Raw genomic sequence first — 57,671 nt, 5'->3', positions numbered from 1 at the left:
TCCCACTGTTGGCGGTGCGCGACGTCAGCTATCGGCTGGCGGAAAACTATCTGCTGGCGCCCATTTCTTTTACCCTGCAGGCGCAAGAGTTCGCCTGGCTGACAGGTCCTTCCGGCAGCGGTAAAACCACCCTGATGAAAATTATCGCCTCGCTGCTGTCGCCGGGCACGGGCAGCATACTTTTTCGCGGCGAAGATATCGCCAGCCTGGCGCCGGAGCGCTATCGCCGCCAGGTTTCCTGCTGCTTTCAGACGCCGCAGCTGTTTGGCGCGACCGTCTACGATAATCTGGCCTTTCCCTGGCAAATTCGTCAGCAGCAGCCCGACCGGCAGGCGCTGCTGGCGGATCTGGCGCAGCTGAATCTGCCGCCTGAGCTGCTGGATAAAGCGATCGACGGGCTGTCCGGCGGCGAGCGTCAGCGCGTGGCGCTGCTGCGCAATTTACAGTTTCCGCCCGCGCTGCTGCTGCTGGATGAGGTTACCAGCGCGCTGGATGCGGATAACAAAGCGCTGGTTAAGCAGCTGATTCAGCAGACCGCCCGGCGCCACGCGATGAGCGTGCTGTGGATTAGCCACGACGCGCAGGAAACCGGCGACGGCGCGCGCGTTATCTCTCTTGCTCCCGGTATGGAGACCGCGCAATGAATCATCCCGCTATTGATAACAGTTCGCTGGCGCTCGCCTTTATGCTGGTGCTGGTGGCGCTGCTGGTCAGCCAGAAAGAGAAACTGGGCCTGCATAAAGATATTTTATGGAGCGTGCTGCGCGCCGTGGTGCAGCTGAGCATCGTCGGCTATGTGCTGCACTATCTGTTCGATTTCAACAGCCGCTGGCTGACGTTGCTGATGGTGCTGTTTATCTGCGTTAACGCGGCGCTGAACGCCCGCAAGCGCAGTAAGCGCATCGACAACGCCTTCTGGATTTCGCTGATCGCCATCGGTTCCGGCGCCGGCCTGACGCTGACCATTCTGGTACTGAGCGGCGCCATCGCCTTTGTACCGATGCAGGTAATTCCGGTTTCCGGCATGATCGCCGGCAACGCGATGGTGGCGGTCGGGCTCTGTTATACCCAGCTGAATCAGCGCTTCGCCGATAACCGCCAGAAGATTGAGGAGATGCTGAGCCTTGGCGCTCCGGTGAAACTTGCTTCCGCCGCGCTGGTGCGCGACAGCATTCGCGCCGCGATGATCCCAACGGTGGACGCGGCGAAAACCGTCGGGCTGGTCAGCCTGCCGGGAATGATGTCGGGGCTGATTTTCGCCGGCATCGATCCAGTGCAGGCGATTAAATATCAGATTATGGTGACCTTTATGCTGCTTGGCACCGCGGCGTTTTCAACCATTATCGCCGCCTCGCTCGGCTATCGACGCTTTTACAACGCGCGCGCCCAGCTGCGGGATTAACTCTCATGCCGCCGCGTCCAGCGGCGGAACGCCAGACGCAGCAGCGCAACGAACAGCACCGCCAGCGCCAGCCACAGCAGATGCTTCAGATGATGGTCAAGGCGATGTAGCCAGGGGGCGACCATCTCCCCGGCAAAGTAGCCGAGGGTAACGAACACCAGCGCCCAGATAAAGGCGCCGATGGCGTTGAAAATTAGGAATTTAAGCGGGCTGAGGCGGCTGGCGCCAATAATAATCGGGCCGATAAGGCGAAAGCCGTACATAAAGCGCACGCCGATAATAAACAGTACCGGATAGCGGCGAATCATACGGTTGGCGCGCTTCAGCTTGCCCTGATGCTTTTTAAAGCGGCGTAAAATACGTGAGCCAAAGCGCCGTCCGATATAGAACAGCAGCTGATCGCCCAGAAAGCCGCCGAGCATTACCGCCAGCACCACGCCGCTGTAGCGCAGCAGTTTTTCATGGGCGATCACGCCGCCCAGCAACGCAAAAGTTTCCCCTTCGGCGATACAGCCAATCACCACCGCCAGATAGCCATACTGCTCAATTAATTGGTTGATATCGAAATGCAAAATTTACCATCCCTTTTCACCTTAGCGTCAGGGTAAGTGTATACCCCGTTATCGCCGTCTTGCGAAAAAAGCGTGACGCCGGGCAAAAGCGTCGTGCCGTGCGCGGAAAAAGTAAGCAGGCGAATTATACTTAAGAGAAACCGCATCGGGCGGTCAGTGACGGCGGAGGGTAAAGCAATGAACCATGTCTGGGGTCTTCTGGCGCATCCCGGTCGGGAAATGCGCAATATCAGAGGGGAAAACGAAAGCGTTTCCCATCACTATACCCACCACGTGCTGCTGATGGCGGCGATTCCGGTGGTCTGTTCGCTGATCGGCACCACGCAGCTCGGCTGGCATCTGGGCGGCGGGCGCACCGTGCCGCTGGATTTCACTACCGGATTGATGCTGGCGCTGCTGTTTTATCTGCTGATTTTAGGCGGCGTGGCGGTAATGGGGCGGGTAATCCACTGGATGGCGCGCGACTATCCGCAGCGCCCCAGCCTGGCGCGCTGTACGGTATTTGCCGGCTATGTCGCCACGCCGCTGTTTATCAGCGGCGTGATTGCCCTCTATCCGCTGGTCTGGCTGTGCGTGCTTGCTGGCGCGCTGGCGCTGCTCTATACCGGTTATCTGCTGTATATCGGCATTCCGCAGCTGTTAAATATCGATCGCGAAGAGAGCCTGCGCTTCTCCGGCTCTACGCTGGCGATCGGTATTTTGCTGTTTGAAGTCCTGCTGGCGCTGACGGTGCTGCTGTGGGGCTACGGCTACCGGCTGGGCTAGCCGCCAACGCCGCCGCCGTGGGCGGCGGCCTGGTTACGCCCGGAAACAAAATTTCGCCAGGATTTTAGCGGCCTGCCAGCGTATTATGCTGCCTGCCAGCCGCCGCACGGTTTTTCTTTCGCGGCGGCAGCCTGTGTTGCACACAGCGCGCAATCCTAATCCGGTAAGTTGTTAAACGATGCCCGCAAAATTTCGTTATTCATTGCTGAGCCTGGCTTTACTGTTTTCCGCGTCGGGCCTGAGCGGCCAGGCGCTGGCCGCGTCGCCGCTAAGCGCGCCCGCGCCGCTCTCCCAGCCGCAGATCGCCTCCGGCAGCGCGATGATCGTCGATTTAAATACCAATAAAGTGCTTTACGCCAGCCATCCCGATCGCATCAGGCCGGTGGCGTCAATCACCAAGCTGATGACGGCGATGGTGGTGCTGGATGCGCATCAGCCGCTGGATGAGATGCTGAACGTTGACATCAGCCAGACGCCGGAAATGCGCGGCGTTTTCTCGCGCGTGCGTTTGAAAAGCGCCATCAGCCGGAAAAATATGCTGCTGCTGGCGCTGATGTCCTCGGAAAACCGCGCCGCCGCCAGCCTGGCGCACCACTACCCCGGCGGTTACGACGCCTTTATCCGTGCGATGAACGCCAAAGCGCGCGCGCTGGGCATGACGCATACCCGCTACGTTGAGCCGACCGGCCTGTCGATTCACAACGTCTCTACCGCGCGCGACCTGATAAAGCTGCTGATCGCCACTAAAAGCTATCCGCTGCTCGGCCAGCTCAGCACCACCCATGAGCAGATGGCGCGCTTCAGCAATCCCGACTACACGCTGCCGTTCCGCAATACCAATCATCTGGTCTATAAGCCGGACTGGAATATCCAGCTGACGAAAACCGGTTTTACCAATCAGGCGGGCCACTGTCTGGTGATGCGCACGGTGATTAATCAGCGCCCGGTAGCGCTGGTGGTGCTGGACGCCTTCGGCAAATATACCCATTTCGCCGATGCCAACCGCCTGCGGAGCTGGCTGGAAACCGGCAAATCCGCGCCGGTGCCGGCGGCGGCGCTGGCCTATAAAAAACAGAAATCGGCGCAGACCGCCAGCAACCGCCGCTCTGACGAACAGGCGACGGAGTAGCATTTTCCCGCCGCCGCATCCGGCGGCGCCAGCCAGCCGTGCGTCGCGTAATGTGGCGCCGTTCGCTGACAATCGCTTATCTTTAGCGGGAAAATTTGTTGCCGATTTCCTGTAGTGAAGCTACCGGCAAAAGCATACACTGGCGCGCGATCGCGGCAGGGCCGCGGAACTGGAAAAAGTGGAACGACGTTCGATGGCAAAATGGTTACGATTGATGCGGGCGAGCCTGCTGGCGCTGCTGGCGCTGGCGCCGCTCTACCTTCACGCGGCAGACGACGGCGATGCGTCGACGGCGACGGCAGAAGAGGAGACCGTAGTTAAGGTCAACGCGGCGGTTGAGCTGCCGAAGATGCAAAAAATCCTCGACAAAATTAAAGGGCAGGTTTCCGGCGAGATCAATGACGCGCAGCTGTCGCAGCTGAACGACCTGGCGCTGGAGCTGTCGGGCAATGCCGATACGCTGGGCCAGGCGCTGATCCCGCAAAGCCAGCAGCTGATTGCCCAGCTGGCGGTGCTGGGGCCGGCGCCGAAGGCGGACAGCGGAGTTAAAGAGACGCCGGAGGTAACGCGCAAGCGTGCCGCGCTGGAGAGTCAGAAGCAAAAGCTGGACGATCAGATCAGGCAGGCGGAGGCGATTAAGAACGGATCGCTGAACCTTAGCGCGCAAATCGTCAGTCTGCGGCGCGATAATCTGAAAACCCAGCTGGCGCTGAATTCCGGCAGTATCTTCGGATCGCGTTTCTGGTCGCCGCTGTTTAACGTACAACAGCTGGACGGCGAGAAGCTGGCCAGCTTCCGCGATGAGCTGGCGGATACCGCGGCCCTCGCCTGGGAGCCGGGCTGGCGGGCGGGAACGCTGCTGTGGCTGGTGGCGGCGATTTTGATCGCCACGCTGGGGCGGCGTTACGGCGAAGAGTTTCTCGCCTGGGTCAGTATTCATCAGCTGCCGGAAGGGCGGCTGCGGCGCAGCTTCCTCGCCGCGGCGATCGCGCTGACTACCCTGGCGGCGGTGGTGCTGGCGTTTAATTTTCTCGATCAGGCCTTTACCCGCCGCGCGGAGGTGACTGATGACGTGCAGGATTTCGTCGATCGCCTGGTGCAGCTGAGCGTGTTCTGCGGGCTGATTGCCGGGCTGGGACGCGCTTTTCTCTCCACGCGGCGCCCCTCCTGGCGCCTGCCCGCTATCTCTAATGAAGTGGCGATGGCGCTGAAGCCGTTCCCGCCGCTGACCGCAACGCTGGTATTTATTTTCCAGACGGTAGAGGCGCTGAACAGCAGCGTCGGCACCAGCGTCGGCACTACCATCCTGGCGAACGGCATGACGGCGCTGCTGGTGGGCGCCACCGCGCTCTCTATCAGTTTCCGCTCCAGCCGCGTGCGGCGCCGGCTGGCGCAGCAGGGGCAGACGCCGGAGGCGAAATCAACGCTGGTCGGGCTGATCCAGATGGCGATTACCCTGGCCGGGCTGGCGATTCTGCTGTCGCTGGCGGTGGGCTACGTCACCCTGGCGCGCTTCCTTAGCTATGAGCTGGTCTGGCTCGGCATCGTCTGCGGCGCCTTCTATTTCCTGAGCCATCTGGTCAGCGACGGCTGTGAAACCCTGCTGTCGGTTAATAATCCCAGCGGCAAACGCATCCAGACTTCGCTGAATATCGATGGGTGCCATCTGGCGCAGGCGGCGGCGCTGCTGGCGGCGCTGGGCAAAACTATCCTGCTGCTGTTCGCGGCGGTGGCGGTGCTCAACGGCACCTTCGGCACCTCAACGCCGATTGAGCTGCTGCAAAAGGCGGTGGAGTTCTGGGGCGGCAAAGGGCTGGAGACGCTGAATATCGTGCCGGCGCATCTGGTGAACGCGCTGCTTTGCCTGGTCATCGGGATTTACGTGCTGCGTTCGGTGCGCCGCTGGCTGGATAATGAATTCCTGCCGAAAACCACTATGGATACCGGGATGCGCGTCTCGCTGGTGACGCTGTTCAGCAATATCGGCTACGTGCTGGTGATTCTGCTGACGCTTTCCACCATGGGCGTACAGTGGAATAAGCTGGCGTGGATCGTCAGCGCCCTGTCGGTAGGTATCGGTTTCGGCCTGCAGGAGATTGTGAAGAACTTTATCTCCGGTCTGATTCTGCTTACCGAACGTCCGGTGAAGGTGGGCGATCTGGTGAGCATCAGCGGCATCGAAGGCGATATTCGCCGCATCAACGTACGCGCCACTGAAATCCAGCTGAGCGATAAATCGACGGTTATTGTGCCCAACTCGCAGCTAATCTCGCAGAACGTGCGCAATGCCACCATGGGCAACGCGCAGGGCGTGGTGACCATTATGTTGACCTTTCCGCTGGATATCGATCCGCAGCAGGTCCGCGAGATTCTGCTGGCGGTATATCGCGAGAACGAACGCATTCTGGAGACGCCGGAGCCTTCCGTCAGCTTTAAGGATCTGACGCCGCAGGGCATCGTACTGAGCGTTACCGGCAACGTCGCGACGCAGCGCCAGGTGGGCAGCGCGAAGAGCGATCTGCTGTTCGATATTCTTACCCGGCTGCGCAAAGAGGGCATTGTGCTGTCGCGCCCGCAGACGATGATTATCGAGCAGAAAAATGGCGATGTGGTGGTAAAAAATCCCCAGCAGCCGTGAGGGAAAACGGGCCGCTGGTTAAACCGGCGGCCCGTTCTGATGAGCGCCGCCGCCCTGCGCTGAGCGCGGCGGCCTGAGCATTACTGTTCGGCGCGGCGCTGGCCGTCGCAGCCGCATCCGCCCCAGTGTTTCTGCTTGCTGGTTTTGCCGATGCCGGGGTTAAAGCTGTTGGTGGGATCGAGCTGCTGATAGAATTTTTTCATCTGCGGCTTCGCCTCATACAGATGACCGACGTTGTGCTCTGCCGGATATTCCGCTCCGCGCTGGTTCAGGATCGCCAGCATCGCTTCTTTCAGCGCATGCGCGTCCACGCCTTTCTTCACGATATAATCCTGATGGAACACGTGGCACATAAAGTGGCCGTAATAGAGGCGATGCACCAGCTTATCGTCAAACTCCGGCGGCAGCTTCTCAAACCACTCGCGATCGTTACGACGCAGCGCGATATCCAGCGCCAGAATATCCTCCACCTCATCGTGATGCACCGCATGATAACGCACCGCGGCGCCCGCAGCGGCGAAGCGATGCAGAAACGCTTTTGCGCCTTCTTCATCGCTGCATTCGAAATAATCGCCGCCGCCTTCGCGGAAGAAATCTTTCAGGAACTGACGCGCTTCCTCCACGCCGTCGCCGGCCATTTTCAGCATCAGATGGTGCTCATAGCGATCGCGCCAGACCTTCATCTTCTTCGGCAGGTGCGCCGGGAAGAGGGCGCTCAGCTTCTGCAGCAGCCGGTCGCTAAAATGCGCGCCGAAAATCGGCAAGCGGCTCAGCATGGCGTCAACGCGCCCTTTAATGCTGAACAGGCGCGGCATTTTATCGGTGCCCAGCTTATCGATCATGATAAAGGTATCTTTGCCGTACTTTTCGGCGATGTCATACATGTCGCGGTGCATATATTCGCCCGCCACCGGCAGATTTTTAAAATGGCCGAGAATATGACGCCGGATATCTTCCAGCGCGGCGGGATCGTTAGCGCCGATATAGAACACCTGCTGCTTTTTCTCCGCCTCGAAGGTATCCAGACGCACGGCGAACACCGCCAGTTTGCCTGCGCAGCCGGAGGCTTCATACAGGCGGCTGGCATCGGCGTTAAAACGCGACGGCGTATCGGCGTCAACATCGCGCACGCGTTCAACATAATTATGATCGGAGGCTTGGCGCGAATCGTAATGGACGTCGCTCTCCTGCCAGCTCTCGTCGTCCAGCTTGCCCAGAATCTGCTCCGGCGTGGCGCCGAGATCGATACCCAGATGGTTAACCAGCTTCAGCTGGCCCTGTTCATCCACCTGCGCGTAGAGCGACATTTCGGTGTAGGCCGGGCCGCGTTTAACCAGCGCGCCGCCGGAGTTATTGCAGACGCCGCCGAGAATCGAGGCGCCGATACAGGAAGAGCCAATCACCGAGTGCGGTTCGCGGCCCAGCGGCTTAAGTATTTTTTCCAGCTGAAAGAGCGTGCCGCCGGGAAAGGCAAGTACCTGCTTCCCTTTATCCAGCAGCTGAATACGATCCATACGCAGCGTGCTGATAATAATAATGTCGCGATCGTAATCGTTGCCGTTTGGCGTCGATCCTTCGGTCAGGCCGGTATTCGCCGCCTGCATCAGGATGATTTTATCCGCCGCTACCGCCGCTTTCAGCACGCGCCACAGCTCCAGCAGCGTGCCGGGAAAAACCACCGCCAGCGCATCGCCCTGTCCGGAGCGAAAACCTTTCCGGTAACGTTCAGTTTTACCGGGATCGGTCAGCAGATGGCTGTTGCCGACGATGCGGCGTAGATCATTAAGCAGATTTTGGCTGGCGGGATTGTGATGAGGGTGCATATCCATTGTCCTGTTATGTATGTCGATTCTACTTTAGCAGTTCAGGCAGAAAAGCGTCTGCTCTGAAAACTACCTGCTATTCTCATCCTGTGGCACACTGAAGCTATCCTGTTGCTATATCACTATAAAACTCTTCCTGCGTTTTTGTTGAGAGCCCAATCCGATGAAATGGATTTATTCCCTGAGTCTTGCGGTTTCCCTGGCGGTCCAGCCCGCCTTTGCTGAGGATCTGTCTGGCCCGCATCGCCTGACGCCTGAGGCGCGCGATGCCTTTGTCACCGATCTGTTGGCGAAAATGACGCTGGATGAAAAAATTGGTCAGCTGCGGCTGATTAGCGTCGGGCCGGATAACCCGAAAGAGGCGATCCGCGAGATGATTAAAAACGGCCAGGTGGGGGCGATTTTCAATACCGTTACCCGCCCCGACATTCGCGTGATGCAGGATCAGGTCATGCAGCTTAGCCGCCTGAAAATTCCGCTGTTTTTCGCCTATGACGTTGTGCACGGGCAGCGCACTATCTTTCCGATTCCGTTGGGGCTGGCCGCCAGCTGGGATCTCGACGCGGTAGCGCGCGTCGGGCGCATCTCGGCTTATGAAGCGGCGGATGACGGGCTGAATATGACCTGGGCGCCGATGGTGGACGTCACGCGCGAACCGCGCTGGGGGCGTGGATCGGAAGGCTTTGGCGAGGATACCTGGCTGACCGCGCAGATGGGCGCCGCGATGGTGCAGGCGATGCAGGGCAGCAGCCCGGCGGATCGCTATGCGCTGATGACCAGCGTAAAACATTTTGCGCTGTACGGCGCGGTTGAAGGCGGGCGCGACTACAACACGGTGGATATGAGTCCGCAGCGTATGTTCCAGGACTATATGCCGCCCTACAAGGCCTCGCTGGACGCCGGCAGCGGCGGGGTAATGGTTTCCCTCAACTCCATCAACGGCGTGCCGGCTACCGCTAACGGCTGGCTGCTGAAGGATCTGCTGCGCGACCAGTGGAAATTTAAGGGCATTACCATCAGCGATCACGGCGCGATTAAAGAGCTGATTAAGCACGGCGTCGCCAGCGATCCGCAGGATGCGGTGCGCGTGGCGCTGAAGGCCGGTATCGATATGAGCATGGGCGATGAATACTACAGCAAATATTTGCCTGGGCTGGTGCAGAGCGGCGTGGTCTCGCAGCAGGAGATCGACGATGCGGCGCGTCACGTGCTGAACGTGAAGTATGATATGGGATTATTTAACGATCCCTATAGCCACCTGGGGCCAAAAGGCGGCGATCCGGCGGATACCAATGCGGAAAGCCGCCTGCATCGTGAAGATGCGCGCGACGTCGCGCGTAAAAGCATGGTGCTGCTGAAAAACCGCCTGGAAACGCTGCCGCTGAAAAAAGCGGGCGCCATCGCGCTGATCGGACCGCTGGCGGATAGCCAGCGCGATATTATGGGCAGCTGGTCGGCGGCGGGCGTAGCGAAGCAGTCGGTAACCCTGCTGCAGGGGATGAAAAACGCTACCGCCGGTAAGGCGACTTTGCTGTATGCCAAAGGCGCGAACGTCACCGATCATAAAGGCATCCAGGACTTCCTTAATCAGTATGAGCCGGCGGTAACCGTTGACAGCCGTACGCCGCAGCAGATGATTGATGAGGCGGTCGCCACGGCGCGGCAGGCGGATGTGGTGGTGCTGGCGCTGGGCGAAGCGCAGGGCATGGCGCACGAGGCCTCCAGCCGTACCGATTTGACGCTGCCGGAGAGCCAGCAAAAACTGCTGGCGGCGCTGAAAGCCACCGGCAAACCGCTGGTGCTGGTGCTGATGAACGGGCGCGCGCTGGCGCTGACCCATGAATATCAGCAGGCGGATGCGATGCTGGAAAGCTGGTTTAGCGGCACCGAAGGGGGCAACGCCATCGCCGACGTGCTGTTTGGCGATTACAATCCGTCGGGCAAGCTGCCGGTTTCTTTCCCGCGCTCGGTTGGGCAGATTCCGGTTTACTACAATCATCTGCCTACCGGCCGCCCCTATAACCCGGAAAAGCCGAACAAATACACCTCGCACTACTATGATGCGGTTAACGGTCCGCTGTTCCCGTTCGGCTACGGCCTGAGCTACACCACCTTCAGCCTCTCGCCGGTAGCCCTCTCCTCAACTACCATGGCGCGCAACGGTAAACTGGAGGCGAGCGTCACGGTCACCAACAGCGGCAAGCGCGATGGCGCAACGGTGGTGCAGCTTTACCTGAACGATGAGGTAGCCAGCGTCAGCCGTCCGGTAAAAGAGCTGAAGGGCTTTAAGCGTATTATGCTGAGGGCGGGCGAATCACAGACCGTGCGTTTCCCGATTGACGTTGAGGCGCTGAAATTCTGGAATCAGCGTATGCAGCAGGTTGCGGAGCCGGGCAAGTTTAAAGTGATGATCGGGCTCGATTCGGTGAGAACGCAGGAAGCTGAATTCACTCTGCTGTAATGGCGTGAGCCAGTGAAACCGACCGGTTAACGCCGGGCGGTTTTTTTTGCTCTGGCGGCGCTTCCCGCGCTGGCGGCGCGCTACCTGCCGCCCGCCATATCAAGAAAGCTGCCGGTGACGTAAGAGGCTTCGTCCGACAGTAGCCAGGCGATCGCCTGCGCCACCTCTTCCGGCTGCCCGCCGCGCCCCATCGGCAGCTGCGCCTTAACGCGATCCACGCGTCCGGCTTCGCCGCCGTCGGCGTGCATCTCGGTATAAATAAAACCCGGCCTGACGGCGTTAACGCGGATGCCCTGCGCCGCCACTTCCCGCGACAGGCCGACGGTCAGCGTATCGATCGCGCCTTTGGAAGCCGCATAGTCAACATACTCATGGGGCGCGCCGAGGCGGGAGGCGGCGGATGAGACATTGACAATGGCGCCGCCCTGGCCGCCGTGACGCAGCGCCATGCGCTTTACCGCCTCACGCGCGCAAAGAAAGCTGCCGGTGACGTTAACGGCAAACAGCGCGGCGATGCGCGCCGCGTCCAGCTGTTCAACGGAGGCCTGCGGCTTAAGCACGGCGGCGTTATTGACCAGCCCGGTCAGCGGGCCGAGATGGCGATCGATCTGCTGAAACAGCGCCATCACCTGTTCTTCATCGGCGATATCCGCCTGCACCGCAATCGCCTTAGCGCCCGCACGGCGAATCAGCTCTACCGTTTCTGCGGCCCGATCCTGCCGACAGCGGTAGCCGATACAGAGCGTATGGCCTTTTTGCGCCAGCGTTAGCGCAGTAGCGCGCCCGATGCCGCGATCGCCGCCGGTAATCAGGGTAATTCTCTCTTTTATCGATGCCGTCAATTTATTGCATCCTGAAGGATAACAGGGAAGGGAAGTTTAAAAATAAATTTTAATTATTAAAAAACAATGTGGCTGTGTGTAATATGCGATGCTTATCACACTTAATCGGGGTAAAGCTTTTACGCAGCTAATATATAAAAAGAAACAAGCAGGTCCGTATGGGCTTTTGGGGATGAAATCCTGACCTTAATAGTTGCTATAACAACTCAGATGACAGTTTTAGTTAAGCGAATAATACTTTTTTGTCTGTCCATGCTAACAGAGAAAACGATATTTCTACTTGTATGGGATAGCCAGGTTTCTTCTGTGCGGTCTTCTGTTTCACTTTCCAGTGAAAACCGATGGTTTTTAGATACAGCCGCAGCGATGCGGGTTCGAACGCGTCATAAAACATGATGTTGCTCATTTCTCTGGCGCCGCCATCAGGCACGTTATAAATATAATGTTGAGATATTTTAGGCGTCTGCCTGATATCCTTATCGGTATATAAATAATAACTCATCCAGCTGGTTTCTTCGTATTCTTTATGCTGTGGGAATGGCACCAGTAACCATGCAAAAAAAAGCAGACAACATTTATTGACTTATAAAAACACCGCAGATCTGACGTCAGATCTTCACAGCTATAGCCGCTATCCGTGTACCAACTGAAAAACCATTGCGCCTGATAGTTTTCAAAAACTCTGGCGATTTGCATCATCATGGCAACAGCAATACTCTATATTTCATTTCGTGTACGGCATTTTTTATAACTAGCTGATTTATCTTATTTTTAAAAAGAAAGGGTTTAGCTATTTAGAAATTAAGGAAATGAGCATATAGCTGCTAAAAAATTAAAAAAACCGATCGGCACTTACCAATCGGTTTATTCAGGCGCTGTAGAAAAAGCATCAAACGGACGATAAATAATATGCGTCAGGCGGCGTGCTGATTCACCTGCTGCTCGGCCAGCATAGTAAGTTTCTCATCGGTGGCTTTCTCTTCATCCAGGGTATTCTTCAGGACAGAGACGACATTGTCGTAACCCAGGTTTTTCGCCAGCGCCATCAGCGAGCCGTAGCTGGATATCTCGTAGTGCTCGACTTTCTGAGCGGCGACAATCAGGCCCGCGTCACGTACCGGCCCCTGCTCAACTTCCTGAATAATCTCCTCGCCCTCCTTGATCAGCCCCTCCATCGCTACGCAAGTAACGTTCTGCAACTCGACGCCGTCAAGCGCCTGGATCACCTGATCGAGCCGCTCAATATGGCCTTTCGTCTCTTCCAGGTGCTGCGTAAAGCCCTCGATAAGTTTTTCTGCGGTGGCGGCCTGCGCCATTTTCGGCAGCGCCCTGGTTAACTGAACTTCAGCACTGTAAACATCGCTTAAGGTATGAACAAACAGATCGTTTAGCGATTGTATAGTCATAATGCCTCTCTCCCTCTAATGGTGTATCGGTGTGCTGCATTAGCTCTCAAAGCCTGGTAGAGACGGGGCGCTCAGGCAACTATTCAGCGTTTCGCTTTTAACCGGCTGAAAAATAAGGCTTTATCATTAATTACTATCAGCAGGGGAAATAAAAAGATTTATAAACAAGCAGTTATATAAAACGTCAGGCTGCGTAAAAGAGTGTGAAATCTTATTGCCGAGCGCAGCGGCGGCAGGAAAAAGCGTTGGTTTAAGCCGCTGCCTGGCTAAAAACGGTGAAAGGCGGTTTTTACCTTATTTACCCTAAGATAAAGGGCGTGGGTGACAAATATTTTGCCGCCCGCGCCGTCGCGCCTGCGGAGGTGTAAATGCGGCAATAAGCGTGACTTTGAGACTTTTACCCTTGCTGCGGCGTGGCGAGAAAAGGGATCCTACCCTATTCTCGGGGAAAATGGATTCCTCTACGTTGCGTTGAGGCACTATGACAAATTCGCAGTTGATTGCTGAGGTCACCAACCAGCAACAGACGTTAACCGCCATCATCGAACAGACCGAGCGGGCCGCCTACTTCTATATCTGGCCCACCGAACCCTTTCGCTCGCGCTTCGCGGTACGCGGCTGCTGGCTGCGTAATCTGTTGCCTGCGCCGTTGCAGGAAGATCGCGCAGCGATAGAGCAGGGCATCGCGCCGCTGCTCAGCGCCGACTGCTGCCGCACGCTGGAAGCGGAGCCGGCGCTCGATCCCGCCGGACTGCAAATTATCTGGGAACCGACCGACGATGGCGCGGCGGTCTGGTATCAGGGCCAGCTGCTGGCGGTTATTCCCGGCTGGAGCCTCTATCAGAATAAACAGGTCAGCTTTTCCGCCGGCTGCATTAAAGAGAACCGGCTGACCGCGCCGCTCGGCTCCGCCTCTACCAATCTGTATTACGCCAGAGCGCTGACGCATCGGCAGTTCTGGCGCGACTGGCATGACGGCCATCTCTGGCAGCCGGTGGAGCATGATTTATTGCAGTGCTACGAGGCGCACTACGGGCCATCGGTTAAATATTACGGCATCGATCAGGGACGCTGGCCGCCGATGGCGCTTTCACAGCATTATCATCAGGGCGTCTGGTATTTCTTCACCCTCGGCATGTGTATTCGTCCCATGCCGTGGGTCGATTTCCTCTATGAGGATCTGGCGCCGCAGTACCGGCGTACCGAACTGGCGATGGCGATCGATGCGGAAGTGATGACGGAAGATAACGCTATCCGCATGGCCAGCGCGCTGGCGAACTATGCGCACTATCCCTGGAGCAGCCTTAACTGGCTGGGAGAAGGGCATATCCTCAGCTCCTCAGTGGCCCCGGTTGGCTTTGAAGGATTTCTGCTCTCCGCCACGCTCGGCGGCGAAAGCGGCCAGTTTACGCTGCCGAAGCGCGAAGGCGAGCGGGTAAATCTGCTGTGGGCCACGCCGGTTACTGCCGCGGAGCAGGCATTCGCCCAGCAGGATGATGCCGGAGGAATGCAGCTGGTTACGCGCCTGCTGCAGTACGGCGCCAGCCATATTTTCCGTCCGCGTCAGCAGGTGGTTGAACAGCAAGAATAAGCGGCGACGCCGGGCGACATTTTTAAAAAATTTGATCGCGATCGCCTCAAGGAACGTTCCCACACGCCGTTAACATCAGCAGGGCAATCAGGCCCTTTCGGTTAAGGGTGTGGACATGTTAAAAACAACGCAGGCCCGCTTTACGTTAACCCTGGTAGCGTTTTTCCTGCTGCTGATGGCGGTTACCGTGGTGGTTATCAATCTTTTTGTTGCCCCGCAGTTAAAAACGAATGAAGAACGTCTGGTGCGCTATGAGGTGGATGCGCTGGCGGCGCGCATCGTCGAGCAGATGAACCGCGTGCAGGCACAGCAGCGCACTATTACCGAGGCGGTCAGCGTTATGGACAGCGCGGCGATCGATAGCCTGCTGCCTGCGCTGGTGAACCAGTATCAGGACAACAACGTTTTTGGCGGCGGCATCTGGCCGTTGCCCGGCATGCGCGCGGCGGACCGGGAAAGGTTCAGCACCTTCTTCGCCCGCGATGCCAGCGACCGTCTGCAGCTCAATACCTTCTGGAACTCGCCGGAAGCGGATAAATATTATGAGCAGCCGTGGTACAAAGCGGGGCTGGCCGCCGGGAAGGGCGCCTGCGCCTGGGCCAACGCCTATCAGGATGCCGCCAGTCCGCAGCCGCGCACCAACTGCGCGATGGCGATCTACCGTAACGGCGCCGTATGGGGCGTTTCCACTATCGATGTGACGCTGGGCTTCTTTAACCATCTGGCAAAAGAGATGGGCGAAGTTATCCACGGGCGCGTACTGATCGTTGAGGCGGACGGTAAAGTCGTGGGGAATGCGGCGCTGGTGAACGATACGCCGAAGCTGCAAAACCTGAGCGAGCTTGGCCTGCCGCTCTCCGCGCCGCTGCAGGCGCTGCTGAGCAAGGCCGGACAGCAGCCGGTAACAAGCCAGTATCAGGATGAAAACGGCGATCGCACGCTGTTTGTACAGCCGATTGCCGGCAGCCCCTGGTATCTGGCGAGCGACGTGCCGACCGCCCTGCTGACGCAGCAGACCCACTCTATGCTTTCACGTCTCGGCGTAGTGCAGATCCCGCTGGCCATCGCGCTGCTGCTGGTGCTGTTGGGTTTTGTCCGCAGCATGATGAAGCGTCTGAGCCTGCTGAATAACAATATTCTGGCGCTCTCTACCGGCGGCGCCGATCTGACGCAGCGTTTGCCCGCCAGCAACAGCCCGGAATTTAACGCCGTCGCGCAGAGCTTTAACCAGTTTATCGCCTATCTGCAGGGGCTGATGCGCCAGGTGGGCGACAGCGCGCTGGCGATAACCTCCGCCTCGCGTCAGATTGCCAGCGGCAACCTCGATCTCTCCGCCCGTACCGAAGAGCAGTCCAGCTCAATCGTTGAAACGGCGGCCTCGATGGAACAGCTGACCGGCACCGTGCGCCAGAATGCCGATAACGCCACGCACGCCAGCCAGCTGGCGGATAACGCCGCGCAGGTGGCGGCGCGCGGCACCGAAGTGGTGCGCCACGTCGTCGCCACCATGGGCGATATCGACGCCTCGTCGCGCAAAGTGGTGGATATTATTAGCGTGATCGACAGCATCGCCTTCCAGACTAATATCCTGGCGCTGAACGCGGCGGTGGAGGCGGCGCGCGCCGGCGAGCAGGGACGCGGTTTCGCCGTAGTCGCCAGCGAGGTGCGCAATCTTGCCCAACGCTCCGCCAACTCGGCGCGTGAAATTAAAAAGCTGATTGAAACCTCGGTAGCCAGCATCGATGCCGGCAGTCGGCTGGTGGGCGAGGCGGGCGATACCATGGATGAGCTGATGCAGGGCGTAGCCAGCGTCACCACGCTGATGGGAGAGATTATGTCCGCCAGCCGCGAACAGAGCATGGGCATCGATCAGGTCAACGTGGCGATTAACCAGCTCGACAGCACCACGCAGCAGAACGCCGCGCTGGTGCAGCAGGTCTCGGCCGCCGCCCAGGCGATGGAGGAGCAGAGCGTGCAGCTGGAGCAGGTAGTGAAGGCGTTCAAACTGTAAAAAAGCCTGCGGGCGTTCCGTTAATTTACGGGACGCCGCGCAGAGCATGCTTTTTTCGCCCGGTTTGTGATAAAGACAACCACTTTTTTCGACAGGCGCGGCGGCGGATATGCCACAATGGCTAAGATAAGTCTGAAGGAGCCTGCATGTCAGCTATTGAAGTTATCCTTGTCGATCACCTCGATCGCCCTACCGGCAAAATGGAAAAGCTGGAAGTTCATCAAAAGGGGTTGCTGCACCGGGCGGTAACGGTCTACGTTTTCAACCGCCGGCATGAGCTGCTGCTGCAGCGGCGCGCCAGCGGGAAATATCACTGCGGCGGCCTGTGGAGCAATACCTGCTGCGGCCATCCCTTTCCTCAGGAATCGACGCGCGTGGCGGCAGAGCGGCGGCTGTACGAGGAGATGGGGCTGCGCCTCCCTCTGACGCCGATGTTTGAGCTGAGCTACAACCTGTCGTTGAGCAACGGCCTGACAGAGCATGAATATGGGCACGTTTTCTTCGCCATGAGCGACTGTCAGCCGCAGCTTAATCCTGACGAAGCCGATGCCAGCCGCTGGCTCTCGCTGGCCGCGATTGAGCAGGAGATAATGCGCGCCCCCTCCCGTTTTACCCCGTGGTTTTTACATACCTTCGCGCGCATCCCCGCGCAGCTGGCGCGCTTTACGCAAGGCGCCGTCGCCCCGGAAAGCGTTGCAGCTGCCTGCAACCGCTAGCCGTCGCCGCGCCGTCAGCGGAATAGCGCGCTTTATTACTGTCACCTGCTTAAGCCGCTGATTAAGCAGGCCTGCCGCTGAGCTGGCTGCCGCCCGTGTTTTTCCCGGCGCGGCAACCCGCAGAAAAAAGGTGTTTTTCCAACATGCACGGCGAATTGCGCTACGCTTTGACAAAACCCTACATAAAAGGAAAAAAGCTATGGCTTTCGCTACTGCGCGTCGCGGCTTACTGACGCTGGCCGCGCTGTTCGTGCTGGCAGGAGAGGCGTATGCCGCCGATGCGGTGCGCGTGGGATCCAAAATCGATACCGAAGGCTCGCTGCTGGGCAATATTATCCTGCAGGTGCTGGAAAAACATGGCGTGCCGACGGTGAATAAGATTCAGCTCGGCAATACTCAGGTGGTGCGCGGCGCTATCGTTGCCGGCGAGCTGGATATCTATCCCGAATATACCGGCAACGGCGCCTTCTTCTTCAGTCAGGCGGGCGATGCCGCCTGGAAAAATGCCCAGGCGGGTTATGAAAAGGTAAAAAAAGAGGATGCTGAGAAAAATCAGCTGGTGTGGCTGACGCCCGCGCCGGCCAACAATACCTGGACTATTGCGGTGCGCGGCGATCTGGCGCAAAAAGCGCAGTTGACCTCGCTGGCCGATCTCAGCCGCTATTTGAAGCAGGGCGGCGCCTTTAAGCTGGCCGCCTCCGCTGAGTTTATTGAGCGGGCCGATGCGCTGCCCGCGTTTGAAAAAGCCTACGGCTTCAGGCTGGAGCAGGATCAGCTGCTGTCGCTGGCGGGCGGCGACACCGCGGTAACTATCAAAGCGGCGGCGCAGCAAACCTACGGGGTCAATGCCGCCATGGCCTACGGCACCGACGGCCCGGTTGCCGCGCTGGGGCTGCAAACGCTGAGCGATCCGCAGGGCGTGCAGCCTATTTATGCGCCGGCGCCGGTAATTCGCGCGGCGACGCTAAAGCAACATCCTGATATCGCCGCCTGGCTACAGCCGGTGTTTGCGGCGCTGGATGAAAAGACGCTGCAGGCGCTGAACGCCAGGATTGCCGTGGAGGGCCAGGATGCGAAAAAAGTTGCTGCCGACTGGCTGCAACAGAAGAAACTGCTGTAGCGGGTACGCCTGATAATCTCATCTGGCTGATGGAGTGATTTTGCGATTCGCCCTGTATAACCGCGTCCTGCTGCTGTTGACGCTGCTGCTGACGGCGGCGCTGTTTGCGCTGCCGTTCGCCAGCTTTGCGCCTAACCGTCTGGTTTCCGGCCAGCCGGTGATGCTGACGCAGCTGCTGCACGGCGCGGGCTGGCTGATTTTAGTCATCCTGCCTCTGCTGCTCCTGCTGGCCTGGCAGCCGCTGAAACGCCCCACCTTAATCCTGACGCTGTTGCTTTGCGAACTGCTGCTAACGCTGCTGGTGGCGCTGGGCGGCCATGCCGCGCAGACGCTGGCGCAGCAGGGCAGCGCGCTGGCGCGTACCGGTTTCGGCAGCGGTCTGTGGGCCGCCTGCGCCCTCTGCCTGCTGATAGCGGCGGACAGCGTGACGCGCCTGACGCGCAGCGCCTCGCTGCGGCTGTTGCTGAATGCCCAGCTGTGGCTGCCGCTGATTCTGCTGCTGCTCGGCGGGCAGCTCGATCAGCTGTCGCTGCTGAAAGAGTATGCCAACCGTCAGGATGTGTTCGATCAGGCGCTGACGCGGCATTTGCTGCTGCTGATCGCCACGCTGATCCCGGCGCTGGCGCTGGGCGTACCGCTGGGCATCCTCTGCTATCGTCGCCCGCGCTGGCAGGCCGCGGTTTTTTCCGTATTGAATATTATCCAGACCGTGCCGTCGGTTGCGCTGTTCGGCCTGCTGATCGCGCCGCTGGCCGGATTGGCCGGGCTTTTTCCCTGGCTGGCGCGGCTGGGGGTGAGCGGCATCGGCCTGGCGCCTGCGCTGATCGCTTTGGTGCTCTATGCGCTGCTGCCGCTGGTTCGTAGCGTGGTGGCGGGCCTGCAGCAGGTGCCTGCGGGCGTCAGGGAAACCGCCAGCGGCATGGGCATGTCGCGCGCCCAGCGTTTCTGGCTGGTCGAGGTGCCGCTGGCGCTGCCGGTGCTGCTCAGCGGCCTGCGCGTGGTGACCATCCAGACGGTCGGCATGGCGGTGATTGCCGCGCTGATTGGCGCGGGCGGCTTCGGCGCCATTATCTTTCAGGGGCTGTTAAGCAGCGCGCTGGAGCTGGCGCTGCTCGGCGTTATCCCGGTAGTCGCGCTGGCGGTGCTGGTGGACGTTCTGTTTAACCTCCTTATCTCCCTGCTGGAGAAGCGCAACCTATGATCCAGTTTAATCAGGTCAGTAAATTTTTCGCCGACAAGGCGGCGGTGGATGAAATTAATCTGCATATTGCCGAAGGCGCCTTTACCGTGCTGATCGGCACTTCAGGTTCCGGCAAGTCAACCACCCTGAAAATGATTAACCGGCTGATCGAACATGATGCGGGTTCCATTCAGTTTGCCGGTAAAGAGATTCGCAGCTTTGACGCGCAGGCGCTGCGGCGGCGCATGGGCTACGCCATTCAGTCGATCGGGCTGTTTCCGCACTGGACGGTGGAAAAGAATATCGCCACCGTGCCGGGGCTGTTGAAATGGCCGTCGGCGCGCAGGCGGGCGCGGGTAAGCGAGCTGCTGGCGCTGCTCAACCTTGATGATGAGCTGCGCCATCGCTATCCGCATCAGCTTTCCGGCGGACAGCAGCAGCGCGTCGGGGTGGCGCGCGCGCTGGCCGCCGATCCCGAAGTGTTGCTGATGGATGAGCCGTTCGGCGCGCTCGATCCGGTTACCCGCGGCACGCTACAGCAGGAGATGATCCGTATTCACCGCCTGCTGGGACGCACTATCGTATTGGTTACGCACGATATCGATGAGGCGTTAACGCTGGCCGATAATATCGTGCTGATGGATAACGGACGCATCGTGCAGCAGGGCAAACCGCTGGAGCTGCTGGCGCGTCCGGCGAATGAGTTCGTACGCGATTTTTTCGGGCGCGGCGAGCTGGGCGTGCGCCTGCTGGCGCTGGGTCAGGCTGGCGCGGCGGCGCGGCGCGGCGAGTGGCTGGAAGAGAGCGCGCCGATTAGCGCCGATACCTCGCTGCGTGAGGCGCTGTCGCTGTTTATTACCCGTCAGACCGATAAGCTGCCGGTTGCCGATACGCAGGGGGCGCCGTTGGGCGTGCTGCACTTCGACGATTTGCTGCGCCAGCGGGAGGGGGCATGAGGAAGCGGCTATGCGATCCGCTGCCGTGGCTGATCGCGCTGTTTGTCCTGCTGCTGCTGGCGATGCCGTACAGCGGCCCGCTGTTTGCCGCCTGGTTCCCGCAGCTGGATCGTCCGGTCTATCAGCAGGAGAGTTTTTTACGGCTGGCGCTGGCGCATATTACGCTGGTGGCGGCTTCCAGCTTCGGCGCGACGCTGATCGGCATCGGCGCGGGCGTCGCAGTAACGCGTCGCGCCGGAGGTGAGTTTCGCCCGCTGGTGGAGACGCTGGCCGCCGCCGGGCAAACCTTCCCGCCGGTGGCGGTGTTGGCGCTAGCGGTGCCGGTGATCGGCTTTGGCGAGCGGCCCGCGGCGATTGCGCTGCTGCTGTATGGCATTCTGCCGATTCTGCAGGGAACGCTGGCGGGGCTGGAATCGGTGCCGGAAAGCGCGCGCGAGGTGGCGCGCGGCGTTGGTATGAGCGGCTGGCAGCGGCTGACACGCGTCGAACTGCCGCTGGCGGCGCCGGTGATCCTCGCGGGGATTCGCACCTCGACCATTATCAATATCGGCACCGCGGCGATCGCCTCGACGGTGGGCGCCAAAAGCCTGGGATCGCCGGTAATTATCGGCCTGAGCGGGTTTAATACGGCGTATGTGATTCAGGGGGCGGTGCTGGTGGCGCTACTGGCGCTGGTGGTGGATCGCCTGTTTGAGCGCCTGCAGCGCTGGCTTAGCGGGAATGTAAAATAATGGTGTAGCCGACCAGCATCAGCCCGCCGGTACCGCCGACCGCCATGATGAAAAAAAGCGTGCCGACCAGGAATTTTTGCCAGTTCATTCTATTACCTGCGAAGATAAAACATGAGAACGGATCATAGCGCGATCCGCCCTCGGCGACCAGGTAATTTACGCCCCTTTAACGCGCATTTAACTCTGGCCGTGCAGGGCAAGCGAGAAGCCCTGCTCTTGCCAGTGGGCAAACTGCTCCATCTGGCGTCGGGTCAGCTTTTTGCCGGTCCAGACAAAAATCTGCTGGCCGGGAAACAGTTCAGGACGCGGATTTTCCAGCGGTTCCGCCAGCACATCCATCCGCCATCCCGCCTGCGAAAGCCGCCACGCCTCCAGCCAGATGCGGGTGCGATCTTCCACGCCCCAGCCAATAATCAACGCATCTTTACCCGCTTTTTTGCGCGCGCTGGTCAGGCAGAAGGCGACATAATCAATCAGCGCGCCGTCAAGCAGGCTGCACATCGCCTTCGCGGTATTTTGGTCCATCCCCAGACGCTGCCGCACCGGAACAAATACGTGATCGATAAGCGCATCAACGGGGTGTTCGCGGCCAAGCGCGGCGATCTTGGTGCGCAGCCGGGCAGGGCGTACATAGCGCAGCACGCTCATTACCTCTTCCTGCAACGTCATCCAGCCGTCATGAGCGTTGACGCTATCGCCTTCCAGCAGCGCCTTAACTTTGCCTACCGGTACGCCGCTTTCGATCCAGCGCTTGATCTCTTCAATACGCTGGATATCTTCATCGTCAAACTGTCGGTGCCCGCCTTCGGTACGCTGTGGCTTCAGCAGCCCATAGCGACGCTGCCATGCGCGTAACGTTACCGGGTTGATACCACAGCGTTCGGCGACATCACCGATGCTGTATAGGGTCATGCACTTCCTCTACTTGTCAGGGATACGGGAATTTCTGCTTTAACCTTAGCGGAGGCGCGGCAAGTTGTACATTCTTTTTTAGATTGTACAACTTGATCGCTCCCGCAAAACTGCGCATTCTCGTGTCACTACGCTTACCGGCAGCGGCGTATCCTGGCCGGCAAAGGCGGGCTTTTTTACTGAGAGAGAGCGATGATCGAGTATCAGTTACTGAATGGGCAGCAGGCGCGCGGCGAACTGGAAGCGCTGACCGATCTGCTGCAGGAATGCGTAACGGACGGCGCCAGCGTAGGCTTTACCGATCCGACGGATCGCCTGCTGATGCGCAATTACTGGCTGGACAGTTGTGCCAGCCTCGATCGCGGTGAGCGGCTGCTGCTGGTGGCGCGTCAGCGGCGAAACGTGGTGGCGACGGTAACCATTATCTGGAACGGCATGCCCAATGGCCGCCATCGCGCTGAAATCGGCAAGCTGCTGGTGCATCCCGCTGCGCGTCGCCAGGGGATTGCGCGCCAGCTGATGCAGCGGGCGGAGCAGTATGTCAAACAGGCGGGGCGCAGCCTGATGGTGCTGGATACCCGCAGCGGCGATATCGCCAGCCTGCTCTATCTTTCGCTGGGCTGGGAAATTGCCGGCGCGATTCCTTATTATGCGCAGTCGCCGGCAGGGGCGATGGACGCCACTACCGTTATGTATAAGCGGCTGGCGTAGTTTGCGCGTTCCGTGCCTGCCGGTTACGGAAGCTATCTTCCAGATTCGCCGATAAGCGGCTGACGCCGACGCGATACTGTGTAAAAATACAGGTCATCAAGGCAGGAAGAGAGCAAGATGGCACTAACCGCAGCGTTAAAAGCGCAGATAGGCGAATGGTATAAAGCGCTGCAGCAGCAGGTTCCCGATTTTATTCCGCGCGCGCCGCAGCGGCAGATGATTGCCGAAGTGGCGAAAACCCTGACCGGCGAAGAAGGGCGTCACCTGGCGATTGAAGCACCTACCGGCGTGGGCAAAACCCTTTCCTATCTTATTCCCGGCATCGCCGTTGGGCGGGCGGAAGAGAAGCCGCTAATCGTCAGCACGGCCAACGTGGCGTTGCAGGATCAGATCTACAGCAAGGATCTGCCGCTGCTGAAAAAAATCATTCCCGAACTGAAATTTACCGCCGCCTTCGGGCGCGGGCGCTATGTCTGTCCGCGCAACCTGAACGCGCTGGCGACCGACAGCGAACAGCAGGGCGATCTGCTGCTGTTCCTTGATGAGGATATGGTCGCCAGCAAAGAAGAGCGGACGCAGTGCGTCAGGCTGGAAAAAGCGCTAAACCGCTATCAGTGGGACGGCCTGCGCGATCACAGCGAAGAGACGATTGGCGATTCGCTCTGGCAACGGCTCAGCACCGATAAGGCGAACTGCCTCGGACGCAACTGCCACTGGTATCGCGAGTGCCCCTTTTTCGTCGCCCGCCGCGAAATCGAACAGGCGGACGTGGTGGTGGCGAACCATGCGCTGGTGATGGCGGCGCTGGAGAGCGAATCGGTGCTGCCGCCGGCTAAACAGCTGCTGCTGGTGCTGGATGAGGGCCACCATCTGCCGGAGGTGGCGCGCGACGCGCTGGAAACCAGCGCCGATATTTCGCCCGCTTTTAACCAGCTGCAGCTGGATCTCTTTGTACGGCTGGTGGAAACCTGCCTGACGCATTTTCGGCCAAAATCGCCGCCGCCGCTGGCGAATATCGAGAGGCTGAAAAGCTGCTGCGATGAGTGGCGCGAGCAGCTTGCCAGCCTGGTACGCATTCTGGCGCTCTGGCTGCCGCCGGAGCCGCAGGAAGGGGAATTTCGCTTTGAAATGGGGCAGCTGCCGGAAGAGATGATGGCGCTGTGCGCCCGGCTCTGTAAGCTGAGCGACGGGCTGCGCGGGCTGGCGGAAGCGCTGCTGAACGATCTTAGCGAAAAAACCGGCCAGTATGACGTGGTGCGCCTGCATCGAACCTTATTACAGATGAACCGCGCCTTCGGCTGGTTTGAAAACATCAGCAAGCTGTGGCGGCTGGCGTCGATGGAGCACGCTTCCGGCGCGCCGGTGTCGAAGTGGGTCAGCCGCGAGCTGCGCGAAGGGCAGCCGCACCTCTTTTTCCACTGCGCCGGTATTCGCGTCAGCGAGCAGCTGGAAAAGCTGCTGTGGCGCAAAGTGCCGCACGTGGTGCTGACCTCGGCCACGCTGCAGTCGCTGAACAGCTTTAACCGCCTGCAGGAGCTTTCCGGCCTGAGCGAAAAGGCAGGCGATCGCTTTGTGGCGCTCGGTTCGCCCTTTAACCACGTAGAGCAGGGACGGCTGGTTATCCCGCAGATGCGCTATGAGCCGCTGATGGCGAACGAGGCGCAGCATATCGCCGAGATGGCGCACTTTTTTCGCCATCAGGTTGAAGCGGGCGAGCATAAAGGAATGCTGGTGCTGTTCGCCAGCAACCGCGCCATGCAGCAGTTTATCTCGCACCTTAGCGATCTGCGGCTGATGCTGCTGGTGCAGGGCGATCAGCCGCGCTACCGGCTGGTGGAGCTGCACCGCCGGCGGGTCGCGCAGGGCGAGACCAGCGTACTGGTGGGGCTGCAGTCGTTTGCCGAAGGGCTGGATCTGAAAGGCGAGCTGCTGACGCAGGTGCATATTCATAAAATTGCTTTTCCGCCGGTGGACAGTCCGGTAATTTTGACCGAAGGCGAGTGGCTGAAAAGCCTGAAGCGTTACCCGTTTGAGGTGCAGAGCCTGCCGAGCGCCTCCTTTACCCTGATCCAGCAGGTAGGGCGCTTAATTCGCAGCCACCAGTGTAGCGGTGAAATCGTGATTTACGATCGGCGCCTGCTGACTAAAGCCTATGGCGCACGGCTGTTAAAAGCGCTGCCGGTTTTTCCCATCGCGCAGCCGCCAGTGCCTGACGGCCCGATAAAGCAGCCAGCCAGCGTCAAAACAACCCCGGCGAGCCGACGACGAAAAAAGGAAAAGCGTTAAATGTTGCAGTACAGCCAACTGATTAAAGAAGTGGGGCGCGGCAAAAACCACGCCCGCGATCTCGATGAAGAGAGCGCTTATCAACTCTATCGCGCCATGCTGAACGATGAGGTGCCGGAGCTGGAGCTGGGCGCGCTGCTGGTGGCGATGCGTATCAAGGGCGAAGGCGAGGCGGAGCTGGCGGGCTTTTACCGCGCCCTGCAACAGCGCGTGCAGCGGTTGAAGCCGCCCGCAGGCCAGCCGCTGCCGATAGTGATCCCCAGCTATAACGGCGCGCGTCGCCAGGGCAACCTGACGCCGCTGCTGGCGCTGCTGCTCTCGCGCCTCGGTTTTCCGGTGGTGGTGCACGGCGTCAGTGAAGATGCCACGCGCGTTACCAGCGAGGCGGTGTTTCGGGCGCTGGGCATCGCGCCCGCTGCCGATATCGCGCAGGCGCAGGCGAGGCTGGACGGCGGCGAGCCGGTCTTTATCAGCATCGATACGCTCTGTTCGCCGCTGGCGAAACAGCTGGCGCTGCGCTGGCGGCTGGGAGTGCGCAACAGCGCCCATACGCTGGCGAAGCTGATCACGCCGTTTGACGAAACGGCGGCGCTGCGTCTCGCCAGCGTCTCGCACCCGGAATATATTCCGCGCGTCGGTAAATTTTTCAGCGCCTGCGGCGGCATTGCGCTGTTGCTCAACGGCACGGAAGGGGAAGTTTACGCTAACCCTGCGCGCTGTCCGGCGATTAACTGGATTAACGGCGCCGGGGCCGAGCCGCAGGAGCTGCTGGCGCGTCAGCCAGAGCAGCGCTGCCAGCTGCCGCAGGATAAGGATGCGGCAATCACCGCCGCCTGGATTCAGCAGGTAGTGGCTAAGGCGCGTCCGGTGCCGCAGGCGCTGCGGCTGCAAATCGCCTGCTGCTACGTCGCCAGCGGGCGCAGCGCAACGCTGGAAGCGGCGCTGGCGCAGCTGGATGCCGCAGGCTATCCGGCGCCGGCTGAAACCGGCGAATAAAGCGTTTCAGTCGACGGTTGACGGCAAAGGTAAACGCGCGCCGTAGCTGGCGCCCGTTAGCGCGATAGCAGGCCGCCGCGCGCGGCAAGCGGCGCCGGGGTAGGGTAATCATTATCAGCGCCGGGGCGCGGCAAGCGGCGCCGGGGTAGGGTAATCATTATCAGCGCCGGGGCGCGGCAAGCGGCGCCGGGGTAGGGTAATCATTGCCAGCATCGGGGCGCGGCAAGCGGCGGCGATCGGCCTCAGCGAGCGGGCTGCGTGCCGCCGACGCTGTCGTTCAGCGGCAGCCGCGTTTCCACCAGCCGCCGCCAGAAGGCGACGCCGTGCTCAATCAGCGCATCGTTAAAATCGTAGTGCGCGTTGTGCAGCGGGCGGGAAGGAGTGGCGCCATCGGCGCCCAGCCAGAAATAGGCGCCGGGGCAGGCTTCCAGCATACAGGCGAAATCCTCTGAGGCCATCGAAGGATTCACCTGCCAGCGCACCTGCTCTGCGCCGAACTGCGCGCTGGCGACTGTACGCAGCAGCGCGGCGGCGTCGGCGTTATTGCGCGTGACCGGATAGCCGGGATACCAGCGAATAGCGCCCTCTACGCCCAGCGGTTGCGGCAGCGTGCGGGCAAAATCGGCTACCAGCGCGCGCACCTTCTCTCTGACCTCGCTTTGCAGGCAGCGCACCGTGCCGCGCAGGGTAACCTGTTCCGGTATCACATTGATCGCTTCGCCGCCGTGGATCTGCGTCACGCTGACTACCGAAGAGGCAAGCGGCGAGAGCCGCCGCGCCGGAATCGTTTGCAGCGCCACGATTAGCTGAGCCGCCGCCACGACCGGATCGGCGCCGCTTTCCGGCATCGCCGCGTGGCAGCTTTTGCCGCTCAGGGTAATTTCAAAGGAATCGAGCGAGGCCATCATCGCGTCGCTGTTGATCGCCGCTTCGCCTGCAGGTAAACCGGGCCAGTTATGCAGCGCGTAGACCGCCTCCATCGGGAAACGCTGAAACAATCCCTCCTCCACCATACGACGCGCGCCGCCGAGGTTCTCCTCCGCCGGCTGAAAAATAAAATGTACCGTGCCGCTGAAGCGGCGCGTCTGCGCCAGCCATTTGGCGCTGGCCAGCAGCATGGCGGTATGACCATCATGGCCGCAGGCGTGCATCACGCCGGGACGCTGCGAGCGCCAGGCGCTGTCGCCCAGCTCGGCGATCGGCAGCGCATCCATATCGGCCCGCAGGCCGATGGTTGCGCCCGGCCCGGTTTCCAGCGTGCCGATAACGCCGGTGCCCGCCAGGCCGGTAGCCACCTGTAGCCCAAAGCTGCGCAGCTGTTCGGCGACAAAGCGGGCGGTCGCCTGTTCTTCGTAGCCCAGCTCCGGGTTGGCATGCAGCTGGCGGCGCCACTGAATGGCCTCTGCAATTAACGCTGCGGGTACTTTCATCGCGATCCTCCCTTCAGGCCATGCAGCATGGCATAGCGGGTTATCCTCAGGTTTTTTTACGGGCGTCGGGGCGAATCAGATCGAAACGCTGCGCCTCGCTGATGCCGTACCAGGCGCTGGGGCCGCCGGCGCGCAGCACCGGCTGCGCTTTGCTGGTTTGATAAATACCCTCTTCCAGCAGATCGGTATCGATATGCACCGCTACCACCTCGCCGAGAATCAGCCAGCCGTCCAGCGCGGCGCCGTCAGCGTTATGCAACTGCAGATGCTGCGTCAGGCGGCATTCAAAATTAACCGGGCTTTCCGCCACCATCGGCGCCTGCACCAGGCTGCCCGGCAGCGGCGTCAGCCCGGTCAGGGTAAATTCATCAGCGCCGTGCGGCACCGAGGCGGAGCTTTCATTGGCCGCTTCCGCCAGCGAGCGGGTCACCAGGTTCCAGACAAACTCGCCGGTTTGCAGGATATTGCGCACGCTGTCTTTCTTGCCCTGGCTGGAGAAGCCGATAATCGGCGGCTGATAGTTAAAGCAGTTAAAAAAGCTGTAGGGCGCCAGGTTACGCTCGCCCGCCGCGCTTTGCGAACTAATCCAGCCGATAGGGCGGGGAGCGATAATGGCGTTCAGCGGATCGTGCGGCAGGCCGTGACCGGCACGCGGTTGATAGGTGTAGCGTTGACGAGACATAGCGATCCTTACCGTGGGTTAATCTTTTCATCTTAGCCTGTTCAGCGTGAAAAAATGCGCGGCAATTGTTTACGCTTTTTTCCGTAGCGGGTATCTTACGCGGCGTTACCAGAGAGAGAACCTGATGAAACAGCCCGCCACCAAGAGTCAACTGCATCCCCGTAATCGTCATCGTCAGCGCTACGATTTTCCCGCGCTGATCGCCGCCCATCCTGCGCTGCAGGCGTTTATCGTTACCACGCCGCGTGGCGAAAGCTCGATCGATTTTGCCGATCCGCAGGCGGTAAAAACCCTGAATCAGGCGCTGCTGAAACACTTTTATCAGATCGAGCGCTGGGATATCCCGGACGGCTTTCTCTGCCCGCCGGTGCCGGGACGTGCCGATTATCTGCACTGGCTGGCCGATTTGCTGGCGGAAGATTGTCAGCAGCAGGTGCCGCGCGATATTAACCTGCTGGATATCGGCTGCGGCGCCAACTGCATCTATCCGCTGATCGGCTATCGCGAATATGGCTGGCGCTTTACCGGCTCCGAGGTTAACGCCCAGGCGATGAAGGCGGCGGGCGCGATTCTGGATGCTAATCCGTCGCTGCGCCGCGGTATCCGCCTGCGTCGCCAGCCGCAAAGCCGGCATATTTTCCACGGTATCATCCACAAGAATGAGTTTTACCACGCCACCATCTGTAATCCGCCGTTCCACGCCTCCAGCGAACAGGCGGCTGAGGGCAGCGCCCGCAAGGCGCGAAATTTAGGCCTGGCGAAAGATGCGCCGCTCAATTTCGGCGGACAGCAGGGTGAGCTGTGGTGCGAAGGCGGCGAGCTGGCCTTTATCGGTCAGACTATTGCGGAAAGCGTGGACTATGCGCGTCAGGTTATTTGGTTCACCTCGCTGGTATCGCGCCGCGAACATTTGCCCGCGCTGCGTCAGGCGCTGGCCGATGCCGGCGCGCGCGAGGTGCGTATCGTTGATATGGCGCAGGGGCAGAAGCAGAGCCGTTTTATCGCCTGGACCTTTATGGAGAGCGCGGCGCGGGCGCGCCTGATGAAGCCGCGCGCCTGAGGATAACCCGCCAACCGCCGGTCAGCGACGGCGCCGGGATTTGTAAAGCCGCGCGCCTGAGACTTATTTCGGCGCCGGCAGGCTTTTTATCGTCGCGGCGTCCGCTTCTGCCGCGTCGTGCTGCATCAGCTGCACCGTCTGGCGCGGCGCCTGAATGCCCGCCGCATCAAAGTGCTTCTTCACCAGCTCATCCAGCGCAAAACGTACCGTCCACTGCTTCAGCGGCTGGGTGGTAATGGAGACGCGCACGGTAAAGGCGCGCTCGCTCAGCCCCACCAGCCCGGCAAAGCTCGGTTCGCCGATAATCAGCGGGCGAATATCTTCGCGCGTCATTAGCTCTTCTACCGCAGCCCGCAGCGCGGCGTTGGCGCGATCGCTGTTTTCCCGGCGATCGACATCATAATTAGCAACAAAAGAGCCGATGCCGCGCACAAAGTTGGCGAAGGTGGTTATCGATGACCAGGGAATAATGTGATAGGCGCCGGTATCCTGGCGCACGCCGACCGAGCGGATCGACATACGCTCCACCGTGCCGGTCAGCGGCCCGATAGTCACCAGATCGCCGGTATTCATGCCGTTCTCGAACTGAATAAAGATGCCGGTAATAATATCTTTCACCAGCGTCTGCGAACCGAAAGATATCGCCAGCCCCAGCGCGCCCGCGCCCGCCAGCAGCGGCGCGATATTGACGCCGATTTCCGACAGCACGATCATAATGGTAATGGTGCTGATCACTACCGCCAGCGCGTTACGGAACAGCGTCAGCAGCGTGCGCGTGCGGGCGCTGGGCATCGGGCGGCCGTGCAGATCGGAAGAAAGGCGGCTTTCAATCAGGCTGGCCAGCAGCGTCCAGCCTACCGCTGAGAACAGCAGGATAATAAACACGCGGATCAGCACGTCCACTAACTTTTCGCCGGCGCCGGCGGTGAGCCAGTACCAGAGATCGAACAGATTCCAGGCGTTCAGCAACAGCAGCACGACGGCAAATACGGTAAGGATACGCGCCGCCTTCAGCATAAAAGAGAGCCAGCCGTTAATGCGTTTTTGCAGCTCCGGCCATGCACGGCGCGTCTCCGGCGAAAGGGTGATCGTCTTGCTGATCCAGCGCGTCAGCATGCCGGAAACCAGCGCGCCAAGGCCGATAATCACCAGGCTGCGTACCGTAGCCGACATCATGAACTTCAGGCTGTCGCCAGGGTTAAAGATCGAAAAGAAAAACAGCACGATAAAATAGGCGCTGGCCACCCAGTGCCAGATAAAAGCGAAGGCGCGGATAAACAGCGAAAAGAACGAGAGCGAGCGCTCGGAAAGGCTAATCAGCTCGCGCTGGATATTGCGTCGGTTGTGGAAAATCAGCCACAGCGCCCAGCCGGTCATCAGGCCCATAATCACTACGTTAATCAGCGCGCCCACCTGCACGTTGACCTGATTGGAAACGATCGGCACTACCACCAGCAGGCCGTAACCAATCAGGCCGCTCAGCCAGCTCAAACGGGTATGCCAGTAGCGCGCGCGCAGGTCGCTCACCGGAAAGGGGCGCAGTTCCGGATAGCGCGGGCAGAAAATCAGCCGCAGCACCGCCTTAAAAAATTCAATCAGCGCGAAGGCGTTGAGAAACAGTCCCTGCTGCCAGGCGATAGTGCGGCTGCCGGCATTGAGATTATCGCTAAGGATCTGGCCGACAAACAGCGCCAGCGCCAGCAGCAGCAGATCGATAGCAAAGGCGCCGACAATGGTCAGCGGCAGATGCAGCCAGCTGCCGGGGAGGCCGCTCTTTTTTCGTCCCCACAGGCCCATGCGCCGGTAAAGCGGCGAAACCAGCGTGCGGATCAGCCAGTAGAAGGCGAACAGCGCGACGGCGAGCATCAGGAAATGGTTAAGCGCGTTGAAAAAGGTCTGTTGATTAAAAGCCTTATGCGGGGCAGAGGCGATATTGCGGTAAAGGTGAATAAAGCTGCCGGCGAACCGGCCGCCATACTGGCGCGTCACCTCGGTAACGCTCTGCAGGATGGTTTTTTCTTCCTCTTCCTGCGCGACAGGCGGCGTCAGCTCTGGCGCGACGGCGTTGCTGGGGCTGGCGGCGGCGTTACGCAGTTGTTCAATCAGCTCTTCGCGTGATTGATCGTTTTCCAGAATGGTCGCCAGCGCGCTCCAGGCTGCTCTTTTTTCTTCCGGCGTCGGTTCATGCTGGGGCGCAGGGGCGCCAGATTTCTGGGCCTGCTGGCTGGCAACGGCGGCGGGCATCGATAGCGCCTGCGCCGTTGGTATCAGGCTAAACCACAGTAATAACAGGATTCCCTTGCGCAGGCGTAACCACGCGGCGTTCATTCCCAACATCTTTTTCCTCAGGGCGACAGCTACGGCGACATTGCCAGCAAAGTATAGACGCTGATTATTTGACGCTATGCTGAATTGCGGCGGCGCAGGAGGAGCGGGAAAAGAAGATAAAACGGCCCGCGGTATAAACGGCGCGGGCCTGTCGCGTTACGGCAATCTGCCGCTTGCGTTTGCAGAGGTTTAGCCGCCTCAGGAAACGTGCTGTAAAAACTCGCGCAGGCGGCTGCTGGGCGGATTAGCGATCAGCGAATCGGGATCGCCATCTTCAGCTATGCGGCCTTTATCAATAAAGATCAGGCGCGAGGCCACTTTCTGCGCGAAGCCCACCTCGTGGGTAACGATAACCATCGTCATGCCTTCTTCCGCCAGATCCTGCATCACTTTCAACACTTCGTGGCGCAGCTCCGGGTCAAGCGCCGAGGTCGGCTCGTCGAACAGCATCATCTTCGGCTTTACCGCCAGCGCGCGCGCAATCGCCACGCGCTGCTGCTGGCCGCCGGAAAGTTCGGCAGGGTAATGACCGGCGCGCTCGGCCAGCCCCACCTTGTTCAGCAGCGTTTTCGCCAGCTGATGCGCCGCCTCTTTTTTTACGCCGCGCACACGTATCGGACCGAAAGCGACGTTTTCCAGCGCGGTCATCTGCGGGAACAGATGAAACTGCTGGAAAACCATGCCCGCCTCCTGGCGGATCAGACGCTCGTCCACCTTAGGATCGTTGACTTTCAGGCCGTCCACGATCAGCTCGCCGCTGGTGATCTCCTCCAGCTTGTTAATGCAGCGCAGCAGGGTGGATTTACCGGAGCCGGAAGGGCCGATAATCACCACCACTTCACCCTGATTTATTTGCAGATCGATATTATGCAGCACCTGGGTTTGCCCAAAATGCTTGCAGACGTTTTTAAATTCAATCACAGGATTTTCATCCTTTTTTCAAGGCGCCGCAGCGCGAAGCTTAACACCAGCGTAATAACCAGATAGATAATCGCCACCGCGCTCCAAATTTCCAGCGCGCGGAAGTTACCGGCAATGATTTCCTGACCCTGACGCGTCAGTTCCGCCACGCCGATGACGATAAACAGCGAGGTATCCTTGATGCTGACGATCCACTGGTTGCCCAGCGGCGGCAGCATACGACGCAGGGCCAGCGGCATAATTACATAGCGCAGCGTTTCGCGTCGCGACAGGCCAAGCGCCAGCCCCGCCTCGCGGAAGCCGTTATGAATCGACAGCACCGCGCCGCGGGTAATTTCCGCAATGTAGGCGCCTGAGTTAATCATGATAGTGACCACCGCAGCGGTAAAGGGATCGATGCGCAGATCGGGGAGCGCCATCGGCAGAGCGAAATAGATAAACATCACCTGCACTACAATCGGCGTGCCGCGAATCAGCTCGATAAAAACCAGCGCGATATTATTCGTCAGCCAGCCGCCGTAAGCGCGGGCGAAACCGGCAATGACGCCGATAACCAGCCCGCCCAGCAGACCAAGCACAGAGATGAGCAACGTCATTTTGGCTCCCGTCAGCAGCAGCGGCAGGGAAGGCCAAATGACGCTCCAGTCAAATTCCATGGTGTTTTCTCCGGAAGCTATCCGTCATGGTTACAACAAACAAACGCAGGGATGCATGGCATCCCTGACGTATAAAACCCTTGCGGGAAGCAGATTATTTAGGCTCGCTGCCGAACCATTTTTTATAGATGGTATTGTAGGTGCCGTTATCGTGCAGGGTTTTCAGCGCGCCGTTAATCTTGTTGCGCAGTTCGTCGCTGCCTTTCGGCAGAGCGATGCCATATTGCTGTGCTTCCAGCGAATCGCCTACCGCCTTAAACTTTCCGCGCCCGGCGGTATGAATAAAGTAGAGAATATTCGGCGTATCGTGCAGTACCGCATCGGCACGGTTAGTGCCCAGCTCCATATAGGCGTTGTCAATATTCGGGAACTGGCGCAGATCTTTAGTTTTGATATGCGTTTTGGCATAGTCAACCGAACCGGTACCGCTCTTTACCGCCACCACTTTGCCATTCAGATCGTCAATGCTTTTCACCTCGTTATTATTCGCTTTGACCATCACCAGCAGACCGCTTTTGTAATAGCCGTCGCTGAAATCGATCGCTTTTTTACGTTCGTCGGTAATAGTGATGCCGGCCAGCGCCAGATCGACGTTACGCGTTTGCAGCGCCGGAATAATGCCGCTGAAGTCCATAGGCTTCAGGCTGTAAGTGAGATTGAGCTGCTTTGCGATGGCGTCCCATAAATCAATATCAAAGCCGACATATTTATCACCCTGCTTGAACTCAAAGGGGACGAAGGCGGTATCCGTGGCTACCAGCAGCGGTTTTTCCGCCGCCGTGGAGGAGACGGCGCAGGCCAGCGCTAACGCGGCGAGGGTGAACTTAAAAACAGACTTCATCATTTTATCCTTATTACCGACGCGGCGCGCGTTGCGCCGCTGTTGCCGCTGGTCATATGAAAAAACTATGCCAACTTTTATCTGCCATCTAAACAAGGGGTTAACAAGCGTAACGGAGCGGTTCAGGCGGATAATTCCGCGACTGCACTAAACTAACGCCTCGTTTTGGTGCATTGCTGCCTGTCAGTGCAGCAGGAGACTCAGATTGAGCCTGAAAAGCGGCAAAAGGGAAATAAATAAGTGACTAAATTGTTAAATGAGTCATAAAGCAGCAATAAAAAAGCAAAAAAACGGATGGTCTCCCATCCGTTTTTCGTTGGCGGTAAAGCGCGAACGCTTATTTGATACTGGCTTCAGTGCTTATTCGATGTTGGATTCAATGAACCACAGGAATTTATCCAGATCGCGTGAGGCAGCGGTAAAGATATCCGCCGTATCTTCGTCATTCACTTCAGTAATGGCTTTGCGCACGTCATTGGCGACCAGACCGTAACGATCCGCCAGCGCCTTCAGATGATCCTGCACGCTGTGAATGTTCAGCGGGTAGCTCTGAAGTGGGGTTTTATCCGCCACTACCTGCGCGGTGCCCAGCGCGACGCCGCCGAGCTGTACCACACGTTCAGCCATGGTATCCTGGTGATCGGTAATGGCGGTACGGAAGCCGTCCAGCATTTCATGTACGCCGATAAAGTTAGCGCCACGCATGTTCCAGTGCGCCTGTTTAGTGATCAGCGACAGGTCGATGAATTCGACAACCAGACGATTAAGTACCTCGATGGTGGCTTTTTTCTCGTTCTCTGCCACGTTGTTACGGGTGTAGATCAGATCGGAAGAATTCGTTTTAACCAGTTTTGCGGTACTCATCATTATTATCCTCTAATGTCGTTTGTCCTAATTAAGCACGGGATTAAGTATAGCACCGGATTGTGAGGCTGCCGGAAAGTTGCTGCCTGTTGCTTGAATAGGCTTTATCGATTTGTCAGCAAAGCGATTTTTTTATTTTTTCCGGCGGCGCTAACAGACCGATCGAACCTTACCAGCGCATGGTTTAATTATAATTTATTGATATTAAGTGTATTTTGTTTTACAGGCGCGGCGGAAACATAACGGTTAATTAATTTTATTAAGTTTTACAAAATATAATCATCCGCCGCGCGCCGGCGCCGGAATAATATTAAGCGCCACAGGCAGGAAATATTCAGCCTGGTCAAACAGGCTGAACGGTAACAGCTATAAATATTTACTGGGCGCGCTTATCAAGCGCGACAACAGTGGCTTTACGTGGACGGCTGGTGATAGTCGCGCCTGCCGAAGCGATAACGATCGCCAGCAGTCCCAGCCACTGCACCAGCGTAAGCGACTCGCCAAGAAAAATCATGCCGGAGAGCGCGCCCATTGCTGGCTCCAGGCTGGTCAGCGTGCCGAAAGTCGATGCCGGCAGCCGCGTCAGCGCCATCATCTCCAACGAGTAGGGCAGCGCGGTAGACAGCACCGCTACCGCCAGCGCCAGCGGCAGCAGCGACAGCTGCCAGATGCCTTCGGCGGCGAAAGTCAGGCCGAGCGGAACAAAAATTATCGAGGCGATAACCGAACCTGCCGCTACCGTTGCCGGGCCGTGTCCCGCCCCGGCGCGCTGACCGGCCAGAATATAAATAGCCCAGCAGACGCCGGCGCCCACCGCCAGCGCGGCGCCCTGCGGATCGACATGGTTGATGCTCTGGCCCAGCGGCAGCAGCCACCACAGCCCCAGCACCGCTATCAGCACCCAGATAAAATCGCGCGGACGTCGCGAGCCAAACAGCGCCAGCGCCAGCGGGCCGGTAAACTCCAGCGCGACCGCTACGCCCAGCGGCACGGTGCTGATGGAAAGATAGAACAGATAGTTCATGCCGCCCAGCGCCAGCCCGTAAAGTACCAGCGCCTTACGCTGCCGCGCATCAAAGCGCAGCCGCCAGGGTTTGAAAATGATACAGAGGATGAGCGTACCCAGGCTAAGGCGCAACGCGGTAATGCCCGGCGCGCCGGCGCTGGGGAACAGTGATTTTGCCAGGGCGGCGCCGCCCTGTATGGAAATCATCGCAATCAGTAAAACGGTCAGCGGTAAAATCGCTTGTGATGAGGTAAAGGTGCTGCGTAGGGAACGAAAAGACATCCTTCAATCTGCCTTGTTATCCATGAGCGGGTAGGGAGCGATTAGTTTACGCGCCACCTCCCTGAAAGATCGACAGAAGAGAAAAATTTTCCTGCGGCAGAGGAAATTTTTAGCCGGCGCTGATGAAATTGTGAGCGTTTTTCCGTCGTTTTGCGTAAAGAAGTGTCAGATTTATTTAAGAACTATCTTAATGAACCTTTTTTTATCTCGACGACGCCAGGCGGGGGAAAACAGGATTTTTTAAGTAAAATGAACAACCTGCGACAATCCATTAACTTTCTGTTACACGAAACTATCTGTTAGACAATGATTTCAAGGCAGAGTTTCCCGCTGAGTTTTGTTATATTTTCAGCGTTGTCAGGAGAGAAGTACTATCACATTTGAGGTGGTTATGAAAAAAATTACATGTCTTTCAGCACTGGCTTGTGTACTGGCTGTTACTGCCGGTTCCGCAATGGCGCAAAGCACCGTTACTGGCGGTTACGCTCAGAGCGATATGCAGGGCGTTGCGAACAAAGCTAACGGCTTCAACCTGAAATATCGCTACGAAGATGGTTCTAACCCGCTGGGTTGGATCGGTTCTTTCACCTATACCGAGAAAGATCGTAGCGAAAACGGCTTTTACAACAAAGGCCAATACTACAGCATCACCGGTGGTCCGGCTTACCGTTTTAACGACTGGGCGAGCATCTACGGCGTAGTAGGTATCGGCTACGGTAAATTCCAGCAGAACGAGCAGGCTGTTCGTAACAAAACTGACTCCAGCGACGTTGGCGTTTCTTACGGCGCCGGTCTGCAGTTCAACCCGTACGAAAACTTCGCTATCGACGTAGGCTACGAGCAGAGCCGTATCCGCAGCGTTGACGTTGGCACCTGGATCGCAGGCGTCGGCTACAGCTTCTAATCTTGCCCGCAGGTAGGATAACAAAAACGGCCCTGAGAAGGGCCGTTTTTTTGTCTCTGCGCGGCGCAAAGCTGCGCTTTTCAGATAAAGCCCGAGTCAACCGCGCGGGCTGGAATCCGCCGGGCCGCGCCAGATCGGGCGTGAGCAGGAAGCGCCTGCGGAGCAACGCCCGCTAAGCAAGGCCAGCAGCGCCAGACGCAGGCGGAAGGGCGAGCGCGTCAGCAGGCAGAGCAAACTTCTCCAGTCGGAGCCGACCTGACGTGAGCGCTGAACACACCTGCCACAGTCAAGGCAGCGTCTCATTGTGTTCATGGAAACCTCCGGTTTATCTTCTGGCGAGCAACATGCACAGCCCCGCTATAAACAGCAGAAATAACAGCAGCAGCAGGTAAGGTTCATACATTTCCGGGCTCCTTTGCTGTCGGGCTGGCTACTTTATCAACAAATATAGCACTGGCTATATCCCTTAGCCAATGCTAAATAGCGAAAATTTGTGCTTCGTTGCCGATGGTTTACAATGTGGCACTCACAGGCCGGCAGCGACTGATAATGACCGGTTGAAAAATAAGAGGAAGCTGAATGAGTCGTCGCGCAAAGCCCGCACCCGCCGCGCTTAACGGGCCATTAAAAGAAATAGAAGAGCATGTCGAAGGTTTCCGGCAGGTTCGCGAAGCGCATCGTCGTGAGTTGATTGATGACTACGTTGAGCTGATCTCCGATTTGATTCGCGAATTTGGCGAGGCGCGTCAGGTGGATATGGCTGCGCGGCTGGGCGTTTCTCAGCCAACGGTGGCTAAAATGCTCAAGCGCCTCGGCAGCGCCGGCCTGGTGGAGCAGGTGCCTTACCGCGGCGTATTCCTTACCGGCGAAGGTGAAAAGCTGGCGGAAGAGAGCCGGGCGCGTCATCACATCGTGGAGATGTTTCTGCTGGCGCTGGGCATCAGCCCCGATACCGCCCGGCGCGATGCGGAAGGGATCGAGCATCACGTCAGCGATGAAACCCTGCGCGTTTTTCGTCAGTTCTGCGAAAGCCGCCAGTAGCTTCCCCTATTACTACAGGCCGCTATGGCAACCTTACTTAAGCCGTTTCTGCATGACCGCTTTTTGCACCTGCTGCTATTGCTGGGTCTGGGGCTGGCCTGCATAGTCCCTTTTCGCTGGCGCGATCTGCCCGCTGCCGTAGACTGGCACACCATCGTTACGCTGTGCGGCCTGCTGATGCTGACGCGCGGCATTGAGGCCAGCGGCTATTTTGAGGTGCTGGGGCGCAAGCTGATTCGGCGCTTCCGCCACGAGCGCGCGCTGGCGCTGTTTATGGTCTGCGGCGCGGCGCTGCTGTCTACCTTTCTTACTAACGATGTGGCGCTGTTTATTCTGGTGCCGCTGACCCTGACGCTGCGTCAGACTACGACGCTGCCGGTGATGCGCCTGATTATCTTCGAAGCGCTGGCGGTCAATGCCGGTTCGATGCTGACGCCTATCGGCAATCCGCAAAATATTCTGCTGTGGGGCACCAGCGGAGCAAGCTTCGGCGCCTTTATCTGGCAGATGCTGCCGCCGGCGACGGCTATTTTGCTCAGCCTGCTGCTGCTGACCGGCTTCGCCTTCCGCGCCCGGCCTATCCGGCAGCAGGCGCAGCCGCCGATCAGCTGGCGCCGTTCGCTGCTCTGGCTCAGCGTGGCGCTTTATCTGCTGTTTATTATGGCGCTGGAGCTGAAGCTGGCGGCATGGGCGCTGCTGCCGATTTTCGCGGCTTACCTGCTGCTGGCGCGGCGGGTGGTGCTACAGATCGACTGGAGTCTGCTGGTGGTCTTTATTGCGATGTTTATCGACGTGCATCTGCTGACGCAGTTACCAGCGCTGCAGCAGAGTATGCAGACGCTGAGCCAGGCGGACGAAGGCACGCGTTTTCTGTTAGCGATAGGGCTTTCGCAGGTTATCAGCAATGTGCCCGCCACCATTCTGCTGCTGCCGTTTCTGTCGGCTAATGCGCTGCTGGCCTGGGCGGTCAATATCGGCGGCTTCGGCCTGCTGCCGGGGTCGCTGGCGAACCTGATTGCGCTGCGGATGGCGCAGGATCGCCGCATCTGGTGGCAATTTCACCTCTTTTCCATCCCGATGCTGCTGTGGGCCATGCTGTGCGGCTGGGGGCTCTGGCTGTTGTTGCACTAACGAAACGACGCCATCTGATGAGGCAACGCTCTTATCCAGGGGAAATTTGTCAATAAATCCTGGTATTTGCCGTTTTTCTTTCTATGGTTATCCTTGAACCGCACTTCAGGATCGATGGTTACCAGCAAGAGAAAAACGATGACGCAGACAACTGATAAATCTTCCGACGACGATCAATCGCCGCCGCCGCAGGAAGCGCAAAAAAAGCAGAATAATCAGCAGAATAAAGACGATCAGCAGCAGGATGAACAGCCGCGTAAGCGCCCCGGCAAAAAGCCGCTGATTGTCCTCGGCATTGTGGTGCTGGTGATGCTGATTGTGGCATTTTTCTTCTGGTTTACCACGCGCAATGAAGAAACGACTGACGATGCCTTTACCGAAGGAAATGCGGTAACCATTGCCGCCAAAACCTCCGGCTATGTGGTTAAGCTGCTGGTTGATGACAACCAGCGCGTCAAGAAAGGCGATCTGCTACTGGTGATCGATCCGCGTGACAATGAAGCGCAGCGCGATCAGGCCAAAGCTCAGCTGGCGCTGGCTGAGGCGCAGCTACATCAGGCGGAAGCGCAGCTGGCGCTGTCACGCGTTCAGTATCCGGCACAGCGCGATCGGGCGCTGGCGCAGCAGGCGCAGGCGGAAGCCAACCTGATGAATGCTGAGGCGGACTATCGTCGTTTACGCGGCGTCGATCCGCGCGCCACCTCGCAGCGTAATATTGATACCGCCAACGCCCAGCTGCGATCGGCGCAGGCGCAGCTGCAAAGCGCCAAAGCACAGGTGGAAGTCGCCTCGCAGGTTGATTTGCAAATTCGCCAGCAGGAAACCAACGTTGAGGCGCGCCGCCAGCAGGTGGCGCAGGCGCAGGCGCAGCTAAATACGGCGGAACTGAACCTCTCCTATACCGAAGTGCGCGCGCCCTATGACGGCTTCGTCACCAAACGCAACGTGCAGACCGGAACGCTGGTGCAGGCGGGCGGCTCGCTCTTTTCGCTGGTGTCGCCCGATATCTGGATCGTGGCGAACTTTAAAGAGTCGCAGCTGGAGCGCATGAACCCAGGTGACAGGGTCACAATCAGCGTCGATGCCTGGCCGGACATGGAGCTGGAAGGGCACGTAGACAGCATCCAGATGGGATCCGGCTCGCGCTTCTCCGCCTTCCCGGCGGAAAACGCCACCGGCAACTTTGTCAAAATCGTGCAGCGCGTGCCGGTCAAAATCGTTATTGATAAAGGGCTGAATCCTGATAAGCCTCTGCCGCTGGGACTTTCGGTCGCGCCTAAGGTGACGGTGGAATGAGCCAGAGCCAAAGCTGGCAGCCAACCAGCAATCCCTGGCTGGTGGCGGTAACGGTGACGCTGGCGGTATTCATGGAGATCCTGGATACCACTATTGTCAACGTTGCGTTGCCGCATATCGCCGGGACGCTCTCTTCCAGCTATGACGAATCCACCTGGGTATTAACCTCCTATCTGGTGGCAAACGGCATTGTGCTGCCTATCTCCGCCTTTTTCAGCCGCCTGTTTGGTCGTAAGCAATATTTTCTTATCTGCATTGTGATGTTTACCGTCAGCTCTTTCCTGTGCGGCATCGCGACTGAACTGTGGCAGATTATTCTGTTCCGTATTATGCAGGGCTTTTTCGGCGGCGGATTACAGCCGGTGCAGCAGTCGGTGCTGCTCGACTACTTTAAGCCGGAAGATCGCGGCAAAGCCTTCGGCCTCTCGGCGATTGCGATTATCGTCGCGCCGGTGGTAGGGCCGACGCTCGGCGGCTGGATTACCGATAACTTTAGCTGGCGCTGGGTGTTCTTTATTAACGTGCCGGTTGGCGTCCTCTCTACGTTGGCCATTTATCAGCTGCTGGAAGATCCGCCGTGGGAAAAACGCTGGGCGAAAGGCAGGCTGAATATCGATTATATCGGCATCTGCCTGATTACTTTGGGGCTGGGCTGTTTGCAGGTGATGCTGGATCGCGGTGAGGATGAAGACTGGTTCGCCTCGCACTTTATCCAGTTTTTCGCCGTGATGACCTTTATCGGCCTGGTGGGAGCGGTTTACTGGCTGGTGTACGCCCGCCGGCCGGTAGTGGAAATCGGTGTAATGCGCGATCGCAACTTCTGGGTTTCCGGCCTGCTGATGGCGGGGATGGCGTTGATCCTTTACGGCAGCTCGGTCGTGCTGCCGCAGCTGGCGCAGCAGGATTTAGGCTATACCGCCACCTGGTCGGGGCTGGTGCTGTCGCCGGGAGCGATCTTAATCGTGCTGACCATTCCGCTGGTGCTGAAGCTGATGCCGCTGGTGCAGACGCGCTGGATTATCGCCTTCGGCTTTCTTTGTCTGATGCTGTCGATGTTCTATTCCGCCACGCTGACGCCGCAGGTCGATTTTACCACGCTGGTGCTGATGCGTAGCGCGCAGTCCATCGGCCTCGGCTTTCTGTTTGTGCCGCTGACCACCATCGCTTTCGCTACGATTCCGCAACGGCTGAATGCGGACGCGTCGGCGCTGTTTACCATGTTTCGCAACGTGGCCGGCTCGATCGGTATTTCACTCTCCACCGCCGGAATTACCGAGCGCGAGCAGGTACGCAGCGCGCATCTGGTGCATAACATGTCGCCGCTTAACGAGCAGTTCAATATGACGCTGGAGCGTTGGGCGCAGGCGATACGCGATTTCACTTCGGCGGCGGGCGATCCGCTGGCGCTGGCTACCGGCCAGCTCTATCAGCAAATGATTGTGCAGGCGCGCATCCTCGCCTATGTAGATGTCTTTACTGGACTGGGCATCATTGCCTTTATCCTGATTCCCCTCTGTTTCCTGCTTTCGCCGGTTAAAAGCGAAGGTAGCGCAGGAGCACACTGACATGAACGTTAATAGTATGCGTCCCGGCTGGCTGGCGCTGTCGCTGCTGCTGGCAGGCTGCGCGGTTGGCCCCGATTACCAGCCGCCTGAGGCGCAGGTTCCGGCCGCCTGGCGCGATCTGCCTTCGCAGGCGGCTTCGCGTCCTCAGGCGGGCGCGCCCCGTTCCGACTGGTGGAAAAATTTCAACGATCCGCAGCTCAACGGCCTGATCGATCGCGCCATTGCCGGCAACCTCTCGCTGCAGCAGGCGGTGCTGCGCATCGCCGGCGCGCGTGAACAGCTGGCGCAGGCGCGCGGCGGCCTGTTCCCGTCAGTTAACGGCAGCGCTTCGGCGCAGCGGCAGCAGCTGGGAGCGGAAGGCGTGCTGAAAGCGAACGGCGCCTACGATCTGCTGGATCGCAACGCGCCTGAACTACGCGGTTCGCTCGACAGCCTGACGCAGCCGATTAGCCTCTACCAGGGCAGCTTTGACGCCTCGTGGGAGCTGGATCTGTGGGGAAAAGTACGGCGTCAGGTTGAGGCGGCCGCCGCGCAGCAGCAGGAGTCGATCGAAAGCCGCAATGACGCGCTGGTATCGCTGGAGGCGGAGGTGGCGCGCGTCTGGCTCCAGCTGCGCGGCGCGCAGTCGATAATGCGCACGCTGCAAACGCAGATTGAGGTGGCGCAGCAGACGCTGGAACTCACCCAAAGCCAGCAGCGTAACGGCCTGGCGCCGCAGCTGGATGTGGAAAACGCCCGCGCGCAGCTCAGTTCGCTACGCGCGCAGCTGCCGCAGTATCAGGCGCAGGCGCGCCAGGCGATGAACGGCCTGGCGGTGCTGATCGGCAAACCGCCGGGGGCGCTGGATGCCGAACTGATGCAGGACAGGCCGCTGCCGGCGCTGCCGGACGTGGTGCCGGTGGGGATTCCCTCCACGCTGGCGCGGCGCCGTCCCGATATCCGTCAGGCGGAAGCGAACCTGCACGCCGCCACCGCCAATATTGGCGTAGCGGTGGCGCAGCTGTTTCCCAGCCTCTCGCTCACCGGCCAGCTTGGCGTGCGCAATACCGACGCCAGCTATCTGGATAACTGGAGCAGCCATTTCTACAGCTACGGCCCTTCGCTGTCGATACCGATTTTTCAGGGCGGCAGGCTGGTTTCCAGCGTCAGGCTAACACGGGCGCAGCAGGCCAGCTCGGCGCTCAGCTATCGTCAGACGGTGCTGACCGCGCTGCAGGACGTGGAAAATGCGCTGGTCAGCTACCGTACCGATCAGGAACGGGTGACGCAGATGGATGAAACGGTTTCCGCTCTGCAGAACAGTTTTGATCTGGCCAGCAACAGCTACCGCAAAGGGCTGTCCACCTTCCTCGATGTACTGGACGCCCAGCGCCAGCTTGCGCAGGCGAAACAGCAGGCGGAGCAGGCGCGTATACAGAGCTGTCTCGATCTGGTGGCGCTGTATAAAGCGCTCGGCGGCGGCTGGGAGAATTATCAACAGGTAGCGCTGCCACGCTATTCCGTCTTTGGCCCGGCCGCCTCCGCCGGCCGATCTTTGTGACTTCTTCCGCCAGCGTCGTAGCGGCGCTGGCGGCGATTAATCCCCCGCTGTGACTCGCCGCGCTGCCGCGGCAGGCGTTCCGCCGAGCGCCGCTTTCCCGTGGCGCGCACCCATGTTTCGGTGGGTGAAACGCCTGCTGTATCGATAAACCTCACATTCCTTTTATTGATAAATTAAAATAAACATTTCCTTTGTGGCCAGGCACGATCGCTGCTTTCAGCGCGGTTTTAAACGTTTTTTTCACGCTTTAACAACCTTGCAGGCCAAATAGTGTGACGAATATCAGTATTCTGGCGATGAATCATGACCAGCGCCACAAAATTGATATTCCACTATTATTGTAAATGAAAAAAATAATCTATGTTGTGCTGTGAAAGGTTTGCGCCGTATTCCCCTCTGGCGCAGGCTGTTTTTCACTTCAATCAGGTTGCTGGAGTTATCATGCCAAAAGAACAATACCTTACGCTGAGCAAAGCTTCCGGACCCAATAGCAATACCCGCACCGAACCCTTCGTGAAGGTGATCGCCGTTATCGCCACGCTGGGCGGCTTACTGTTTGGATACGATACCGGCGTCATTTCCGGCGCGCTGCTATTTATGGGCGACGAACTGCACCTCACGCCCTTCACTACCGGACTGGTAACCAGTTCATTACTTTTCGGCGCCGCCTTCGGCGCGCTGGCGGCAGGCCAACTCGCGAATGCGGCCGGGCGCAAGAAAATCATCATTATGCTGGCGGTTATCTTTGCCGCCGGCGCGCTGGGCACTTCGATCGCGCCTGACGTGCAGTGGATGGTTTTCTTCCGCCTGGTGCTGGGGGTGGCGGTCGGCGGCGCGGCGGCTACGGTGCCGGTCTATATCGCTGAAATCGCGCCGGCGAACAAGCGCGGCCAGCTGGTGACGCTGCAGGAGCTGATGATCGTTTCCGGGCAGCTGCTGGCCTACATTTCCAACGCCTCTTTTAACGCCGTATGGGGCGGGGCGGAGACCTGGCGCTGGATGCTGGCGATCGCCACGCTGCCCGCCGTGCTGCTGTGGTTCGGCATGATGTTTGTGCCGGATACGCCGCGCTGGTACGCGATGAAAGGGCGCCTGGCGGAAGCGCGCCGCGTGCTGGAACGCACCCGCGCCAAAGAGGATGTGGAGTGGGAGCTGACCGAAATCGAAGAAACGCTGCAGGAGCAGGAGAATCAGGGCAGGCCGCGCCTGAGCGAGCTGAAAAAGCCCTGGCTGTTCCGGCTGTTTCTGATCGGGATCGGCGTGGCGGTTATTCAACAGCTGACCGGCGTTAATACCATTATGTACTATGCGCCCACGGTGCTGACTAACGTTGGCATGAGCAACAGCGCTGCGTTGTTTGCCACTATCGCCAACGGCGCCATCTCGGTGCTGATGACGCTGGTAGGCATCTGGATGCTGGGCAAGATAGGGCGCCGCGCCATGACCATGATCGGGCAGTTCGGTTGTACCGGCTGCCTGTTTTTTATTGGCGCCATCAGCTGGCTGATGCCGGAAACCATTAACGGTCAGCCCGATATGCTGCGCAGCTATATGGTGCTGCTGGGAATGCTGATGTTCCTCTGCTTCCAGCAGGGCGCGCTGTCGCCGGTGACCTGGCTGCTGCTGTCGGAAATCTTCCCGACGCGCCTGCGCGGCATGTTTATGGGCGGCGCGGTATTCGCCATGTGGATCGCCAATTTCCTTATTTCGCTGATGTTCCCGATGATGCTGGCGAAACTGGGGCTGTCGGGCACTTTCTTTATTTTTGGCGCGATAGGCATCGGCGGCGCGTTTTTTGTTATCAACTGTATCCCGGAGACGCGCCACCGCAGCCTGGAGCAGATCGAACATTATCTGCGCGACTGGCTCTCGCCGGACCGCGAAACGCCGCCGCTGACGCCCTCGCTGAAGCGTAAAGCGGAACATCACGGCAGCTAATGCGGCTGCTCGGGGCCGGCGGTGTTCGCCGGCCCTTTTTTATGGCACAATGCCCGCCAAATTTCGTTTATTTCCCCGCATAAGTAAGGCAATCCCTGTGCTAGTTTCCAGCAACGTTACCATGCAGTTTGGCAGCAAACCGCTGTTTGAAAATATTTCCGTTAAGTTTGGCGGCGGCAACCGTTACGGTTTGATCGGCACCAACGGCAGCGGTAAATCCACCTTTATGAAGATTCTGGGCGGTGATTTGACGCCGACCGCGGGCAACGTTTCCTGCGATCCTAACGAGCGCATCGGTAAACTGCGCCAGGATCAGTTCGCCTTTGAAAAATTCAGCGTGCTGGATACCGTTATCATGGGCCACAACGAGCTGTGGCAGGTAAAGCAGGAGCGCGACCGCATCTATGCGCTGCCGGAAATGAGCGAAGAGGATGGCTATAAGGTCGCCGATCTGGAAGTGCAGTATGGCGAGATGGACGGCTACACCGCCGAAGCGCGCGCCGGCGAGCTGCTGTTGGGCGTCGGCATTCCGCTGGAACAGCACTACGGCCTGATGAGCGAAGTGGCGCCGGGCTGGAAGCTGCGCGTGCTGCTGGCGCAGGCGCTGTTCTCTAACCCGGATATTCTGCTGCTCGATGAACCGACCAACAACCTGGATATCGATACTATCCGCTGGCTGGAGCAGGTGTTGAACGAGCGCGACAGCACCATGATCATCATCTCGCACGACCGTCACTTCCTGAATATGGTTTGCACCCATATGGCCGATCTTGACTACGGCGAGCTGCGCATCTATCCGGGCAATTATGACGAATATATGACTGCCGCTACCCAGGCGCGCGAGCGCCTGCTGGCCGATAACGCTAAGAAAAAGGCGCAGATTGCCGAACTGCAATCCTTCGTCAGCCGCTTCAGCGCCAACGCATCGAAGTCACGTCAGGCCACCTCGCGTGCGAAGCAGATCGATAAGATCAAACTGGATGAGGTCAAAGCCTCCAGCCGCCAGAACCCGTTTATCCGCTTCGAGCAGGACAAGAAACTGTTCCGCAACGCGCTGGAAGTCGAGGCGGTGACCAAAGGCTTCGATAACGGCCCGCTGTTCCGCGATCTCAACCTGCTGCTGGAAGTGGGCGAAAAGCTGGCGGTGCTGGGCACCAACGGCGTGGGTAAAACTACCCTGTTGAAAACGCTGGTGGGCGATCTGACGCCGGAGAGCGGCAGCGTTAAATGGTCGGAAAACGCGCGCATCGGCTACTATGCGCAGGATCATGCGGAAGAGTTCGCTAACGATCTCAGCGTATTCGACTGGATGAGCCAGTGGAAGCAGGAAGGCGACGACGAGCAGGCGGTACGCAGCATCCTGGGCCGGCTGCTGTTCAGCCAGGATGAGATCAAAAAACCGGCGAAGGTGCTTTCCGGTGGGGAAAAAGGACGGATGCTGTTCGGCAAGCTGATGATGCAGCGCCCTAACATCCTGATTATGGATGAACCCACCAACCACCTTGATATGGAATCGATCGAGTCGCTGAATATGGCGCTGGAGATGTATCCGGGTACGTTGATTTTCGTTTCGCACGACCGCGAGTTCGTTAGCTCGCTGGCGACGCGCGTGCTGGAAATTACGCCGGAGAAAACCATCGATTTCAGCGGCAGCTACGAAGATTATCTGCGCAGCAAAGGCGTGGAGTAAAGGCTGCCTCGCAGCGCGGGCGGCACGTTCCGCCCGCAACCGCTATTCCGGCCCGCGTACCTGTTGCGCGGGCCGCGTCGTTTTGATCTGCCATTAGCCTGACGGATCGCCGCAGCGCGCCGGCAAGGCTTAACGGCTATCCTGACCGCACACTTCGCAGGCGGGATCTTTCGCCACCTTCATCTCGCGAAACTGTAGCGTCATCGCATCGTACATCAGCAGTTTGCCATCCACCCGCGCGCCAAAGTTGGTCAGCAGGCGGATCGCCTCCATCGCCTGGAGCGAGCCGATTACGCCGACCAGCGGCGCCATCACGCCGGCCTCTACGCAGCTCAGGGCTTCGCCGCCAAACAGCCGGCTGATACAGCGGTAGCAGGGCTGCGCGTTATCCTGCCAGCTGAAAACGCTGATCTGGCCTTCCATACGAATCGCCGCGCCGGAGACCAGCGGCACGCGCTGCTGATAGCAGAGGCGGTTGAGCTGTTCGCGCGTCGCCACGTTATCGCTACAGTCCAGCACCAGCTGATGCCGGGCGATAAGCGCCTGCAGCGCCGCGTCATCCAGCCGGGCGTTGATCGCCTGCAGCTGCGTCAGCGGATTGATCTGCGCCAGCCGCCGCCGCGCCGATTCCACCTTCGGCGCGCCAATCTCCGCATCGCTGTGCAGTATCTGGCGTTGCAGATTAGAGAGCGAAACGACGTCAAAATCGAGCAGGGTTAATTTGCCGATGCCGGCCGATACCAGCCACGGGCTGGCGGCGCAGCCCAGCCCGCCCAGCCCGACCACCAGCGCGCTCGACGCCTTCAGCCGCTCCTGGCCGTCAAAATCAAATCCGCGCAGCACGATCTGGCGGTTATAGCGCAGCGTTTCTTCATCGCTCAGCTCCGGCAGCATTTAGCCTCCCAGCAGCGCGCTAAAGGGTTCGATCTCTACCCATTCGCCGGGGTTGACGCTGCCGCGCTCGCGCTCCAGCACGATAAAGCAGTTGGCCTGGCTAAAGGAGCTGAAGACGTGCGAGCCCTGGTTGCCGGTGCTGACCACCTGCAGTTCGCCATCGGCGCCGCGGCTGACGATGCCGCGCTGAAAGTCGAGCCGGCCGGGCGATTTTTTCAGGAACTCGCCGGCGCGCGCGCGCTGGCGCGGCGGCAGCGCCGGGCTTTGCTGACCGCTCAGCTTCGCCAGCAGCGGGTGCACCAGCTGACAGAAGGTAACGGCGGCGGAAACCGGATTGCCCGGCAGTCCGCAGAACCAGCTGCGGCTCAGGCGGCCAAAGGCGAAGGGTTTGCCCGGCTTGATCGCCAGCTTCCAGAAGGTGATTTCGCCCAGCTCGTCCAGCATCGCTTTGGTGTAGTCCGCCTCGCCAACCGAGACGCCGCCGCTGCTGATAACCAGATCGGCCTCGCTGTCGGCGCGTACGAAGGCGGCGCGCAGCGCCTCAGGATCGTCGCGGATAATACCCAGATCGATAACCTCGCAGCCGAGCTTATCGAGCATCAGCCGCACGGTGAAACGGTTGGTATCGTAAATCTGGCCCGCCTGCAGCGGCTCGCCAACCGGCTGTAGCTCGTCGCCGGTGGAAAACAGCGCCACGCGCAGGCGGCGCACTACTTCTACTTCGCCCACGCCCAGCGAGGCAATCAGCGGCAGCTCCGCCGGACCGAGGCGCACGCCCGCATCGAGCACGCTGTCGCCGCAGCGGATATCTTCACCGGCGCGGCGAATATTCTGTCCGGCGCTGACCGGCGCAGTAAAGCGGATGCGTTCGCCTTGCGCGACGGTTTCTTCCTGCATCACTACCGCTTCGGCGCCTGGCGGAACCGGCGCGCCGGTCATAATGCGCACGGTCGTGCCTGCCGGCCATTCGCCGCTGAAGGGCTTGCCGGCAAAGGCTTTCCCGGCGACCGGCAGCGGCTCGCCGCTGGCAAGGTCAGCCAGACGCACCGCATAGCCATCCATCGCCGAGTTATCAAACGGCGGCACGTTAAGCGGGGATACCACCGGCGCCGCGGTAATGCGTCCGGCGGCGGCATAAATTGAGAGCCGCTCGCTTTCATCAAGCGGCGAGATCTGCGCCAGCATTTTTTGCAGGGCATCTTCAAGGGAAATTAATCCCGCAGTAAAACTTTCCATTCGGCCTCCGGCCAGAAACGACAGACAGATAGCGCTTATTATGGCGCGAAACGGCGCGGCGATCATCTCACGCGCGTGCGACGCGTGACGCAGCTGCTATTTAGTTATGAGATATAATGTTTTGTTATTAAGCCTTGCCAGGCTTAACGCTTTACATCCTTTCCGCTGCTACCTATAGTCAAAATTTGCCGAAAAATCATAACATCACACCATTCAGTCGTTTCTGACCGATTCAGAACACAGGGTAAAAATATGGGCAAAGCAGGCATTGCCATTCATGGCGGCGCGGGAGCCATAGCACGCGCGGCGCTGAACACGGAGCAAGAGCGGCGCTATTTACAGGCGCTGACGGAAATTGTCGCCAGCGGCCAGGCGATTCTCGCGGCGGGCGGCAGCGCGCTGGATGCGGTAACCGAAGCGGTACGTCTGCTGGAAGAATCACCGCTGTTTAACGCCGGTAAGGGCAGCGTTTTTACCTGCAGCGGCACCCACGAGCTGGACGCCTGCATTATGGATGGGCGTAGCCAGGATGCGGGCGCGGTGGCGGGCGTGGCGCATATTCGCAATCCGGTGCTGGCGGCGCGCAAGGTGCTGGAGAACAGCCCGCACGTGCTGCTGAGCGGCGCCGGCGCGGAGCAGTTCGCGCGCGAGCAGGGGCTGGAGCTGGTGGCGTCGGATTTCTTCTCCACCGATGAACGCTGGCAGCAGCTACAGCGCGCGCAGGCGACCCAGCAGACGCTGCTGGATCACGACGGCGCAGCGCAGGCGGTGCCGCTGGATGCCGATCGCAAACTGGGAACGGTGGGCGCGGTTGCCTGCGACCGCGCCGGCAACCTGGCCGCCGCCACCTCGACCGGAGGCATGACCAATAAGCAGCCGGGGCGCGTGGGCGATTCGCCGCTGCCCGGCGCGGGCTGCTTCAGCAATCGCCGCGTGGCGGTTTCCTGTACCGGCACCGGCGAAGTCTTTATCCGCACGCTGGCCGCCTATGATGTTGCGGCGCTGATGGAATATAGCGGCTACACGCTGCGTCAGGCCTGCGCTCATGTCATTCACGATAAAATTGCCTCGCTGGAGGGCAGCGGCGGGCTGATCGCTATCGATGCCGACGGCAATATGGCGCTGCCGTTCAATACGCAAGGGATGTATCGCGGCTATGGCTACCTCGGCAAAAGCCCGGTAGCGGCTATTTACCGCGTAAGCTAAGGAGCGCGCATGCAACAGCCTTCTTCCTTTATGCTGCCTGACGACGGCGTGCTGGCGGCGCGCAATCTCAGCGTCAGCTTTAACCAGCAGGGGCAGGTTACCCAGGCGGTGCGCCAGCTTTCGCTGGAGGTGCGGCGCGGCGAGACGCTGGCGCTGGTAGGCGAATCAGGCTCCGGCAAATCGGTTACCTCGCTGGCGCTGATGCGCCTGATTGAGCAGAGCGGCGGCACGCTGGAAAGCGGCGAGCTGTGGCTGCGGCGGCGGGATAATTCGGTGGTCGATCTTGCCAGGCTGCGGCAGTCGCAGATGCGCGCCATTCGCGGCGCCGATATGGCGATGATTTTCCAGGAGCCGATGACCTCGCTGAATCCGGTATTTCCGGTCGGCGAACAGATTGCTGAATCGGTGCGGCTGCACCAGGGCAAAAGCCACCGGCGGGCGCTGGCGGAGGCGCGCAGGATGCTCGATCTGGTGCGCATTCCCGAAGCGCAAAATGTGATGACCCGCTTTCCCCATCAGCTTTCCGGCGGTATGCGCCAGCGGGTGATGATCGCTATGGCGCTCTCCTGCCGCCCGGCGCTATTGATCGCCGACGAGCCGACTACCGCGCTGGATGTCACCATCCAGGCGCAGATCTTACAGCTGATTCGCGTGCTGCAAAAAGAGATGGAAATGGGGGTGATTTTTATCACCCACGATATGGGCGTGGTGGCGGAGATGGCCGACCGCGTGCAGGTGATGTACCGCGGCGAGGTGGTGGAGAGCGGCGCTACCGAAACGCTGTTTAGCGCGCCGCAGCAGCCCTATACCCGCGCGCTGCTGGCGGCGGTGCCGCGGCTTGGCGCCATGCGCGGCCAGCCGCTGCCGCGCAAGTTCCCGCTGCCGGGCGAGCCGGAAAGCCCTGACGCGCTGCCGGATAGCGTGCGTCATATTGCTGCGCCGGTATTGCAGGTGCGCGATTTAGTGGCCCGTTTTGATATGCGCGGCGGCGTACTGAACCGCGTTAAGTGGCGCATTCATGCGGTAGAAAAGGTGAGCTTCGATCTGCATGCGGGCGAAACCCTGGCGCTGGTAGGCGAATCGGGCTGCGGCAAATCGACCACCGGACGCGCGCTGCTGCGGCTGGTGGAGAGCCAGGGCGGCAGCATTACCTTTAACGGCCAGCGTATCGACAGGCTGAAGCCGCATCAGCTGACGCATCTGCGGCGCGATATACAGTTTATTTTTCAGGACCCTTACGCCTCGCTCGATCCGCGCTTAACCGTCGGCTTTTCCATTATGGAGCCGCTGCTGGTGCATAACATCATGTCGCGTGCCGAGGCGGAGCAGCGCGTCGCCTGGCTGCTGGAGAAAGTCGGGCTGCTGCCGGAACATGCGCGCCGCTATCCCCATGAGTTTTCCGGCGGCCAGCGGCAGCGTATCTGCATCGCCCGCGCGCTGGCGCTCAATCCGAAAGTAGTCATTGCCGATGAGGCGGTTTCGGCGCTGGATGTCTCGATCCAGGCGCAGATTGTGAATCTGCTGCTCGACCTGCAGCGCGAGTTTGGCATCGCATTTTTGTTTATTTCGCACGATATGGCGGTGGTGGAGCGCATCAGCCATCGCGTGGCGGTAATGTATCTGGGGCAAATTGTAGAGATCGGCCCGCGTCAGGCGGTGTTTGAAAACCCGCAGCATCCCTATACGCGCAAGCTGATGTCGGCGGTGCCGGTAGCCGATCCGGGACGCCGGCGGCGCGAGCGCGCGCTGCTGGTGGATGAGCTGCCCAGCCCGCTGCGCCAGCCGGGCGATGAGCCCGCCGTTGCGCCGTTAATTAAAGTGGGCGCCGATCATTACGTCGCCCGGCATTCTATCAGCGGCGCCTGAGCAGGCCCGGCTTAGCTAATCAGAAAGGGACAAAGGAGAACAGGCTCTATGACGATTCGAACCACAGGTAAATGGCTGTTGACGGCCGGGCTGCTTGGCAGCTGCGCCGCTGCGCCTGCCTTTGCAGCGAAGGACGCGGTGATCGCCGTCGGCTCTAACTTCACCACGCTCGATCCTTATGACGCCAACGATACGCTGTCGCAGGCGGTAGCAAAATCTTTCTACCAGGGGCTGTTTGGCTTTGATAAGGATATGAAGCTGGTCAACGTGCTGGCGGAAAGCTATCAGGCGAGCCCGGACGGGTTGACCTGGACGATTAAGCTGCGTCCCGGCATCAGGTTCCAGGACGGCACTGAATTCAACGCCGAGGCGGTGAAGGTAAACCTCGATCGCGCCAGCGACGAAGATAACCATCTGAAGCGTTATAACCTGTTTAAGCATATCGCCACCACCGAAGCGATCGACGCCAGCACGGTAAAAATCACCCTGAAACAGCCGTTCTCCGCCTTTATCAATATTCTGGCGCATCCGGCGGCGGCAATGATTTCGCCGACGGCGCTGAAAAAATATGGTAAAGAGATCGGTTTTCATCCGGTCGGCACCGGGCCGTACCAGTTTGTCACCTGGAATCAGACCGATTTTGTTAAGGTGAAAAAGTGGGACGGCTACTGGAAAAAAGGTTATCCGAAGCTCGATTCCATCACCTGGCGTCCGATAGTGGACAACAACACGCGTGCGGCGATGCTGCAAACCGGCGTGGCAAATTTTGCCTTCCCGATCCCCTATGAGCAGGCGAAGCTGCTGGAAAAAAACGGCAAACTGGATCTGGTCAGCACGCCTTCCATCATGCAGCGCTACATCAGCTTTAACGTTACGCAGAAGCCGTTTGATAACCCGAAAGTGCGTGAAGCGATTAACTATGCCATTAACCGCCAGGCGCTGAGCAAGGTCGCCTTTGCCGGCTACGCCACGCCCGCTACCGGCATCGTGCCGCCATCAATTGCCTATGCACAGCGCTATCCGGCGATTGAATACAATCCGGCGAAGGCGCGCGAGCTGCTGAAAGAGGCGGGCTATGCCAACGGCTTCAGCACCACGCTCTGGTCCTCCCACAACCACAGCACCGCGCAAAAAGTGTTGCAGTTTACCCAGCAGCAGCTGGCGCAGATCGGCATTAAGGTAAAAGTTACCGCGATGGATGCCGGGCAGCGCGCGGCGGAAGTTGAGGGCAAGGGGCAGAAGGAGAGCGGGGTACGCATGTTCTATACCGGCTGGTCCGCTTCAACCGGCGAAGCGGACTGGGCGCTGACGCCGCTGTTCGCCACCGCTTCCTGGCCGCCAGCCATCTTTAACACCGCTTTTTACAGTAATGAGCAGGTGGATAACGATTTGAACGATGCGTTGAAAACTACCGATTCAGCGAAAAAGGCGCAGCTGTATAAGGATGCGCAGGATCGCATCTGGAACGATCGTCCCTGGGCGCCGCTGGTGGTGGAGAAGCTGATATCCGCTAATACCAAATCGCTGACCGGTTTTTACATGATGCCGGACACCTCTTTTAACTTTGATGAAGCCGATCTGAAGTAACGTTCGCAGACGCCAGCCCTGACCGGCTGGCGCTCGCGGCGCAGGGATACGCATGCTGAACTATTTTGTTAAACGCCTGCTGGGACTGCTGCCGACGCTGCTGATCGTGGCGGTGCTGGTCTTTCTCTTCGTGCATCTGCTGCCGGGCGATCCGGCGCGGCTGGTAGCCGGACCGGAGGCGGACGCCACGGTGGTCAGTCTGGTGCGCCAGGAGCTGGGGCTGGATCAACCGCTGCCGCAGCAGTTCTGGCATTTTATGCTGAACGCGCTGCAGGGCGATTTCGGCGCCTCAATGGTATCAAAACGGCCGGTAGCGCAGGAGATCGCCTCACGCTTTCTGCCTACGCTGTGGCTGACGCTGAGCAGCATGGTCTGGTCGGTGATTATCGGTATGGCAATCGGCATTGTTTCCGCCGTCTGGCGCAACCGCTGGCCCGATCGTATCGGCATGACGCTGGCGGTTTCCGGCATCTCTTTTCCCGCTTTTGCGATGGGCATGCTGCTGATGCAGATCTTTTCCGTTGAGCTGGGCTGGCTGCCGACCGTCGGCGCCGACAGCTGGCGGCACTATATTTTGCCTTCCATTACGCTGGGCGCGGCGGTAGCGGCGATTATGGCGCGCTTTACCCGCGCTTCATTTGTGGAAGTGATGCAGGAAGATTATATGCGCACCGCGCGCGCCAAAGGGGTACGCGAATCGCTGGTGATTGTTAAACACGGTCTGCGTAACGCCATGATACCGGTGGTTACCATGATGGGCTTACAGTTCGGCTTCCTGCTTGGCGGCTCGATTGTGGTGGAAGTGGTATTTAACTGGCCGGGGCTGGGGCGGCTGCTGGTGGACTCGGTGGAGATGCGCGACTATCCGGTGATTCAGGCGGAGGTGCTGCTGTTTTCACTGGAGTTCATTCTGATTAACCTGGTAGTGGATATGCTCTATGCCGCCATCAATCCCGCCATTCGTTACAAATAAGGAGCCGTGATGAAGAACTGGCGACGTGAAGCGGCGCTGAAGGCGATGCCTTTACAACGTAACGACAGCGTGCGCACGCCGTGGCATGAATTCTGGCGGCGTTTTCGCCAGCAGCATGTGGCGCTGGCGGCCGGGCTGTTTGTGCTGCTGCTGATTGTGCTGGCGTTTATCGCTCCCTGGCTGGCGCCGTTCGATGCGGAAAACTATTTCGATTATGACCGTCTGACCGAAGGGCCGTCCGCCGTGCACTGGTTTGGCGTCGATTCGCTGGGGCGCGATATTTTTAGCCGGGTGCTGGCCGGCACGCGCATTTCGCTGCTGGCGGGCTTTTTTTCCGTGGCGATCGGTATGGTAATCGGTACTGCGCTCGGCCTGCTGGCGGGCTACTACGAAGGGTGGTGCGATCGCATTATTATGCGCATCTGCGATGTGCTGTTTGCCTTTCCCGGTATTCTGCTGGCGATTGCGGTAGTGGCGATTATGGGCAGCGGGATCGCTAACGTCATCGTGGCGGTGGCGATTTTCAGCGTGCCTGCCTTTGCCCGCCTGGTGCGCGGCAATACGCTGGTGCTGAAGCAGCAAACTTTTATTGAGTCGGCGCGCAGCATCGGCGCCCCGGACTGGACCATTATCCTGCGCCATATTCTGCCCGGCACGGTCTCTTCGATTGTGGTCTATTTCACCATGCGTATCGGCACCTCGATTATTACCGCCGCCAGCCTCTCTTTTCTTGGCCTGGGCGCGCAGCCGCCGACGCCGGAATGGGGCGCGATGCTTAATGAGGCGCGCGCGGATATGGTAATGGCGCCGCACGTGGCGATCTTTCCCAGCCTGGCGATTTTCCTGACGGTGCTGGCATTTAATCTGCTGGGCGACGGCCTGCGCGACGCGCTCGATCCTAAACTGAAAAGCTAAACAAAAGCCCGCCGGTGCGGGCTTTTGGCTCTTCAGGCTGGCCTGTCAGAGTTTACTGCCCCACAGATCATATTCGTCGGCGTGTTCTACCTTCACCCGTACGATATCGCCGGGCCTGAGACGGGTTTCGCCATTGAGGTAGACTGCGCCATCAATTTCCGGCGCGTCCGCCATGCTGCGACCAATGGCGCCTTCTTCGTCCACCTCATCAATTATTACCAGAATTTCACGTCCGATTTTTTCGCGCAGGCGCTCGCTGGAGATCTGCTGTTGCAGCTGCATAAAGCGATCGTAGCGCTGCTGTTTGATCTCGTCCGGCACCTGATCCGGCAGCTGATTGGCATCTGCGCCCTCCATTGGGCTGTACTGGAAACAGCCGACGCGATCCAGCCGCGCCTCTTGCAGGAAATCGAGCAGCAGCTGGAAATCTTCTTCCGTTTCGCCGGGAAAGCCGACGATAAAGGTGGATCGCAGGGTGATTTCCGGACAGATTTCCCGCCAGCGTTTAATGCGCTCCAGCGTGCGTTCGACCGCGCCGGGACGCTTCATCAGCTTGAGGATACGCGGGCTGGCGTGCTGCAACGGAATATCGAGATAGGGCAGCACTTTCCCCTGCGCCATCAGCGGGATAACATCGTCTACGTGCGGATAGGGGTAAACGTAGTGCAGGCGTACCCATACGCCGAGCTTCGCCAGCTGTTCGCACAGGCTGGTCATGCTGGTTTTTACCGGCGCGCCGTCCCAGAAGCCGGTGCGATGCTGCACATCGACGCCATAGGCAGAGGTATCCTGCGAAATGATCAGCAGCTCTTTGACGCCGGCGGAAACCAGACGCTTCGCCTCGTCCAGCACCTCGCCAATCGGGCGGCTGTCAAGGTCGCCACGCAGCGACGGAATAATACAGAAGGTGCAGCGGTGGTTGCAGCCTTCCGATATCTTCAGATAGGCGTAGTGGCGCGGCGTCAGTTTTACCCCCTGCTGCGGCACCAGGCTGAGGTAAGGATTGTGCTGCGGCTTAGGTGCGTAGCGGTGTACGCACTCCAGTACCTGCTCATAGCTGTGTGGCCCGGTAACCTCCAGCACTTTGGGATGAATTTCCCGGATCCGATCTTCTTTTGCGCCGAGGCAGCCGGTAACGATGACCTTACCGTTGCTGCTTAGCGCTTCACCAATCGCCTCCAGCGACTCCTGCACCGCGCTATCAATAAAGCCGCAGGTATTAACGATAACCACGTCGGCATCATCGTAACGCGGCGCCACTTCATAACCTTCGGTACGCAATTCGGTCAGAATACGCTCGGAATCCACCAGGTTCTTTGGGCAGCCCAGGGAAACGAATCCTACTCTTGGGGGATAGTTATCCGGCTTAGTTTGTTCGCTATCGGGGTTATTATGCGACATCGCTCTGTATCCAGTTCTTTTAAGAATGGGGCGAGATTTTACAGAGGGAGCGGCAAAATTTATAGGGTTACGTAAGGCAGATGTATAAATGATAATAAAAAACAACAGCGCCGGATAATCAGATAAATGTGTCATGGAAATATATTATTAATCGAACAATGAATTTGATT

Annotated in this window: 48 protein-coding genes (1 of these 48 cut by a window edge); 30 read left to right on the top strand and 18 right to left on the bottom strand. The window is 59.2% G+C overall.

Features of this window, described 5'->3' with window-relative positions; all coding sequences use genetic code 11:
* Together fetA and fetB are read left to right on the top strand one after the other, a co-directional pair.
* Window positions 1–644, top strand: the 3' portion of a protein-coding gene (gene fetA / locus FKM52_RS02860; RefSeq protein WP_141174670.1) for an iron efflux ABC transporter ATP-binding subunit FetA. The gene continues 13 nt to the left of window position 1, outside the view; the window shows 644 of its 657 coding nt (coding positions 14–657); the start codon falls outside the window, past its left edge; the stop codon is at window positions 642–644.
* The gene (fetB, locus tag FKM52_RS02855; protein ID WP_141174669.1) at window positions 641–1,402 is read left to right on the top strand and encodes an iron efflux ABC transporter permease subunit FetB; all 762 of its coding nucleotides are present in this window, start codon (window positions 641–643) and stop codon (window positions 1,400–1,402) included. The genes fetA and fetB overlap by 4 nt, the downstream gene beginning before the upstream one ends.
* On the opposite strand, the gene FKM52_RS02850 is transcribed toward fetB, so the two are convergent.
* Window positions 1,399–1,974 (bottom strand): DedA family protein, encoded by a 576-nt coding sequence (locus tag FKM52_RS02850; RefSeq protein ID WP_141174668.1) that lies wholly within the window; start codon window positions 1,972–1,974, stop codon window positions 1,399–1,401. The two genes, fetB and FKM52_RS02850, sit on opposite strands and share 4 nt — an antisense overlap.
* 177 nt (window positions 1,975–2,151) lie before the next feature.
* Between FKM52_RS02850 and FKM52_RS02845 the strand changes: the two genes are divergently transcribed.
* The 3 genes from FKM52_RS02845 to FKM52_RS02835 all read left to right on the top strand — a co-directional run bounded on the left by FKM52_RS02845 (window position 2,152) and on the right by FKM52_RS02835 (window position 6,506).
* Window positions 2,152–2,739: a Yip1 family protein gene (locus tag FKM52_RS02845; RefSeq protein WP_141174667.1), complete on the top strand. Its 588-nt coding sequence runs from the start codon at window positions 2,152–2,154 to the stop codon at window positions 2,737–2,739.
* 178 nt (window positions 2,740–2,917) lie between these two features.
* Window positions 2,918–3,868 (top strand): D-alanyl-D-alanine endopeptidase, encoded by a 951-nt coding sequence (gene pbpG, locus FKM52_RS02840; protein WP_141174666.1) that lies wholly within the window; start codon window positions 2,918–2,920, stop codon window positions 3,866–3,868.
* A 214-nt stretch (window positions 3,869–4,082) separates the two neighbouring features.
* Window positions 4,083–6,506, top strand: a complete 2,424-nt coding sequence (locus FKM52_RS02835; RefSeq protein ID WP_246085489.1) for a DUF3772 domain-containing protein — start codon at window positions 4,083–4,085, stop codon at window positions 6,504–6,506.
* A gap of 80 nt (window positions 6,507–6,586) precedes the next feature.
* On the opposite strand, the gene dld is transcribed toward FKM52_RS02835, so the two are convergent.
* Window positions 6,587–8,329, bottom strand: coding sequence for a D-lactate dehydrogenase (gene dld / locus FKM52_RS02830; protein ID WP_141174664.1), 1,743 nt, complete (start codon window positions 8,327–8,329; stop codon window positions 6,587–6,589).
* 163 nt (window positions 8,330–8,492) lie between these two features.
* On the opposite strand from dld, the gene bglX reads away from it, so the two are divergent.
* Window positions 8,493–10,790, top strand: a complete 2,298-nt coding sequence (gene bglX, locus FKM52_RS02825) for a beta-glucosidase BglX (protein WP_141174663.1) — start codon at window positions 8,493–8,495, stop codon at window positions 10,788–10,790.
* 80 nt (window positions 10,791–10,870) lie between these two features.
* Here the strand turns inward: bglX and FKM52_RS02820 are convergent, their stop codons facing one another.
* The 3 genes from FKM52_RS02820 to FKM52_RS02810 all read right to left on the bottom strand — a co-directional run bounded on the left by FKM52_RS02820 (window position 10,871) and on the right by FKM52_RS02810 (window position 13,038).
* Entirely contained in the window at window positions 10,871–11,620 is a 750-nt protein-coding gene (locus FKM52_RS02820) for an SDR family oxidoreductase (protein ID WP_141174713.1), read from the bottom strand.
* Window positions 11,621–11,855: 235 nt separating this feature from the next.
* Window positions 11,856–12,134 carry a hypothetical protein gene (locus tag FKM52_RS02815; RefSeq protein WP_141174662.1) on the bottom strand — a complete coding sequence of 93 codons (279 nt, stop codon included), beginning with the start codon at window positions 12,132–12,134 and terminating at the stop codon, window positions 11,856–11,858.
* 412 nt (window positions 12,135–12,546) lie between these two features.
* A complete protein-coding gene (locus FKM52_RS02810) occupies window positions 12,547–13,038 on the bottom strand; it encodes a YciE/YciF ferroxidase family protein (protein WP_141174661.1) in 492 nt (163 codons plus the stop codon).
* A 481-nt stretch (window positions 13,039–13,519) separates the two neighbouring features.
* Here FKM52_RS02810 and FKM52_RS02805 point away from each other — a divergent pair, with 481 nt between their 5' ends.
* From FKM52_RS02805 to FKM52_RS02775, 7 genes are all read left to right on the top strand, one after another.
* A complete protein-coding gene (locus tag FKM52_RS02805; RefSeq protein WP_141174660.1) occupies window positions 13,520–14,629 on the top strand; it encodes a suppressor of fused domain protein in 1,110 nt (369 codons plus the stop codon).
* A gap of 115 nt (window positions 14,630–14,744) precedes the next feature.
* Window positions 14,745–16,640 (top strand): methyl-accepting chemotaxis protein, encoded by a 1,896-nt coding sequence (locus FKM52_RS02800; protein WP_141174659.1) that lies wholly within the window; start codon window positions 14,745–14,747, stop codon window positions 16,638–16,640.
* A gap of 146 nt (window positions 16,641–16,786) precedes the next feature.
* Window positions 16,787–17,356, top strand: a complete 570-nt coding sequence (gene idi / locus FKM52_RS02795) for an isopentenyl-diphosphate Delta-isomerase (protein ID WP_141174658.1) — start codon at window positions 16,787–16,789, stop codon at window positions 17,354–17,356.
* A gap of 199 nt (window positions 17,357–17,555) precedes the next feature.
* Window positions 17,556–18,476, top strand: coding sequence for a glycine betaine ABC transporter substrate-binding protein OsmF (gene osmF, locus FKM52_RS02790; RefSeq protein ID WP_141174657.1), 921 nt, complete (start codon window positions 17,556–17,558; stop codon window positions 18,474–18,476).
* Window positions 18,477–18,516: 40 nt separating this feature from the next.
* The gene (locus FKM52_RS02785; protein WP_141174656.1) at window positions 18,517–19,677 is read left to right on the top strand and encodes an ABC transporter permease; all 1,161 of its coding nucleotides are present in this window, start codon (window positions 18,517–18,519) and stop codon (window positions 19,675–19,677) included.
* Window positions 19,674–20,612, top strand: coding sequence for an ABC transporter ATP-binding protein (locus tag FKM52_RS02780; protein ID WP_141174655.1), 939 nt, complete (start codon window positions 19,674–19,676; stop codon window positions 20,610–20,612). The genes FKM52_RS02785 and FKM52_RS02780 overlap by 4 nt, the downstream gene beginning before the upstream one ends.
* Window positions 20,609–21,343: an ABC transporter permease gene (locus FKM52_RS02775; RefSeq protein WP_141174654.1), complete on the top strand. Its 735-nt coding sequence runs from the start codon at window positions 20,609–20,611 to the stop codon at window positions 21,341–21,343. The genes FKM52_RS02780 and FKM52_RS02775 overlap by 4 nt, the downstream gene beginning before the upstream one ends.
* 177 nt (window positions 21,344–21,520) lie before the next feature.
* Here FKM52_RS02775 and FKM52_RS02770 read toward each other — a convergent pair whose 3' ends face one another.
* On the bottom strand, window positions 21,521–22,255 hold the full coding sequence (locus tag FKM52_RS02770) for a MerR family transcriptional regulator (RefSeq protein ID WP_141174653.1): 735 nt from the start codon (window positions 22,253–22,255) through the stop codon (window positions 21,521–21,523).
* Window positions 22,256–22,447: 192 nt separating this feature from the next.
* Here FKM52_RS02770 and FKM52_RS02765 point away from each other — a divergent pair, with 192 nt between their 5' ends.
* The 3 genes from FKM52_RS02765 (at window position 22,448) to ybiB (ending at window position 26,248) form a co-directional block, all read left to right on the top strand.
* A complete protein-coding gene (locus FKM52_RS02765) occupies window positions 22,448–22,966 on the top strand; it encodes a GNAT family N-acetyltransferase (RefSeq protein WP_141174652.1) in 519 nt (172 codons plus the stop codon).
* A gap of 117 nt (window positions 22,967–23,083) precedes the next feature.
* Window positions 23,084–25,252 (top strand): ATP-dependent DNA helicase DinG, encoded by a 2,169-nt coding sequence (gene dinG / locus FKM52_RS02760; protein WP_141174651.1) that lies wholly within the window; start codon window positions 23,084–23,086, stop codon window positions 25,250–25,252.
* 3 nt (window positions 25,253–25,255) lie between these two features.
* Window positions 25,256–26,248 carry a DNA-binding protein YbiB gene (ybiB, locus tag FKM52_RS02755; RefSeq protein ID WP_141174712.1) on the top strand — a complete coding sequence of 331 codons (993 nt, stop codon included), beginning with the start codon at window positions 25,256–25,258 and terminating at the stop codon, window positions 26,246–26,248.
* 242 nt (window positions 26,249–26,490) lie between these two features.
* On the opposite strand, the gene FKM52_RS02750 is transcribed toward ybiB, so the two are convergent.
* Window positions 26,491–27,678, bottom strand: coding sequence for a M20 aminoacylase family protein (locus FKM52_RS02750; RefSeq protein ID WP_141174650.1), 1,188 nt, complete (start codon window positions 27,676–27,678; stop codon window positions 26,491–26,493).
* Window positions 27,679–27,724: 46 nt separating this feature from the next.
* Window positions 27,725–28,360 carry a flavin reductase family protein gene (locus FKM52_RS02745; protein WP_141174649.1) on the bottom strand — a complete coding sequence of 212 codons (636 nt, stop codon included), beginning with the start codon at window positions 28,358–28,360 and terminating at the stop codon, window positions 27,725–27,727.
* A gap of 124 nt (window positions 28,361–28,484) precedes the next feature.
* On the opposite strand from FKM52_RS02745, the gene rlmF reads away from it, so the two are divergent.
* Complete coding sequence (rlmF, locus tag FKM52_RS02740) at window positions 28,485–29,420, top strand: 23S rRNA (adenine(1618)-N(6))-methyltransferase RlmF (RefSeq protein ID WP_141174648.1); 936 nt, start codon at window positions 28,485–28,487, stop codon at window positions 29,418–29,420.
* 63 nt (window positions 29,421–29,483) lie between these two features.
* Here rlmF and ybiO read toward each other — a convergent pair whose 3' ends face one another.
* From ybiO to rhtA, 6 genes are all read right to left on the bottom strand, one after another.
* Window positions 29,484–31,757: a mechanosensitive channel protein gene (gene ybiO, locus FKM52_RS02735; protein WP_141174647.1), complete on the bottom strand. Its 2,274-nt coding sequence runs from the start codon at window positions 31,755–31,757 to the stop codon at window positions 29,484–29,486.
* Between the two features lie 189 nt (window positions 31,758–31,946).
* Entirely contained in the window at window positions 31,947–32,669 is a 723-nt protein-coding gene (gene glnQ, locus FKM52_RS02730) for a glutamine ABC transporter ATP-binding protein GlnQ (RefSeq protein WP_141174646.1), read from the bottom strand.
* Window positions 32,666–33,325 (bottom strand): glutamine ABC transporter permease GlnP, encoded by a 660-nt coding sequence (gene glnP / locus FKM52_RS02725; RefSeq protein ID WP_141174645.1) that lies wholly within the window; start codon window positions 33,323–33,325, stop codon window positions 32,666–32,668. Before glnP ends, glnQ begins: the two co-directional genes overlap by 4 nt.
* 94 nt (window positions 33,326–33,419) lie before the next feature.
* Entirely contained in the window at window positions 33,420–34,166 is a 747-nt protein-coding gene (glnH, locus tag FKM52_RS02720) for a glutamine ABC transporter substrate-binding protein GlnH (RefSeq protein ID WP_141174711.1), read from the bottom strand.
* A gap of 360 nt (window positions 34,167–34,526) precedes the next feature.
* The gene (gene dps / locus FKM52_RS02715; RefSeq protein WP_141174710.1) at window positions 34,527–35,030 is read right to left on the bottom strand and encodes a DNA starvation/stationary phase protection protein Dps; all 504 of its coding nucleotides are present in this window, start codon (window positions 35,028–35,030) and stop codon (window positions 34,527–34,529) included.
* A gap of 376 nt (window positions 35,031–35,406) precedes the next feature.
* Window positions 35,407–36,318 carry a threonine/homoserine exporter RhtA gene (gene rhtA, locus FKM52_RS02710; protein WP_141174644.1) on the bottom strand — a complete coding sequence of 304 codons (912 nt, stop codon included), beginning with the start codon at window positions 36,316–36,318 and terminating at the stop codon, window positions 35,407–35,409.
* 391 nt (window positions 36,319–36,709) lie between these two features.
* Between rhtA and ompX the strand changes: the two genes are divergently transcribed.
* A complete protein-coding gene (ompX, locus tag FKM52_RS02705; RefSeq protein WP_141174643.1) occupies window positions 36,710–37,222 on the top strand; it encodes an outer membrane protein OmpX in 513 nt (170 codons plus the stop codon).
* Window positions 37,223–37,318: 96 nt separating this feature from the next.
* Here the strand turns inward: ompX and FKM52_RS02700 are convergent, their stop codons facing one another.
* A complete protein-coding gene (locus tag FKM52_RS02700) occupies window positions 37,319–37,534 on the bottom strand; it encodes a hypothetical protein (protein WP_141174642.1) in 216 nt (71 codons plus the stop codon).
* A gap of 267 nt (window positions 37,535–37,801) precedes the next feature.
* On the opposite strand from FKM52_RS02700, the gene mntR reads away from it, so the two are divergent.
* The 7 genes from mntR (at window position 37,802) to FKM52_RS02665 (ending at window position 47,423) form a co-directional block, all read left to right on the top strand.
* A complete protein-coding gene (gene mntR / locus FKM52_RS02695) occupies window positions 37,802–38,263 on the top strand; it encodes a manganese-binding transcriptional regulator MntR (protein ID WP_141174641.1) in 462 nt (153 codons plus the stop codon).
* Between the two features lie 24 nt (window positions 38,264–38,287).
* Window positions 38,288–39,394 (top strand): SLC13 family permease, encoded by a 1,107-nt coding sequence (locus tag FKM52_RS02690; protein ID WP_141174640.1) that lies wholly within the window; start codon window positions 38,288–38,290, stop codon window positions 39,392–39,394.
* A gap of 138 nt (window positions 39,395–39,532) precedes the next feature.
* Window positions 39,533–40,690, top strand: coding sequence for an HlyD family secretion protein (locus FKM52_RS02685; RefSeq protein WP_141174639.1), 1,158 nt, complete (start codon window positions 39,533–39,535; stop codon window positions 40,688–40,690).
* Window positions 40,687–42,255, top strand: a complete 1,569-nt coding sequence (locus tag FKM52_RS02680) for a DHA2 family efflux MFS transporter permease subunit (protein WP_141174638.1) — start codon at window positions 40,687–40,689, stop codon at window positions 42,253–42,255. Before FKM52_RS02685 ends, FKM52_RS02680 begins: the two co-directional genes overlap by 4 nt.
* A gap of 1 nt (window position 42,256) precedes the next feature.
* Window positions 42,257–43,795 (top strand): efflux transporter outer membrane subunit, encoded by a 1,539-nt coding sequence (locus FKM52_RS02675; protein ID WP_141174637.1) that lies wholly within the window; start codon window positions 42,257–42,259, stop codon window positions 43,793–43,795.
* Window positions 43,796–44,236: 441 nt separating this feature from the next.
* Window positions 44,237–45,733 (top strand): sugar porter family MFS transporter, encoded by a 1,497-nt coding sequence (locus FKM52_RS02670; RefSeq protein ID WP_141174636.1) that lies wholly within the window; start codon window positions 44,237–44,239, stop codon window positions 45,731–45,733.
* Window positions 45,734–45,830: 97 nt separating this feature from the next.
* A complete protein-coding gene (locus FKM52_RS02665; RefSeq protein ID WP_141174635.1) occupies window positions 45,831–47,423 on the top strand; it encodes an ABC-F family ATPase in 1,593 nt (530 codons plus the stop codon).
* Between the two features lie 129 nt (window positions 47,424–47,552).
* Here the strand turns inward: FKM52_RS02665 and moeB are convergent, their stop codons facing one another.
* Window positions 47,553–48,317, bottom strand: a complete 765-nt coding sequence (gene moeB / locus FKM52_RS02660) for a molybdopterin-synthase adenylyltransferase MoeB (protein ID WP_141174634.1) — start codon at window positions 48,315–48,317, stop codon at window positions 47,553–47,555.
* Window positions 48,318–49,553: a molybdopterin molybdotransferase MoeA gene (gene moeA, locus FKM52_RS02655; RefSeq protein WP_141174633.1), complete on the bottom strand. Its 1,236-nt coding sequence runs from the start codon at window positions 49,551–49,553 to the stop codon at window positions 48,318–48,320.
* A 252-nt stretch (window positions 49,554–49,805) separates the two neighbouring features.
* On the opposite strand from moeA, the gene FKM52_RS02650 reads away from it, so the two are divergent.
* The 5 genes from FKM52_RS02650 to gsiD are packed head-to-tail and all read left to right on the top strand — an operon-like array spanning window position 49,806 to window position 56,100.
* Window positions 49,806–50,759 carry an isoaspartyl peptidase/L-asparaginase family protein gene (locus FKM52_RS02650; protein ID WP_141174632.1) on the top strand — a complete coding sequence of 318 codons (954 nt, stop codon included), beginning with the start codon at window positions 49,806–49,808 and terminating at the stop codon, window positions 50,757–50,759.
* A 9-nt stretch (window positions 50,760–50,768) separates the two neighbouring features.
* Window positions 50,769–52,625 carry a glutathione ABC transporter ATP-binding protein GsiA gene (gene gsiA / locus FKM52_RS02645; RefSeq protein WP_181407881.1) on the top strand — a complete coding sequence of 619 codons (1,857 nt, stop codon included), beginning with the start codon at window positions 50,769–50,771 and terminating at the stop codon, window positions 52,623–52,625.
* 48 nt (window positions 52,626–52,673) lie between these two features.
* Window positions 52,674–54,212 carry a glutathione ABC transporter substrate-binding protein GsiB gene (gene gsiB, locus FKM52_RS02640; RefSeq protein ID WP_141174631.1) on the top strand — a complete coding sequence of 513 codons (1,539 nt, stop codon included), beginning with the start codon at window positions 52,674–52,676 and terminating at the stop codon, window positions 54,210–54,212.
* Between the two features lie 52 nt (window positions 54,213–54,264).
* Window positions 54,265–55,185 carry a glutathione ABC transporter permease GsiC gene (gsiC, locus tag FKM52_RS02635; RefSeq protein WP_141174630.1) on the top strand — a complete coding sequence of 307 codons (921 nt, stop codon included), beginning with the start codon at window positions 54,265–54,267 and terminating at the stop codon, window positions 55,183–55,185.
* A 9-nt stretch (window positions 55,186–55,194) separates the two neighbouring features.
* A complete protein-coding gene (gsiD, locus tag FKM52_RS02630; protein WP_141174629.1) occupies window positions 55,195–56,100 on the top strand; it encodes a glutathione ABC transporter permease GsiD in 906 nt (301 codons plus the stop codon).
* A 45-nt stretch (window positions 56,101–56,145) separates the two neighbouring features.
* Here the strand turns inward: gsiD and rimO are convergent, their stop codons facing one another.
* Entirely contained in the window at window positions 56,146–57,501 is a 1,356-nt protein-coding gene (gene rimO / locus FKM52_RS02625) for a 30S ribosomal protein S12 methylthiotransferase RimO (protein ID WP_141174628.1), read from the bottom strand.
* Window positions 57,502–57,671: the final 170 nt, after the last annotated feature.

Origin of the sequence: Mixta tenebrionis, from assembly GCF_006517625.1 — a bacterium.
Taxonomy (GTDB): Bacteria; Pseudomonadota; Gammaproteobacteria; order Enterobacterales; family Enterobacteriaceae; genus Mixta; species Mixta tenebrionis.
This window is presented reverse-complemented; position numbering and strand designations above follow the sequence as displayed.

Bases quoted from the DNA above. Each gene is read 5' to 3' on its own strand.
- fetB (WP_141174669.1), top strand. From the start codon at position 641: ATGAATCATCCCGCTATTGATAACAGTTCGCTGGCGCTCGCCTTTATG.
- FKM52_RS02845 (WP_141174667.1), top strand. From the start codon at position 2,152: ATGAACCATGTCTGGGGTCTTCTGGCGCATCCCGGTCGGGAAATGCGC.
- pbpG (WP_141174666.1), top strand. From the start codon at position 2,918: ATGCCCGCAAAATTTCGTTATTCATTGCTGAGCCTGGCTTTACTGTTT.
- FKM52_RS02835 (WP_246085489.1), top strand. From the start codon at position 4,083: ATGCGGGCGAGCCTGCTGGCGCTGCTGGCGCTGGCGCCGCTCTACCTT.
- dld (WP_141174664.1), bottom strand. From the start codon at position 8,329: ATGCACCCTCATCACAATCCCGCCAGCCAAAATCTGCTTAATGATCTA.
- bglX (WP_141174663.1), top strand. From the start codon at position 8,493: ATGAAATGGATTTATTCCCTGAGTCTTGCGGTTTCCCTGGCGGTCCAG.
- FKM52_RS02815 (WP_141174662.1), bottom strand. From the start codon at position 12,134: ATGAGTTATTATTTATATACCGATAAGGATATCAGGCAGACGCCTAAA.
- FKM52_RS02810 (WP_141174661.1), bottom strand. From the start codon at position 13,038: ATGACTATACAATCGCTAAACGATCTGTTTGTTCATACCTTAAGCGAT.
- FKM52_RS02805 (WP_141174660.1), top strand. From the start codon at position 13,520: ATGACAAATTCGCAGTTGATTGCTGAGGTCACCAACCAGCAACAGACG.
- FKM52_RS02800 (WP_141174659.1), top strand. From the start codon at position 14,745: ATGTTAAAAACAACGCAGGCCCGCTTTACGTTAACCCTGGTAGCGTTT.
- idi (WP_141174658.1), top strand. From the start codon at position 16,787: ATGTCAGCTATTGAAGTTATCCTTGTCGATCACCTCGATCGCCCTACC.
- osmF (WP_141174657.1), top strand. From the start codon at position 17,556: ATGGCTTTCGCTACTGCGCGTCGCGGCTTACTGACGCTGGCCGCGCTG.
- FKM52_RS02780 (WP_141174655.1), top strand. From the start codon at position 19,674: ATGATCCAGTTTAATCAGGTCAGTAAATTTTTCGCCGACAAGGCGGCG.
- FKM52_RS02775 (WP_141174654.1), top strand. From the start codon at position 20,609: ATGAGGAAGCGGCTATGCGATCCGCTGCCGTGGCTGATCGCGCTGTTT.
- FKM52_RS02770 (WP_141174653.1), bottom strand. From the start codon at position 22,255: ATGACCCTATACAGCATCGGTGATGTCGCCGAACGCTGTGGTATCAAC.
- FKM52_RS02765 (WP_141174652.1), top strand. From the start codon at position 22,448: ATGATCGAGTATCAGTTACTGAATGGGCAGCAGGCGCGCGGCGAACTG.
- dinG (WP_141174651.1), top strand. From the start codon at position 23,084: ATGGCACTAACCGCAGCGTTAAAAGCGCAGATAGGCGAATGGTATAAA.
- FKM52_RS02750 (WP_141174650.1), bottom strand. From the start codon at position 27,678: ATGAAAGTACCCGCAGCGTTAATTGCAGAGGCCATTCAGTGGCGCCGC.
- FKM52_RS02745 (WP_141174649.1), bottom strand. From the start codon at position 28,360: ATGTCTCGTCAACGCTACACCTATCAACCGCGTGCCGGTCACGGCCTG.
- rlmF (WP_141174648.1), top strand. From the start codon at position 28,485: ATGAAACAGCCCGCCACCAAGAGTCAACTGCATCCCCGTAATCGTCAT.
- ybiO (WP_141174647.1), bottom strand. From the start codon at position 31,757: ATGTTGGGAATGAACGCCGCGTGGTTACGCCTGCGCAAGGGAATCCTG.
- glnP (WP_141174645.1), bottom strand. From the start codon at position 33,325: ATGGAATTTGACTGGAGCGTCATTTGGCCTTCCCTGCCGCTGCTGCTG.
- glnH (WP_141174711.1), bottom strand. From the start codon at position 34,166: ATGAAGTCTGTTTTTAAGTTCACCCTCGCCGCGTTAGCGCTGGCCTGC.
- dps (WP_141174710.1), bottom strand. From the start codon at position 35,030: ATGAGTACCGCAAAACTGGTTAAAACGAATTCTTCCGATCTGATCTAC.
- rhtA (WP_141174644.1), bottom strand. From the start codon at position 36,318: ATGTCTTTTCGTTCCCTACGCAGCACCTTTACCTCATCACAAGCGATT.
- ompX (WP_141174643.1), top strand. From the start codon at position 36,710: ATGAAAAAAATTACATGTCTTTCAGCACTGGCTTGTGTACTGGCTGTT.
- FKM52_RS02700 (WP_141174642.1), bottom strand. From the start codon at position 37,534: ATGAACACAATGAGACGCTGCCTTGACTGTGGCAGGTGTGTTCAGCGC.
- mntR (WP_141174641.1), top strand. From the start codon at position 37,802: ATGAGTCGTCGCGCAAAGCCCGCACCCGCCGCGCTTAACGGGCCATTA.
- FKM52_RS02690 (WP_141174640.1), top strand. From the start codon at position 38,288: ATGGCAACCTTACTTAAGCCGTTTCTGCATGACCGCTTTTTGCACCTG.
- FKM52_RS02685 (WP_141174639.1), top strand. From the start codon at position 39,533: ATGACGCAGACAACTGATAAATCTTCCGACGACGATCAATCGCCGCCG.
- FKM52_RS02680 (WP_141174638.1), top strand. From the start codon at position 40,687: ATGAGCCAGAGCCAAAGCTGGCAGCCAACCAGCAATCCCTGGCTGGTG.
- FKM52_RS02675 (WP_141174637.1), top strand. From the start codon at position 42,257: ATGAACGTTAATAGTATGCGTCCCGGCTGGCTGGCGCTGTCGCTGCTG.
- FKM52_RS02670 (WP_141174636.1), top strand. From the start codon at position 44,237: ATGCCAAAAGAACAATACCTTACGCTGAGCAAAGCTTCCGGACCCAAT.
- moeB (WP_141174634.1), bottom strand. From the start codon at position 48,317: ATGCTGCCGGAGCTGAGCGATGAAGAAACGCTGCGCTATAACCGCCAG.
- moeA (WP_141174633.1), bottom strand. From the start codon at position 49,553: ATGGAAAGTTTTACTGCGGGATTAATTTCCCTTGAAGATGCCCTGCAA.
- FKM52_RS02650 (WP_141174632.1), top strand. From the start codon at position 49,806: ATGGGCAAAGCAGGCATTGCCATTCATGGCGGCGCGGGAGCCATAGCA.
- gsiA (WP_181407881.1), top strand. From the start codon at position 50,769: ATGCAACAGCCTTCTTCCTTTATGCTGCCTGACGACGGCGTGCTGGCG.
- gsiB (WP_141174631.1), top strand. From the start codon at position 52,674: ATGACGATTCGAACCACAGGTAAATGGCTGTTGACGGCCGGGCTGCTT.
- gsiC (WP_141174630.1), top strand. From the start codon at position 54,265: ATGCTGAACTATTTTGTTAAACGCCTGCTGGGACTGCTGCCGACGCTG.
- gsiD (WP_141174629.1), top strand. From the start codon at position 55,195: ATGAAGAACTGGCGACGTGAAGCGGCGCTGAAGGCGATGCCTTTACAA.
- rimO (WP_141174628.1), bottom strand. From the start codon at position 57,501: ATGTCGCATAATAACCCCGATAGCGAACAAACTAAGCCGGATAACTAT.